The sequence below is a fragment of the Coprococcus sp. AM11-30B genome (assembly GCF_027674365.1).
Classification (GTDB): Bacteria; Bacillota; Clostridia; order Lachnospirales; family Lachnospiraceae; genus Allocoprococcus; species Allocoprococcus comes.
On record NZ_JAQDVB010000001.1, the window covers coordinates 115,343 to 173,013 of the forward strand.

Below are 57,671 nucleotides of genomic sequence, written 5' to 3' on the forward strand. Positions count from 1 at the left end.
TTTTACACAATTTTTCTGTAATTTTTCTACTCTTCTCAATTTCTTTCTGTCTTGTAACCAGGTCTTTTTCGACCACGGTTATTCTTTCTGTCATACGATTATATGCATCCGTATCAATCTCGCCCGAAACATATTGCTCATATAATTCAAATCGTCTTGCTTCGTTCCTTTTATTGAGCTGAACAATCTTATTCTGTTCCCTGTTCAAATATTTTTGGAATGTTTCAAAATATTCATCATTAAAGCGTTTCAGTTGTGTTTTTAATTCACATACTGTTTTTAGCTGCATGATGAGTGCCCGATACACCAGTTCATCAATTACTTCTTCTTTCCAGCGATTACAGTTATATTTTTCCTTAGAAATTTTTGCATAATTACCACAAATGAAATAATAATTGTAATACAAAACACCATTTTTTTCGCTGTAATAATATCTCCGAACCATATTAGCACCACAGTCACCACAGTATATCAATCCAACATACTTATTATCTTGTTTTCCATGAGTCTGCATATTCGACAGATCTTTTTTGGGCAATGCTTTCTCCTGCTTTAATTTGATTACATTTTGTACTTTTTCAAATAATTCAGCACTCACTATAGCCTTATGGGTATTCACATGTTCAATCCATTCTTCTTTATCCAACATTACATTTTTTTCTTTTGTAAGAAGTGAGGTTCTTGTTTTATGTGAATACGTATTTCCCAAATAGTGCCTATTTTCCGCAATCTGTTTAATTACAGATGATTGCCAATGCATATCTGTTTCGTCAATTCTATCCAAGAATAACTTCCCAGTTCTTGCGTATACCCTTGGCGAAGCCAGCAGCATGGTATTAAACTCTCTCGAAATTTTCAAATATGACTGCCCTGCAGCAAGTTTTTCAAATATTTCTACTACATACGGTGCAGTTAAAGGATCGGGAACAGTAGTAGATTTTCCTTTTTCATCTCTAGCTCTCTTATACCCATAAGGAGCATCTCCACCACAATATTCACCTGACTCCATCTTAATTTTCATAGCACTTGTCATCTTTACTGATGCATCTTTTGCGTACATATCATTTGCAAGATTCGATATCATGATTCCCAGCATCTGATTGTCACATTCTGGACTGATACTGTCATAGTTATCATTGACTGATATAAAGCGCACCTGCATAAATGGAAATATTTTTTCCAGGTATTTTGATACTTCTTCCAAATCTCGACCAAATCGTGATAAATCCTTTACTATGACCGTATTTATTTCTTTTGTTTTGATGTCACCAAGCATTCTCACAAAGTCATCTCGATCAAATTTCGTACCTGATATACCGTCATCCTTATAAAACTTTACAACTTCAATATCCGGATGAGATTCTGCGTAAGAAAGAGCGATCAGTTTCTGTGTCTCCAGTGATTCTCTCTTCTCACCATTGATATCTACAGATATTCTGGTATAAATACCGGCTTTCCAGATTTTCTGCGGTGATGCCTGTACGAATGCTTCAGCCTGTTTCATCTGGCGATTTTTTGTTCTTGCCATTATACAGCCACCTCCTGTTTTGTTTTTCCAATCTGTTTTGTTTTTCCAATCTGTTCTGCCAATCTTGCAGCTGTTACCAACTCATCTTGGAATCGGTAAACAATCTCTATTTTTCTTCCTTCAAATACATTTATTTTTTCCACATACTGAAGAAGCATATCTCTGTCAAGATCTCCCAGCGACGGTTTCTCAAGAAATGTATTCACCCATTCTTCGCACAGCAGTTTATTTTCAAGGAGATCTTCCATATACTCTTCCTGCTTTTCAATATTGCTTTCCAGACTTTTAATTTCTGTCTGATACCGTTCTCTAAGTAAAGTATAATCATCCTTGGAAATAACTCCTGACGCAAGATTTCCCGATAATGAATGTAACAACTTATAATATTTATTGACTTTGTTTCGTAATTCAAGTATCTGGTCATCATGCTGTATCAATGTCTGTGTATCCAAAGAATTTTCTTTCAAATACTCCACTGCATTTCGTATGGCATCCGTCATCTTACTGTACATTTTCAAAGAATCCATCACCAGCTGAATCAGCACATCTTCTCTGATGCTATGTCGGGAACATTGATCCTTCTTTTTATTGTAAGAAGAACAGATATAAAAAACTGTCTTTTCTCCTTTATAACTGTTAGTTCGCCGGATCAGATTACTTCCACAGTCTCCACAGGATAATAACCCACCAAACAAATAAAGTCTGTTTTCTCCGGGTGCTATCCTGGTATCCTTCGCAAGCAACATCTGAACTGTTTCATATTCTTCTTTTGTAACGATACCTTCATGATGATTTTCAAAAATCACCCATTCTTCCTTTGGTAATGCCCTCTGCACCTTAACTTTATAGTTAATTCTTTGGGATTTTCCCTGTTGAAGCACTCCATAGTAGATTGGATTCTTTAAGATACGGATAATTGCTACTGCTGACCACCTGGATGTCAGATGTGTCTGAAATGACGATTTGAAGTTTACTCCGGTCGCACGTTTGTAATCAGCCGGTGCAAGAACTCCCAGTTCATTCAGTTTATCTGCAATCAGCTGATTGCTCATGCCCTCCATCTTCCAGTTAAAAATATCTCTTACATGCTTTGCAGCAACCGGATCAATTTCTATCTGACTTTTATCAGTATCACACTTTTTGTACCCATATGACACGTAATTTCCCACATATTCTCCAATATTTCTTTTTGCACTCAAGTGGCTCCTTACTTTTTGAGAATTCTGTCTGCAATACGTGTCATTGACAAATGATTTTACCGGTAACACAAGATGTGTATCTGTAATATTTGCTGTTTCAGAATCATAATTATCGTTGATTGCTATAAAGCGTACCCCCAATTGTGGGAACACTTTTTGAATATACCGATCTACATCTATATGCTCTCTACCGAATCGAGACAAGTCTTTTACAATGATACAGTTGATTTCCTTATTTTCAATTGCTTTGAGCATTGCCTGAAAACCAGGTCGATTAAAATCTGTACCTGAAAAACCATCATCTTTAAATGTCTCAACAATAGTAATATCAGACGTCGATTTCATATAGCTATCAATCAAAATTGACTGATTTACAATAGATTCACTTTCAGCCTTATCTCCGTCCTCAATACTGAGACGAAGGTACTTGGCTGCTATCCAGATATTTTTTTGCATAAAAAACACTCCTATCCAAAGATTCTGCCAAAACAGAACCCTTAAATAGAAGTGCTCTATTCAAATTTAGTCCTGTTAGCATTATAGCACACTTCGTCTTCTGTGTGAATATGAAATTTTGTTGTTCCAGTTATTTCCTTATGCCCTTATGCCAATCCAGCTTTCTTTGCTACAAGCTGTTTTGTACAGTCTATATAGGAAAGGGAAGCTGCTGCATTAAAAACACTTTTTACAACATAGCCCATATCTTCATATACATACGGGTTATCAGAGTGATTAAGCAACACTTCCATCTTATTGCTTTTCCTGCTATCCAGCTCTGAAATCAAATCCTTGTACTTTGGCAAACTATCTCGGTCAATCTCTTTAATATCAACCGTTTTCAATGCTTCTAATCTTTCAACTGCTGTCATGGACATCGCCTCCTTTTCCTATAGTTACCATTATCGAAAATAAATATTCGTAACAGCTATGTAGTCTTCTCTTCCATTCCCATCTGAATCTGTACTGCTTTCAGTACCCGATTCAGGCTCCACTTGTTCACTCTTCCGCATTTCTCAATAATGCATTTTGTAGAAATGCTCATAACCTGTTCAGCCAATGCCAGGCTTCCTTTTCGGATCCCTGTCATATCATATTTGCTGATAAATACATGTGTTGGCAAATACCGTTTCTTATAAATTCTTGATGTCAGCGGAACTACCGTTATGACTGAACTGTATGTATTGGCTTTATTATTACTCACTACGATCACTGGTCTTACTCCACCCTGAACAGATGTTGTAGGAAACATACCGAGATCTGCCCATAAAATATCTCCTCTGCGGATTGTCATTTGTCATCTCTCCAATCTTTTTAATTTGTAAAGCATTCATAGCGCTATATTGGCTCCACAGGGATACGGCAGAGTTCCTTTCCAAGACGGAAAGCTCTGCCGCATAACCTCTATAGCCAATTTGATTATTAAACAGTGCTCGCTCGATTCTATTTATCCTCGATACCCCGAATCGTTACTCCTGCATCTGCAGGAAGGGAATAATAACCTGTCCGAATGCTACACTCCGGACCACAACCCAAAAACTCTCGTTTCCAGGCTCTGGCAGTTCATAGGTTTACCAGTTACAGACTTCTCAGGATCTGCAAGTGTATCGCATCTCATACATATCATCGCATCACCAGCCTGCCAGCTGGCTTCGGTCAGTGCTTTTTCGCAGCATTACAGACTGAACTAAAAATCTTGGTTTTGGCTTATAATCCTATAGCGGCATCTTCCTCGTGCTCTCTGCATGAAATGTCACGTCAGTTATTATTGGATATTCAGTTATCATGGTTCATTTTAGGAAGTCCTTTAACTTCCTCTAATTACTAAAGTCAAATGACTTTGGCAGATGCAAAAGATTTTTAAAAATTTTTTAAAAAAATTTATTCATATACATTTCACGCATCTTATTAAGAGTGGATTTCAGCTTGTATGACAGCATCTGTCTGGAAATCCCTATAATCTCCGCCATCTGTGTCTGTGTCTTGTTTTCAAAGAAAATGCCATAAATAATCATGCGTTCCTCTGAGTTCAGCTGATTGATCACTTTGTGAATATTCTGCTGTTCCATTTTTGTTAGTACATAGTGCTCTACATCACAGTTCAGATCTGGAAAATCCTCAATCATGAAGCCTTCTCCATCAATGGACTGACCGCTGTAAGGTACTTCTCTCAGCATCTTATCCACAACCTCACCCAGTTCATTCTTAATCTCAACTTTTTTTGCCTTGCTGCTTCTGTAAAAATTATTCATCGCATACGCAACTTCTTTTGTAATCTCAATCATTTCTCCATCAATATTTGCGTAATACTTTCCTTCATAAAAATATGGATGTTCAATATACATATCCGTTCCTCCTGAATTTGAAATCTTGTTGCTCGTTTCAAATCCAGAAGGCGGACCTCTGTTTAGGATCATGCCTGCTCCGCCTTTATCCTGCCGGGATACGCCCGCAGTTATTGACTGAGAAATTCAGGCACGAAAAAAAGCCCCAGTAGTTTTTCCTTAACTACTGAGGCTTTCGTCTCTTTATTGTATTCAGTTATCTATGCCTTCTTTCATCAGCATAATCATTGTATCAGGATAAAGTTCACAAAGTATCCGCAATATGTTCCCATAAGTTCATATCATTATTGGAATCGTACATATTTCAGTATAAAAAGTTCACCGTGTTATTCTTCTACTTCTTTTCCATCTATATATAGTTGAAATTTATCAGGATTATTGACTACATCATAGTCCTTTCCGTATTCTACAGGTCTATATTCGGCTGTCATTACCGATTCCCCATCTTCAATATCCTCTTTCCATAAATAGATGTTCATATCAAGGCTTGTCGCATATCCCCTGTCTGTGGAGAATTTTGTCGAATAAAAAGAATCATCCTTGTACATCTGCAAAAGTTCTCTTGCAAACGCTTCTCTATCCTCAATATTTTCCCGGTTAGCGATTACGGTTAGATTTTCATCCCGATTTACGGAAAATGTTCCTACCACATCCGGTTCACCTTCCTTATGACTTGATTCAGGTTTCCCATAAATACTTCCTGCAGCAATTATCAAGATGACTGCTCCTGAGATCACTGCAATTGTCTTTTTCTTCATATTTTCATTAATTTCCTTTTAATTGTTTTACTGCGTAATTGATTACTTCTTCCGGTGTAGGTCTGTCTCCTTTAAGATTTACCTTCTTCCATTCTGCCTGTACAGCCGGATCTGGATCATCAAATCCAGCATCAATCGCTATCTGCATTTCCCGACGCACCTCTTCTGGTGTCGTATTGTACTTTTCAGCAATTTTCTCATAAATAGTTTTTTCTCTCATTTACCCGCCCTCCGGTTTTAAAGAATTATTTATAGTTCTTTAGAACTACTATATCATGATTCTCACTATGAAAAAAGATATTTTCACAAACGAATCCATAAAAAAGAATAAAAAAAAGAAGAGCTTAATGCTCTTCGATTTCAATGCCTATTTCATTAGTCTACCAAAGCTCTGACCGCATTTAAAATTCTTTTCTGCTCGTCCTTTGGCAATTTTTCTATCATATCAGATAATTCATTAGTAACACCTGTCACAGAATGTGTCACAACATCTATCAGTAGCGCATCAGCCGATACATCAAGTGCATTGGCAATTGCTACAAAGGTATCCAACTTTGTTACTTTCAGTCCTCTTTCTATCACACTGACATGTGTTGTACTTAAATTTACCAGCGCCGCCAGTTCTTCCTGTGTAAGATTTTTTGCTTCTCTTGCTGCTTTGATTCGCTGACCAACCGCTTTTAAATCCATCGTAGCACCTCCTTCAGAACGATAATTCGGTCTAAAATTAGTATACTGATGGATAATTGAAAGATACAGAATCCGCAAATCAAGTTATAGTTCTATAGAACTAGTTTTCGTTTTTTTACATGCAACACACAAAAAAGCCACCAGAAGAATTAGTATCCCCTGGTAGCTCCATTAAAATTTATCATTTGTTAATGTGCAACACTCATGCTCTCATCAATCCATTTCTGCACCATTTGAACACTCACATTAAGATAGTGGGCTATTTTATCAACTTTCATTCCATCCGCAGCCATGGATAATGCTGAGGCTTTTGCTTTTTTCAGCTCACCACTTTCAATACCTTCACTATAAATCTGTTCCATCTCACGGCACATGAATTCCACCCCTTTCTGTGTTTCCTTCAATTCGTATACTCTGTCAGCAAGTATCTTACTGTGCATATCTTCTGCATTCTTACAGTGAAGATCATGCATCAGTCTGCCTAATTCTGTATCTTCTTGTTTCTTAGAATTTACATAGATAATATGAGCTTCATCCTTAAAATTCTCACTGACTTCTTCGATTTTCCTGTCTATATGATAAATCGGAAGTCCGTATCCAAGTGCATCGTCTCTGGTGATAAAAATCACGTAGCTTTCCGGAAGGTCATCAAAATTCTGTCCTGGATTTAATGTGTTCATATCCATCAGACCACTATGATACCTTGCTCTTTTGGGAGATGCCCCTTCGTTGTCCTGTTGGATTTCTACATCCATCTGCTTGCCTTCAGAATCTCTGGCAACACAGTCCAGAATAGCTGAACGCCCCTGCAAATTCTTATAGTCTTTCTGCAGAACTTGATCAATCACTTTCAGATCCTTTTTATTCATAATTACCTGCAGAACATATTCTGTACATTCCCGTTTCTTGAATACATTCCGCATAAACACATCGCTCATGATGGTAAGGTCTTTTAAGATACCCTTGTATCTTTCGTAACGTGTTTCCAATTCTTCTGTTTTCACGATTTCTTCTTTCGCCACGTCCATTCTCGCCTCCATTCTTTGCTATGTCAGGATAGGTTCCTAAATGTCTCCTATCCCAATTTCATCTTAACATCAAAATCAGCTTTTCACAAGCCACTATTTTATCCTACACCACTTGAAAACAATAATTTCCAATCAGCTTCGTCCAACTATTATATTTATTCTTTTCACACACCTTTCGGCAAATCTCATTTTCCATCAATACCCAGAACATCTTATCATAATCAAACGCCCAAACAGCACCATTCACATGGTTCTCCACTGCTTTCTGATCTATGCTTTTCAAGCGTGTGACCATTTTTTCAATTTCTCCATTTCCCAAGTTACCGATATTTTTGCAGACAAGCCGAAAGAAATTCAACGTTGCATATTCGTCATGCCAATGGAATTCTTCTGGATTGTTTTTAATTTTACTTGCTCGCTGCTGTTCTTTGATTATCTGATCAGCTACACCTTTCATCGAATCTTCGTATCTCATATTACTCACCTACTCTTCCTCAACGCCCAGTGACGGTTTAAATCTTTTATCCTTTGCCTGCGGTACCACGATCTCATAAAAATAAAATCCTAAATACCCAAGTGCCAGCTTCTTCATTTTATAAAAAGAAGTCCTGCCTATTCCTAACTCCTGCTGTACTTCCACATCTGTCTTATTATAATGACTGCAAAAACAGGAATGAAGGATTTCACTGAGCATCACACCATTCGGTGCATAGAACTTCACCAAAGTCATTCCCCGATAGATCATGTCCGACAATCCATAAATAATCATCAGATTATTCATCTCCCGGTGCATCTTTGGCACATTCAGCTGGTTGTTATAAATGCTCAGATAACTCAATGCATATGCCATATCTTCATTGATTTTCTCCTGGCATTCCATATCCAGTTCTTCTAACACAATCTGATTTTCCAAAATCAATTTCTGATAGCTTGTCATCAATTCTTTAATATCAGTATAATGTCTTTCGATTGTAACTTCCAGATAATCCTGTGCATGACTTGCCATCTGGAAGGTAATTTCTTTCATTGATTTAATTGCATAATCTCTGTCTGTCATCAGTTTCAAAATCTCCTTATCATCATCACACTAACTGGCGGTCTTTCAGACCAGTTCGCTTTCCCCATGATTTTGATGGGAAGCAATTACTTACTACAACTAGCAGAAGCGGATATCCAAAAGGCATTGTGGGAGCTGCCTTTGCTGACCGGAATCCCTCTTCTTATGTAAAACCTGCAGGAATATAAAGGGAAAGTGACTATCCCTGCCGGTTAATAATCCAAATAATATCGTCTATACCAATCTCTCCTTATGCTGTTTTTCTCTCCATAAACCATTTATCCACTTCGTAAAACAAGTGGCTTTCCTGCCCCTGTATCATACAGGTGTACATCATTCCTACACCGCCTGCCTTTCTGCTGGCGCATCGCTCGATTTTCAAAATTCTGTCAATGCTATACTTTCTTCCATCCTCCCATGTAAAAAATATGGGAACCAGCTGTCCGTCTTTCCGGAACTCTGCTACTACATCTACATATACTTTGTTCATGCCGACACCTCACTATAAAATCTCAATTGCTCTTGGCGATGCCGGGATTCTGCGGATATATCCATTTAACTCCAACTGCTTGATTCTGGAAAATGCTGATGATGTTGATTTCACCCCGATCAATTTTCCAAATTCCCGTATTGTCGGTGGATATCCATGTTCATTGGTATATCGTAAAATACACTGATAACTTTCTTCCTGTTTTCTGGTTAATGCTTTTTTCAAATCTATCCCTCCAATTACCCATGGAAATAACTATGTGGATGGATCGTGTGCGTACCAGCGTCTAAGTGGGATAAGACTTTATCCTGATACATTGCCGCTCGCTGTATACTGAAATAACCAAACCGTCGTCTGATCTCATCTACAGTACGATCCAGCTTCTCTAACTTTTCCTTTTTCTCCTGATTTCCAAATAAATCCAACTGCACGGGAATATCATCTAACACAAGATCCGTAGCTCGGATCCCCAGGCTTCTAATGGGATGTTCCCATTTGTAATTATCTTTAAATAGCTGAAATGCTGCAGTTACAATCTCGTTTGTAATATTCGTTGGCTGTCGTAAATGTATCTGTCTGGAAAAACTATACAATCCATTATCTCGAACTGTAATTTCTACTGTTTTGCATTTAAACCCATGTTTCCGCAATCGTGCAGCTACACTTTCTGCCAATGCCATTTGAATGATCCAAACATCCAGATCATTTTCCAGATCTCTCGGTGTTGTGGTGCTATTACCTATCGACTTTACTGGAGCTTCATACCCTTCCTTGCAAACCGGATCTTCATCCCAGCCATTTGCGAAAGCCCATAATATATTTCCTATTTTTCCAAAATGGCTCTCTAACAACTTTTCGTCTGATTCCGCAAGTTGCCCGATTGTCCGGATTCCAAGTTTTTGCAATTTCTTATTTGTCTGTCTTCCGACATAAAGCAAATCTGACGCTGGAAGCTGCCATATCCTGTCTTTATAATTTTCTCGATTAAACTCTGTGATTGCATCCGGCTTTTTATAATCTGAACCAAGTTTCGCATAAATCTTATTCCAGGAAATTCCAATACTTACCGTTACACCCAGTTCGTATTTAATCCGATGGCTGATTTCTCTTGCAATCGTCATTCCGCTTCCTTTCAGATTTCTGCTGTCCGATACATCCAGCCAGGCTTCATCAATTCCATATGGCTCGATCTTGTCCGTATACTCCGAATAGATTTCTCTTGCCATCTTTGAAAATCTCAAATACAAATCCATCCGTGGTGGTACAAATATGATTTCCGGGCAAACCTGTTTCGCCTGCCATAATGCCATTCCGGTTTTTACTCCTTTTTTCTTGGCAATATAATTTGCTGTCAGCACAATCCCATGTCTGGCTTCCGGATCGCCACCGACTGCCAGCGGCATTCCGGCAAATTCCGGATGATGCAGCATTTCTACACTGGCATAAAAACAGTTCATATCACTATGCAGGATCACACGCTCACTCAAACTTTTCACCTCCCAGCTGTTTCCTTCAACATGATGTCTTATCAATTTTTGTATGTTTAGTATATATCGACATTCCGGAGATAGTCAAGTAACATCTTGGTTGTATTTTCTCCATTTTGGAGATTATTGTTGATTTTATTTCTAACATACGGTATAATGCATATAGAAAATTCAAATAGAAATGAGGCGAACAAATGCGTGATTTCGGGGAAATATTAGCAGAAAATAGAAAAAAGAAAGGATACTCTCAATCAGATCTGGTAGACCTGCTTTCTCAGGAAGGTATTCAGGTCACTACAAAAGCAATCTCCAAATGGGAGACCAATGCACGAGAACCAGCTTTACATGTTTTCCTGACACTTTGCCAGTTACTTGATATCGAAGATATATATGAATCCTTCTTTGGAGAAAACCCATATAACATTATGAGTGGATTGAATGAAGAAGGCAGAAATAAATTGATTGAATTTGCTGATATTTTGAAAGCTTCTAAAAAGTTTTCTCCACTGTCTGCAAAAATTATCCCATTCCATCATCCTGTAGAAATTACCTGGGAACCAGTTTCTGCTGGTACTGGAAATTACCTGGAGGATTCTGTAAAAGAAACCTATGATGTAGGACACCTTGCTCCTGAGCAGACTGACTTTGGTGTACGGATTTCCGGTGACAGTATGGAGCCACTTTATCATACAGACGATGTTGCATGGATTCAGAAAAAAGATTCTCTTGCTAATGGTGAAATTGGAATCTTCTATCTCAACGGCAATACTTACATCAAGGAATTACACGATGAGCCAGATGGTGTTTATCTGATTTCTTTAAATCAAAAATATCGTCCTATCCAGGTTTTGGAATCTGACTCTTTTAAGATTTTTGGAAAAGTAATCGGGAAATGCAAAGGTGCAGAAATTCCGGGATTTCATTAGATTTCAACAGCAGGTTCATGATCCTGCTGATAACAATAAGCAAAGGAAGTGATTGAATGGCAATCAATAATACACTAAAAGATATTCGTGAAGAACGGAATCTCATTCAAGCAGATTTGGCTGAAGCCATAGGTTCCTGCAGCCAGACTATAGGCCGCATCGAACGTGGAGAACGTAATCCCTCTCTTGAGATTGCAATCCGGCTGGCACATTACCTGAAAGTGCCTGTAGAAGATATTTTTCAGGTTGAAGACTAGAAACACAACTGCCAGAAAACCGAGGAGTAAAATCCCCGGTTTTCCTTTTACTCAAAAATCAGTGTAATCCTTTTACGAAGTCCGCTGCGTTTTTCATATCTTCTTCATTCGGATGGTCTTTAGCAATACCTCCAACCAGTTTAAATGGTCCGAATGTGTCATACCCTTTACAGCCAAATTTTCCAACCAAACTGGCATGTCTTTTATCCAAAATCTGCTCTATGGTTTTATAATTCGCACTCCCGCCATAAGTACAGATCAGAAATATCTTTTTGTCGTCCGGTAGATTCTTCTCTGCAAATTCCAATATCGACTGATGAAACTTTGAAAAATAGATTCCTGATGCAAACCCAATCATATCATAACTGCTCAGGTCTGCATCTGGCTGTTTCACAGCATCAATCAAATCCACCTGACATTCTTCTGCGATCCTTTTTACTAATTTTTCTGTATTTCCATGATGCACAGATGCGTATACTATCGCTGTTCTCATTTTTCTTCCTTTCTGTCTGCTCCGTCAATCAGGTCATAGCTCATATCCAAAAAGTCCAATATCTTCGCTTCACTGACTGAACCATCCAGTAAAATCGTGATCCAGTGCTGTTTATTCATATGGTATCCTGGTAAAAATCCATAAGTCTGAATAATCATGCTGGTCATTTCTGGATCGCACTTTACATCCATGATTTCAACCAGATCATTTCCCTCTAATCCCAGTTTCGATTTTTCAACCGTCATGATCACTGCATACCATTTCCCATTTTTATGTTGAAGTACTGCACTGTCCGATAGTTTACTCCATAAGTATTCCGGCATTGTGCCATACTGTTTCTGCACATATTCAAAAATTTCTTCTTTCTTCACAATCTATTCAACTCCTGATTTTTCTGATATCCTGCCCATAATCATACCACATTTTCGTATCCCATACTACCTGCCAAATTCTTTTGCATTTTTCCGGTTCTCCTGACTTTAACTAATAGAGGGGTAAAACAGCAAGGACAGGAAGTGTATATACACTTCCGAAAAACCAGTAATTTAGGGAACCCTACCCTAAATTAAAAACCCAGAAGTCACTACTTCGAAGAACCAAAGAAAGGAGAATCTGCCTATGGCAAAGAGAAAAAGAAATATACAGATTTTGTTTTGTGTCTCCCCCGAAGAAAAGAAACTTATCCGTAGAAAGATGATTGAATCAAAGACCAAAAACATGGGAGCTTACCTTCGTAAAATGGCAATCGACGGTTACATCGTCAACACCGATACCTCTCCACTGAAGAAACAGTATGAGGAAATGCACAAGATTGGTGTAAATATCAACCAGATTGCAAAAAAGGTAAATACCACCGGAGATCTATATCCAGAAGAAATGCAAGAATTGAAAGAGATGGTGAAAGAATTATGGCGTATCTTAAGATCTTCCCCATTAAAGTAACAGACAAGAAAGCACTGGACTATATTACAAATCCAGATAAGACAGATGAAAAACTGTTAGTTTCCAGTTTTGGCTGTTCCCCTGAAACTGCAGATCTTGAATTTTCTATGACAAGAGAAATGGCAAAAAAGAATGGAATGGACAAAGGTGATAACCTGGCATTTCATCTGATCCAGTCCTTCAAACCTGGAGAAATTGATGCCGAAAATGCCCATCGCTTAGGTCAGCAATTTGCAGACGAAGTATTGAAAGGAAAATATGAATATGTGATCAGTACCCATGTTGACAAAAATCATATCCATAACCATATCATCTTCAACGCTGCAAGCTTTGTTGATCATCACAAGTATGTTTCCAATAAGCGGAGCTACCATAAACTCTGCGGAATCAGTAATCGTATCTGCCATGAAAATGGACTTGCCACCAGTATGCCAACCGGAGAAAAAGGTAAAAGCTATAAAGAGAACATGGAGTATCATCGTGGCACCAGCTGGAAAGCCAAACTACGTGTCGCAGTTGACAAAGCAATCTGGACTTCCATCAACTATGAGGAATTTCTACAAAAAATGCAGTTAGCCGGATACGAAGTCCGCCAAGGAAAGCACCTATCCTTCCGTGCACCGGAGCAGAAGAATTTCACTTATATGAAATCTCTTGGAAGTTATTATAGCGAAGAAAATGTCCGCATCCGTCTGGCTAAAAATCGTAGCAAAGTGAAAGTTCCAAAGCATCTTTCCAGAGAAGCTCGCCTGTATATCAATATTTCCACTTATGTTACGACCGGCAATCGAGAAGGATTTGAACGATGGGCAAAGCTCAATAATCTGAAAGAGGCTGCTCGCACCTTCAACTATCTTTCCGAAAATAATCTGCTGAATTATGAAGATTTCAAGCAGCACGTTTCCGATATTGATGCTTCTGTTAAAGCGGCTGATCAGAGAATAGCACAAATCACCAGCGAGCTGAGTACACAGAAAGTCATTCAGAAACACTGTGATTCTTACCGGCTCTGCCGAAAAGTGATTGAAGATTGCAAATCTGTTAAAAATCCAAAAGCTTACCGTACCAAGCATCAGGCAGAATACCAGCTCCACGATTCACTAAAAAAAGAGCTTCAGGATCTCGGCGTTACCAAAATCCCAAGCTCTAATAAAATCCAGAAGCGGATTGAAAATCTTGAATCTGAACAGACTGCTACTGTCCGGGAAAAACAGAAATTACAGAAAAAACAAAAGACACTGGAAATCATTCAGCAAAATTTCTCTGTGCTGCTCGATGCTCCTGAAATCAATTCAGACTTACTTCCGGCAAAACGGGAACCTGTTTCTGTCACAAGAGATAAATAAGATTGCACTGACAACTCAATTATTCTCTTCCAAATTTTCCCAAGGTTTCAGACCCATTTCCTCCCAGGTGACACCATACGGTACACCTCCGGAGGTATAACCGGCAATAAAGAAAAATCTGTCATCTTGCAAGATTTCTTCTTTTGTAATCTTCATATTTATTTTACAGTGTCAAAATATCCAATGATTCCAATGTATCCATCCTTCTTTAAAGGCGACCACAATGTATGCAATTTCATTCTATACATCTGACTGTTATTATCCACCGTCGCTTTTATCGTGGCAGATATTTCTTTATTTTGTACAGATGTCTGATGTAATAAAACACGAATGCATTGAACATCTTCTTCATTTACTCCAAATTCTTTGAACAAATCAAATTTCGGATTATCTCTCTGACATAATATCTTATGTTCTCCATTTAATATAGTTAATTGACCTGAAATTGTGTTGTAATCAATTGAGTTCATTCCACTGTTTGATTTGAAGAAATCGATTTTTTCCTGCATGACCTTGACAACACTCTGTGAATAGTTTTGGCTCGGTAAAGATCTGTCGCTGAGTATTTCATTTGAAAGTCTCCGTACTTCATGGTGATAGCTATTTTCATCCATTTCCTTATCAAACATATTTGAAAATTGAAAACTCAGTTCTTTCAAACATTTCAGAAGGATGGGGTTAAATTGTCCGCATTGCCCATCCAGAATCATTTGAATCGCTGTGTCATGATCAAATGCTTTCTTATAACATCTTTCACTGGTAAGTGCATCATAAACATCAACAATCGATACCACCTGTGCACAGATTGGTATTTCTTCTCCTTTCAAGCCATCCGGATAGCCCTTTCCGTCCCATCTTTCATGGTGCCATCTGCAGATTTCCCATGCAGCACGTACCAACGGATGATCTTGTGGAAAATCCATCTCCTTGATTATAGCTTCCCCAAGCTCACTATGAGTTTTCATGATCTTGAATTCTTCATCAGTAAGTCTGCCAGGTTTGTTCAGTATTTCCTCTTGAATGCGAATCTTACCAATGTCATGAAGGGAAGATGCCGTTGTAATCAAAGAAATATCCGCCTCTGTCAGTGGATAAGCATCAGTTATTTTCACCAGTTGTCTCAGCATCATCTCCGTTGCTATTTTTATATGCAGGATGTGTTCTCTGCTCTCGCTATTACGAGATCCCAATATATTACTCATAATCTGGATCATGATATTATTATTTTCTTCTTTTTCGTAAACCTGATCATAAACCACATTTATCAGATGCTTTTGATTCATATAGAGGCCTAAGGTATTCTGAACTCTTTTCTTTACAATCACAGAATCAAACGGTCGTGTGATATAATCTGTAATTCCCAGCTCATATGCCTTACGCATAGTATCAACAGCATCTTCAGAAGATATCATGATGACAGGAGTTTCAGCAATACACTGGCTTCTTTTCATTATTTTCAAGACTTCAAAACCATTCATCTGTGGCATATTAATATCTAAAAGCATCAGATCAATTCCCAAATTTTCTCCTATCATCTGAATTGCCTGATTTCCATTTTCGGCTTCCAGATAATCATAGGTTTCTCCAAGAAATTCTTTCAATATATCCCTGTTGAACTTTGCATCATCGACAATCAGTATTTTTTGTCTTTTATTCATATTTTCTGTTTCCTTTATATTTCTTGCATAACTGTTTATTTTTATACATATAAGCATCTGCATCATCCAATAACATCTGCATTGTACACGACATATCATCGGAGGATAATGCCCATCCGCATGCATAGTCGATTGGTATTTGATTTTCATAACTATTTAATCTATCTTTTTCTCTGTACAAGGATTTCAATATTTCCTTAATTTCCGCCTATATTAGGAACAAATACTTTTAATAGTCTTTTTCATCTTTTCAATATCCAAAGGTTTCGCCAAATGAGCGTTCATACCCACGGCAATGCACTTTTCAGCATCTTCCTGGAATGCATTTGCTGTCATAGCTATAATCGGTACTGTTTTTGCATCTGAACGTTCTAATTCCCTGATTTTTCTCGTAGCTGTATATCCATCCATAACAGGCATCATCAGATCCATCAAAATTACATCAAATGTTCCTGCCGGTTTCTCTTTAAATAGTTCCAGTGCCTGCTGTCCATTCTCCGCTCTGGTAATTGACGCTCCGACATCTTCGAGAACTGTCTTTGCTATTTCCGCATTCAGCTCATTATCTTCTACAAGGAGAATTCTTTTCCCTTTTATTGTATGAATTGCAGATGACTCTATGGTATCCTCACTTCCATATACCTCTTCTTTCAATGCTATGTCAAAAGAAAGATCTATCGTAAATTTTGTTCCAATACCCTGTCTGCTTTCTACCTGAATACTTCCACCCATCAGCTCTATCATAGATTTGATAATAGGAAGTCCCAACCCGGTTCCCGGCACTTTGTTTTCTGTGGTACTATGTTCTCTGGAAAATTCTTCATAGATATGTGGAAGATACTCTTCACTCATACCAATGCCCGTATCTTCACATGAAAAAATATAGCGTATCTTTGAAGGATTCTCTGATACCACCTCATGTACTTCTACATAGATTGAATGTCCCTCCGGGGTATACTTTATAGCATTGCTGATAATATTCAGCATGATCTCCTGTAACTTTGTCTGATCACAGACAACATAATGATGTCTTACATCTAAAACAGCATGATACTGCAGGTTCTTCTTTCTGACATCCTCTTCAAACACTGTATTTACTCTGTGAAATAATGCATCCATATCTTCAGCTTTTAACTGCAATACCGCAGTACCACTTTCAATCCGGGCCATCTCCAGAACCTGATTGATGATTCTCAGCAAAAGATTACTGGAAGACTGTATCTTTTCCAGATATTCTTTTGCCTTTCTTTCATTTTGCAGATTCTTCTCCAACAAACCGGAAAAACCTACAATTGCATTCATCGGAGTCCGGATATCATGACTCATGTTAAATAAAAATCTTGTTTTTGCCTCATTGGCATTTTTCGCCTGCTCAGCAGATTTTTCCAGTTCTGCTTCATATTGTCTTTCCCTGTGTTTTTTACTGGATATTAAATAAAATACTGTAGCAATCAATAATGAGAATACATAAGAAATGACAATACACATAATCCAGTAAGAACGTGGACTCCATCCCTCTGAGGGTATAATATCAAAATACCATGTGTTATTGGGAACTGCACATTCTACTGTCAGAATGTTATCCGGCATATCACCCTGGCTTTCTGCCAGAATAATCCTGTCGCTGCTGTCTCTGTTATATGTCCAGATTCTGTAACAGAAATCTGCATCGCTTAAATAATCAAGATTTATCTCACCAAGGAAGCGATTCCAGTCAATCACCAGGATCACAAATCCCCAGAACCCACCATCATCTGAATTATTATCCTGGTAAACCGGATTAAAAAGCAGTGCCCCTGTTCCTCCCTGCTTTAGCTGGTATGGTCCTCCCAGCGTATATTTTCCACTCTCCTTTGCCAGAACTGCATCCTTTTTTCGCTCATGCTCCTGCAGCATATCCAGGCCAAAAGCTCCCTCATTTCCCTGTTTCGGATAAATGTCTGTAACAATTCCCTCAGGTGCCAGTTCAAATGCCTTTATCACTCCATCTTCATTTGGAATCTTTTCTGCCAGTTCAGAAAAAGTATTTTCATCCAGATTCTCTCCGGCACTGATATAATTTCCCAAAAGATCAGAGAGCATGATATACTGATCCAGTCTTGCCCTGACTCTCTTCTCCGTGATCTGCGCCATATATTTTCCAGTTGTCTTTTCATCCTTTTCCAGGTTATAGAGCAGAAAAACGCCAATAAAGAACGCTGCCAGAAAAGTAATCAATCCAACAATATAACAATATATTCTTATCCTTTTATATGGTTCGCTATCCTTTTTCATTCTTCTACTCCTCTGTTATTCTTTTCCCGGTCACTGGCACATCTGCTTACCAACACAAAATTTTCGGATTGTTTCCATCAGTTCCGGTACATTTAATGGTTTTGACAGATGCGCATCCATCCCTGCCTCCATCGTCTTTCTTTTATCTTCAGCAAAAGCATTGGCTGTCATGGCAATGATCGGAATCGTTTCCGCATCTTTCTTCCCGCTGCCACGAATCGCTCTGGCTGCCTGATATCCGTCCATCGCCGGCATCATGATATCCATCAGAACCGCATCGTAATATCCTTCCGGCATTTTCAGGAAACATTCCAGGGCCTGCTGTCCATCTTCTGCCTCAGTAACGGAAATCCCCTCATCTTTCAGAAGGAATACCGCAATTTCCCTGTTGAGTTCGTTATCCTCTGCCAATAGAATACGGCACCCGGACAGATTTTCCTTTGGTAATTCAGACATTTCCTGTACAACTGCAGGTTCTTCTGCTATTTCAAAAGGTATGACCACATGTATGGTAGTGCCCTGATTTTCCACACTGTCAATCTGAATGGTTCCGCCCATGCGATCAAGCAGTTCCTTTACAATCGCCATGCCTAGTCCGGTACCTTTATACTGCGATCTTGCTCCCTGATCAGCCTGAACAAATGGATGAAATATATTCTTCAGGAAATCCTCTGACATTCCGATTCCCGTATCTTTTATAGTCACATCTACCAGCACTCTTTCATCGGATTCCTTCTCTTCTTTCAGGCAGCAATCCACAGAGCCATTTTTACGGTTGTATTTAATACTGTTTGTGATCAGATTTAAAAATATCTGCTTTACATGCAGGGAACTTCCGATAAGATTCGGATATGGAATCGAATAAGGATCATCCATAAAATGAATCGTAATACACTCTTCATCTGCCCTCATCTGTGCAATGGTTTCCACCTCGCAAAGCAGCTCCGGCAGATAAAAATCTTCTTTAGCCAGTTTTGCCTCTTCATTTTCCAGTTTACTCAGTTCCAGCGTGTCATTGATCAGCGACAACAGATGGTCTGCCGCTACTCTTGCCTTAAGACGGCTGGAATCCACCAGTGTTCTGTCCTCCGGGTGCTTCATGCAGATATCCATAAGCCCGATAATTCCATTCAATGGTGTCCGCATATCATGGGACATTCTGGAAAGGAAATCTGATTTACTCTGGTTTGCTTTTTTCTCGCTCTCCAGGGCAATGGTTTTTTCCACCAGTTCATTTTGGTCCAGAATCAGATTCCAGTGTTCGATCATTCCATCCGGTTTGCGGATTTTGTGTCCCCTGTCCTCAATATATTTCCAGGATCCATTTTTGCATTTCATTCGATATGTGATTTCATAATGCTCCGCTTTACTATACTGCTCCAACGCCTGTGCAATTCCCTGTTCCAGATCGTCCGGATGCGCCAGGTCAACAATCGTCCCTCCGGAAGCTTCCATCAATTCCTCCGGAGTATCATATCCCAGCATCTGTGCAAAATTCTCTGAAACATACTTAAAAGAATATTCCGGATCATCATTGCTGATTTTCACACCACCCGGCAGTGCAGATGTGATCATGTCCAGCTGATGCTTAAGTTCCTGGTTTGCTTTTTGCAAAGAATCTTTATAAAAACGCTCTTTCTGTACGATCTCATCTATACTTCGGAAACCAAGGAACGCAAAATGGCTGCCTTCCTCGTACTCTTTTACAATATGTGCCTGAAAGCAGGACAAACCTGCTGCATTTGGTGACGTCTCAAAAGAAAAATGATATTCGTCTTCTGTTTCAAAATGCTTTTTAATCATATTACGGTCCAGTTCCCGACGCATTACGTCACGAAATTCCGGAAGTGCAAATGCAAAAGCATAGGCATCCACATAATCTGAAAATGCTTTGAACTCTTCATGTTTCTGGGCATGATTTGTCTCCTGATTAAATACAAACTCATACTCATCCGTATCCAGATTCAAAACAAAAGCTGTCGTATAATCACGGCTCAGTCCTGACAAAATCCTGTTCTTTTTTATCAGTTCCTGCTTATAAGTAATTTCAACCTGTTTTTCTTTATCAATCTGCCGGACAACATACAGAACATTTGTAACCTTACCAGATGGGTTCCGTTTTTTTACAATAAATCTTGCCAGATGCCAGGATCCACTTTGTGCCCGGTATTCAACCGCAATACTTTCCGTGTCTTTCAGCCTGTCAGCCAGAGTCGATGTATCAAGGAACTTTTTCATCATTTCCTGATGCTCCCCATCAACAATTGTATTGATAGCATGCTGGAAATCTTCTTCCGTTTTTCCATGCTTGCCTGTAAGTTTATGCATCTCGTTGCCGGCAGATATTTCTTCATAAGTTCCTGTTTCCAGATTCATTCGGTAGATCAGCCAGTATAATTTACTGATGGAATCAATGATTTCTCCATTCAGATTTGCAGTTTCCAGTGCATCCTCAAGTGCCTTCATCATTCTCAGGTTTTCACGGACACTTCCCATATGGCACCCCACATCAGATAACAGATTCATGGACACCATATTCTGATTCAGATCCGGGTTATCCAATCCAATGAAGCCTATAAATTTATGATTTGTATAAATCGGCACAGCAATCAGAGCATGAATATTCTGAGGCTTTAAAATTTCATATTCCTGTGGGGTTTCTTCTGCTATTTCTTCCAGGTCATAAATGATGATATTTTTCTTCTGGATAAATGTTTCCACCCAGTTCTGCATCAGGCAGACGGGAACTTTCTGCAGATTCTGTATCTGCGGTTCGATTCCCGAGGCACACCATTCAAATGTATTTTTAAAACTTTCCTTTTTTTCTGAACTCCATTCAAAAATATACGCTCTGTCTGCTGCTGTATATTTTCCAACGCTCTTCAGTATAGATAGCGTAATGTCATCCAGTTGTTTTTCATTCTCTGCCTGACTCATGGAAGAAATCTTATGAAGGATTTCATCCATGTAATACAATTTACTTTTTTTATCATCTCTGTATTCTTCCATATCACTTTTCCCCAGTTTATAATTATTAGCCGCCTGTCTTCTTGCTACTTACGTATGCTCCAATTGGGAAACAACAACTTCTATACACCAAACATCTGGTCAAAAACAGCAAGTATTGTATTTATATCAATTGGTTTTGCAATATGAGCATTCATACCTGCTTTAAATGCCTTCTTTTTATCTTCTTCGAATGCGTTTGCGGTCATGGCAACGATTGGAATATTTGCTTTTCTGTTATTCCTCAGAGTGCGGATTTCCCTGGTTGTCATATAACCATCCATTTTAGGCATCTGAATATCCATGAAGATCAGATCATATCTGTCATCCTCCACTTCATTCATCCGATAAAATTGCACTGCCGCATCAAATCCATTTGTCACTGTTCAATAACCTGCGGTTCGGTACCCCCCCCCACCAGATTTTATGCTTCTGATCGTCTTTTCCAGCACCTTCATCTCAACCGGTTTTGAAATATGTGCATTCATACCGGCTGCCAGAGAATGCTGAATGTCCTCTGAGAATGCATTGGCAGTCATGGCAATGATAGGAATCGTCTTTGCCAGTTCATGGGAACTTCTGCGGATTGCTTTCGTCGCCTCATAGCCATTCATAACAGGCATCTGCACATCCATCAGAATCATATCATAATCACCTGGAGTAGACTGCTCAAATGCTTTCAAAATCTCCTCGCCATTTTCACAGATGGTACATTCCGCACCTTCAATCTTTAACAGTTCCGTCAGGATCTCTGCGTTCAACTCATTATCCTCTGCACACAGGAATTTCATTCCTTGAAGGATATTACCATCCTGCTCATCTGTTTCTTCTTGTGCCGCCAGAGCAACCGTTCTATCCTCTGCAATTTTCAGATCCAAGAGAACCTCAAAACAGCTTCCCTGTCCCAGGTCACTGTCCACATCAATGGTGCCTCCCATTGCCTCAACCAGGTTCTTAGTAATCGCCATTCCAAGTCCGGTTCCCTGTATTTTATTTGTAAGGGAACTTTCCGCACGGGTAAACGCATCAAAAATTGTATCCTTGAAATCTGCCGATATTCCCATACCATTATCGCTAACTAAGAAACGGTACTTTGCATAGACAGATGACTTTGTCTCACATTCTTCTACATAGAACTGAATTTCTCCACCTTCCTGGGTATATTTCACTGCATTGGAAAGCAGGTTGCTGAAAATCTGCATCAGGTGAACCTGATCCCCATTCACCCACTCATGCTGAATATTTTCTTTTATGATTGTAAGGGTCTGCTGCTTTTCATATATTTGAGAATGAAATATAGTGTCGAGTTCCTGCATAAAATCCAGAATAGAAAAGTCAGAATACTTGAAAACTGTTTTTCCTGCCTCAATCTTACTCATATCCAAAACATCATTAATAATTCCTAACAGATGCTGTGATGAACTATCTATTTTATCTGCATACTCTATAACTTTTGCTTTATTACCTGCATCATGTCTGATCAAAGATGTGATACCAATGATTGCATTCATAGGTGTGCGAATATCATGTGACATATTAGACAGGAAATCCGTTTTCGCCTTATTTGCATTTTCAGCTGTCTGTAAAGCCTCTGTTGCAACGTTCTTTGCCTTTTTCAGTTTTTGATTGACTACTTCCATTTCCTTCATTGTTTGTAAATGAAGTTCATTATTTCTTTTTTCATATTCTGCTTTTTGATCTGCAAGACTGAGTCTGGAAATACTGTAGAATAATCCGGCAAAAAGTAAAAGTATAGAACCTGCCATGAGTATTGTTGTAAACAACACCGTCTTCTGGTAATCCATCAGCACATTGTCAACAACTTCCTTTTCCACAATGCATACCAAAATGGTGTTGTTGCTTTCTATCGGGCAATACCCCAGATAATAGGGATTCTGTTTTCCCAAAAGTGCAACTCCGGATTCTCTGTTATCAAACTTCTTTTTGAGCAAATCAGCCTCTTCTTCTGTAATAGCCTGTTCCCCTTTTAAATGTTTTAACAAAGAATAATTACGCAGGTATTTATCACCACTCAGGTTCGTATACGTAATATTTCCGTCATGATCCAGCATGAACAAATATGCTTTCCCATCATAACCTTTCAGTTTTAACATGGAATCCCGTTTCGAATGATCATACACAGTTCCAATTGCCGTATAAGTTTCCCCATTGATCGTATATTCCTGACATGGGATCGCAACGAGATAACTGTCTTTTTTCTCCTGATCATAATCAAAACGCACCAGTTTTCCAATATTGTATCCGTTCTTTAAGTCCAGCAGAAGTTTACTTGGCATATCAATCCGCATTTTTGTTCCACCTGCTGATATTGCCTGACCATTTTCCTGAAGGAATATAAGTGTACTTTCCGATTCTTTTTCCCATGCTTCAAAGAAACTTTTGTTCACATCCGTTTCAAGAGACAGCTCCCTCTCATGAAGTAAAAATTTCTCAACCAACTGCAGCTGGCTGTAGTATCCACTCACTTGAAGATCATAGGTCTGCTGTATCTGTTCAACAACAGCTCCCATACTGCTTTTTCCATTTTCGCTGATATACTTGCTAGACTTACTTATAAGATACTTGATACAACCTAAGCTTAAAAGAATCATAAGTAGTATAAGCAACAGTCTTGTTATTTTTTTTCTTTTATTTACCGTTTGTTCTATCTCCACTTTTACTGTTCAACCTCTATATAATCTTCCGGTGCTGACGGCTGCTGTCCTTTTGACATTGCTTCGATCCATGCACTTGATAATGTTGTATCTTTAAGCTGCTCAATCTCACATTTCGGATTTATTTTTTTCAAAACAGACATTGTGGTGTCTGTAAGAAGAATCGAGTATTCCTTTTCTTTGTCTATTTTCTTATCATTAACTGTTAAGTCCTTTAACGAAAATCCACTTTCCTCTTGATTGACGATCATTTTCATACCGGATGCAATTGGTAATTCGTATTTATTGGTTACATAAAAATTCTCATCCGCATCGGCGAGATAATTTTCCACGAGTTCACAAACCTGTTTACCATTCATTTTTGCAAAATATAATGCTGTATCTGAACTCTTCGCTGTCATCATGCCAACCCGGCTATTGGTGCATTCTCCTTTGTACATAGAAGAAGTGAAATAATAATATGGTGTCAGAGCCAGCTGTGCATCATTTTCTTCTCTGATCGTAGTTAAAATGGAAGATGCTGCATCACGGCCACTTCTATCGTTCAGTGAAATGGAATATTCATTTTCAAAATTCACCGTTGCTTTTTCTTCTGGATCTTTACGGTTCATTACACTGCGCAAAGTATCAAAAGCCTGTGTTTCATCCATTTCCCCTGACAGTAATCCGTGAACAGCCTCAAGACCTGCATGAAATGATTTTTGGGCGGAATATCGGATATAAACAGCATTATTATTAATTTCCTCTTCCAGTCCAGGTACATCCTGCATCATGGTTGGAACATCTGTATTCAATGAAATAACACCACTTCCATCCGCAATCAGCTTTTGCCCCTCTTCTGAAATCATACAGTCCAGCACATCCAGTGCAGTATCCAGTTTCTCCCGGTCTTTTTCCAGGTTTTTGTTAAATGCAATGTTTAAGGACGGAGTCATGTACACATAGGATTCATCCGATGTCTGTGAAAAGTAAGGGATACGGATCAGCTCCGCATCCATCTGTTTCTGCAGCTGCTGCATAATCGTCGGATGTCCATGAAACATTGCTGATTTTCCCTCGACAAACATCTGGGTTCCTGTATCGACGTCAATATTGATATCTTCTTTACCAAAGTGCGAGTCCTTAAGAAACTGACTGGTTTCTGAAAAAATACGTTTCCATAATGCATCATCAAACTTTACTTCATCCACTGCAGTTTCTGCACCGTTTCGCCATTCAATACCATCCAGGCTTGTAAACTCACCGATTGCCGCAGCCTGAATTATTTCTTGATTTGACCAATCTTCCCCCAAATCCATAGAATACGGTTTTATGCCATTATCATAAAACTGCTGACAAGCCTGTACATATTCCTCATAATTTTCTGGAATCTTAATTCCATACTGATCAAACAGTGTTTTGTTGGCAATGATCGTCTGCGGAATACCACAGATTGGCAGCCACTGGATTTCATCCTCCGCATTCTTATAATATTGCACCGCATAAGAATAATACTTGGAAACAACATCATAAGAAGCAAAATCCATAAGATAAGGCTGTAAGTCCTGTGCATCTGTTCCGGAGAATCGACGTACTGTTATGATATCCGGTAATTCATCATGTTCTTTAAAATAACTGTATAAATCGGTATCATTGTTACCAATAATAAATTCAATATCCTGATCTGGGAACTGTTCATGGATATAGGGTGCAATATTTTTCATCAAACGATTTTCCCACAGATAAACTGTTAGATGATCATCGTTTTTAGATACTTCTTTCTTTGATTTTCCGCATCCAGACAAGACAGCAGTTGCTACAAGTACACCTGACACCACTGCTATCAGACAACGTTTTGCCTTTTTCATACTTTTATTTTCCTCATTCTTTCCTGATAAAATCATTATTGTTACGTCTGTGAAATAACACCGTAAAAAGCACTGTCAGACAGACAGTGTACCTCATTTCATGCAACTGGCTGCCATTTTACAGGCCCTGTAGCTTTGCGTCCCAGACTTTCGTCTGGTTTGCCGATTTCCTTATTATAGATATAGCTTTTAAACTTATGCAAAAAAACTGATTTTATTATACTATAGCGCTCTACTGTACACAAGAAAAACATTACCGTTTTAGCGCCCGAAAAACAAAAAAGAACAGCCGATACTTATACTCGAACTGTTCTTCTACTTCCGAAGTCCACGCAGCATTGACATTACTGTTTCCTGCTCATTTGTATTCAGATCATTCCATATCCTTAAAATTTCTTCCTGCTCTTCTGTCAGATTCTCTGAATTACCTTCCTGAAAAAACTGCGATAATGTCACGCCCAAAGCTGCACATATTTTTTCAAGTGTGATCAGCGACGGCAGGTTTTCCTGCGCCATGATCCTTCCCAGTGACGACTGGGAAATTCCCGACAGTTGCGATAATCTGTATTTACTGATATCACGCTTTTCACATAAAGATGTTATTTTATCCGCAATATACTTCTCTACCTGCAAGTAACTATACCTCATTTCCGCTATTACATGTTCTTATTGTACCTGTAATAATGAAAAAATATTAGTAATCAACTTTGCAAGTATTTATCCCCATTATAGGAAGTATACGGATAAAAAAATATAAAGATATTTTCGTTTCCGCAAAAGTCATTTTCGCTTATATCATTTTTATAATAACACAGACAGTTATGTTTGTCACATAAAAGTTTGAAGCACAAATCATTCAAGACAAAAAAAGCCGGAAGCCACGTTATCATTCGTGACCTCCGACTCGTTATGCTTATTCTACACCGTCCTTACACCCAAATCAGCCCCTCTCTCCGGCTTATCTTTTCCCTGCTTTTCTTGAATAATCTTCTTATTAATCTCAAGTCGTTCATGAATGGATAATTTCTTATCTTTTCCAGCTACCGCCTGCTTCTGCTGTACCGGTTTACTATCTGCTTTTCCTGCATCCTTAACCACTGCATTCGCTTTGATACTTGTTCCCAGCTCATCTGCTCTTCCTTCATTTCTTTCTACTATCTGCTGTTCTCGTCTCTCCTTCACACCTTTTTCTTCCAGATTACAAAAGCTCTGCAAATATGGAAGTACATGATTCTGCATGTCTGTCAGATCTTCCATATACTTTTGGAACTCTTCATTTCCTTTGCCTTTCTGGTAATTGATCCAATACTCATCTGTAAGCTTCATTTCATTGTCATACTTCAACTGACTTACAATACCGCCATGTCCATTTCCAATATCCATTAACTTCTTGAAATGATGCAGCTTCTGTTCACCTTTTTCCGCATAATATACAGTCACATATATTTTTGCTATTCTCGTAGGTTCGTCTGTCTTCGGATCACGTTTTGCATACCATTCTTTATCCATTTCTGCTATTTTGGCATCCAGCTCGGACAACTTCTGACATCTTGGATTCATGAGATCACTTTCTTCACAATAGTTTACATACACCATTGGTTCCATATCCTTTGGAAGTTCAGGTTCATAGGCTTTCAGTCTTTCAATCAATACACCTGCACGCACAGACTGGTCACATTCTTCGTCTACGATATCCTTCAGATACGAAATATAGGAATGAATATTTCCACTTCGTAAATCCAGCATTACTTCCTGTACCGTATTTTCTCCCAGCTCCACATTATCCCGATACTCATATGGATCAAACGCTTCTGCAATCTCATCCAGTGCCTCTGCCAGCTGTTCTGTGGTCATCTTCTCTGAATACATCGCTTCCCGAACATCCCGCATCGGTACATACTTATAGTCCGGCAATGCTTCATGAATTTTCTCAATCCCTTCCCTTACCAGTGCAAGCTCCCCATAAAACCGAACATCATCCATCAGATTTCCAAGTACTGTATTTCCTTTTACGATTGCAAATTCAGCATCATCGTAGTAACTGTCTTCCGGATCACGATAAATAATTCCCATTGAGCATCCCAGATACGCAGTTTTTGGATTTTCCCTGTATTTTTCATAGACTGCAGCTATCTGATTAACATCGGTACTTTTTTCATAAGCTCCCATATCATGGAACTCATCGCATTCTGCCGCAAAGTATTCCAGATATGGTTCTTTCTTCGGTGGCATATTGTTGAGGACGTTATCAATCATGTTGTAATTTGCTTCTTCCAGTTCCTCCACCTTTGCCAGTGGCTTATATTCGCCCTGGCTTTTCTGAATCTCTGCCATTACAATCTCATCCATTTCTTCTACTTTTTCCATCAACTGATCATAATCCCCACGGATACGTTCTCCCGTCCAGCCTTCGTCTTCCAAAAGTTCCTCCGCCGCTTCTTCAATAGAAATTTCATCATTCTCATAAATGCCACCATCCATCAAGCGGAAATCTTCATCGTAAAAGGAATAATCATATCCTTCTTCTGTTCTCTGAATAGCAAAATATCGTTTTCCTACCTCATATGCCAGTTCACTAAGAACCTGTTCTTCCAGATTCAGGAAGGAATCCAGCTGTTCAAAACTGATACTGTCTACAAAATGAGCAGTTACTTTTTCCCCGTCATTCAGAACTACGATATCACTGACAGACAGAGAATGCCCACGGAAGTCTTCCGGTCTGTCAATGTTGAACTTTTCAAAAATATCATCCAGTGACACATTTCCTGATAATCCACCAACATAGACCAGCTTATAATCTTCTTTTTTTATCTGCATACCATGACTTTCAATAAAGCGCATGTTCATAAATGCATAGTTTTCGCCCGGTGAATCCTCCCGGATCTGATAAATTCCAAATGTCCTTCCTGTTCCTAACAACAGGTTTGCTTCTTTCAAAGACTGAATCTGTGGATATTTCTGCATTTCCCATTCCAGATTACGGAAACGCTCCAGTTCTGTCATAGACATCTGATAATGCTCCGGTCCTCGTTCAATTTCCATGCGTTCTGTGACATACATCGGTGATGAAAAATTAGTAATCAGATAGATATCTGCTCCGGCATCGTATAATTTCAGTGCTTCTTCCTGCTCAATGACACTCATAGGCTCCTGAAATGCTCCAAAATCTTCATCGGCATAATCCAGATTCTGATCCCTTATCCGTTCCCACATCTGTAATTCCATGCCAAACAGACCTTCATGCGCCTGTATCATTTCTTTACTTGCATACTCTCCCTTGCCGCCATCGCTGCCCAGGCAATAAATCTTAGAACCCATTCTGTGATAATCCAAGGCTGCTTCTTTTCTGAGCGGTACCATATCCTCTGCTGTATATCCATAATCACGTAATTCCAGCTTGCCTATGGTTGGATCTGGTAAGTCCTGAATATCCATTTTTGCATCATCCAGAAGTTCCTCTACTTTATCTTCATCTACCTGATTGATTGCATCTGTCAGATTTCTTACCAACGTCCTTACTTTCTCTTCCTCGCCAATCAGATTTGCATATTCAAAAATCTGTTCCTTTACATCCGCTGGAATCACTATTTCCATGTGTTCTGCACGGTCTATCTGTTCCTGCGTATATTCCTGCATTTTCTGCGTTTCTTTTCCTGTTATCATATTTCTAGCCATTCAAATTCCTCCTGTGTTCTAAAAAATGGCATAACCGGCAGAACCTTCTTCTACCAAATTATGCCATCTTTCCTGTTTACTTATTCCAAACCGAAGTCCCGTTTTCTGGTTTCCTTGCCAGTTTCACTTTCCCGTTGACTCTTTTCTTTATAAATCTGCAGTTTTTCATGGATAGAACCTCGTGCTGGTCTTTCTTCTTTCTCTTTTGATTCCGACTGCTCTGTTTCTGTATCTTCCCGTTCATCCATATTGAGAAGTGCATTTAATTCTGACAGCCGCTCCAGTTTTTGGCTCAGTTCCTCTTCTTTTGGAAATGGCTTCCCGACTTCCTCTTTGGCATTTGTCATCTGCTCCTGAACCGTTTCCAGCCGTTGCTCTGCTTCTGCCAGTTTCTCCGGATAGCTTTCCAAAAGATTATTGATACGAGTGATATTTCCCAGGGCATCTGCCCCCAACCGAACTTTAGCTACCGATTCATGCTTTACAGACAGGATAAACTCTTTGCTCCAGCTGTCGAATTGGATTCTCATGTTGAATCCCTGATAGCTTCCAATGTCCATAGCTGCATCTACAGACTTAATGTCTTTGCAGACCGCCAGAAGTGCCGCACCTGCCTCTTTCTTTTCTGTGAACACTTTTCCACTGATTTCCATAGAAAACTGCTCTGGATCTGTGATTTTACGCTCGGAAAAGTGTGCGATGTCTGCCTTGTAGCTGTCAATGATCTCTGTCAGTTTTGCAATCTGTTGCGGAAAATTCCTTGCAATATCATCTTCCAGTCGGTATTGGTTATTCATGTGGCTCGCTTTTAAAAGCTTTAATTTCGCCACATCCACATCCAATGCCATCTTCTCTTTTACTGCCGGATTTCCGGTTGCAAGGGCTTTGACCTCCGCATAGGAAAGTGCCGCTTCATCCACATCCTCGCAGCTTCGGACAGGTGCTTTGCTGGTCATGATCTGGGAAATAAACTTCTGCTTGTTTTCGATCAACTGCCACATGTAGCTGTCAAATGTGGATTCAGTTACATACCGGAAGATATGAACCTTTTTATTATGGTTTCCCTGACGGATAATACGTCCTTCCCTCTGTTCCAAGTCAGATGGTTTCCAACCAATATCCAGATGATGCAGGGCAATCAAACGATCCTGCACATTGGTTCCTGCACCCATCTTTGCTGTTGAGCCAATCAAAAAACGAACCTGTCCGGATTTCACTTTCCCAAACAGCTCCGTCTTCTTTGTTTCTGTATTTGCATCATGAATAAACGCAATCTCTTTTTCCGGCACTCCTTTTTCCATCAGCTTCCGTTTCAGGTCATCGTAGACATTAAAACTGCCATCGCCTTTTGGTGTGCTCAAATCACAGAAAATCAACTGTGCGGATTTCTGTGCTGCTGTATCTTTCCAGATTTCATAGCTTTTCTCTGCACAGACTGCTATTTTACTTTCCGGATTATCCGGCAATAGTTCATTCACTAAACGCTGATCCAGTGCTAACTTCCTTCCATCATTGGTAATTTTCAGCATATTATCAACCGAGGCATCTACCCCGCCGTTTCTGACAACTTCTGCACGTTCTCCCAGACTTTCTACGATTTCTTTCTGTTGTTCCGTTGGTTTCAGCACCACTGTTTCATATTCCGCTTCCGGCACAGGAAGCTTTAACTGATCGGAAGTCTTGATATCTGCAATCTCCTTGAACATATTCATCAGTTCCGGAATATTATAAAACCGTGCGAATCTGGACTTTGCACGATAACCTGTTCCTTCCGGCGCAAGTTCGATACTCGTGACAACTTCTCCAAAAGTGGAAGCCCAGGAATCAAACAATCCAAGTCCCATATTTTGTAATTTGCTGTTCTGCAGATACCGCTGCATAACATATAATTCCGTCATGCTGTTGCTGATTGGTGTGCCTGTAGCAAAAGTAATGCCTTTTCCTCCGGTAATCTCGTCCAGATACTGACATTTATTGAACATATCTGCGGACTTCTGTGCTTCGTTCTGTGCAATCCCGGCTACATTTCTCATTTTTGTATAAAGAAACGCATTTTTATAGCTGTGTGCTTCATCTACATACAAATGATCCACGCCCAGTTCTTCAAACGTAACTACCTGATCTTTCTTCTCTTTCTGATTCAGTTTTTCCAGCCTTGTCTGCAGTGTCTTTCTGGTCTTTTCAATCTGTTTGACGGTATAACGCCCGCCGTCCTGTTCATACCTTGCACTCTGGATTGCCATTTCCAGATCATCAATCTGCTTCCGTAACATAGCTTTCTGTCTCTCATCAGAGATTGGAATACGCTCAAACTGGGAATGTCCAATGATAATGGCATCATAATTCCCCATAGCAATTCTAGCACAGAATTTTTTTCGGTTTGCTGGTTCAAAATCTTTCTTGGTTGCAACCAGGATATTGGCTCCCGGATATAACTGTAGGAATTCTGCACCCCACTGCTCCGTCAAATGGTTTGGCACGACAAAGAGGTTTTTCTGAGATAATCCCAGGCGTTTGCTCTCCATTGCCGCCGCTACCATTTCGTAGGTCTTTCCAGCTCCTACTACATGAGCAAGAAGCACATTCTCTCCATAAAGCTGATGTGCGACAGCGTTTTTCTGATGTGGGCGAAGTTCAATTTCCGGATTCATTCCTGGGAAAGTCAAATGACTGCCATCGTATTCACGGGGACGGATGCTGTTAAATCGTTCATTGTACACTTTTACCAGCCTCTCTCGTCTCTGCTGGTCTTTAAAAATCCAGTCCTTAAATGCTGCTTTCATGGCATCCTGCTTCTGTGATGCCAGCATGGTTTCTTTCTTATTAAGGACACGGATCTCATCACCATTTTCATTGACACTCTTATCATAGATGCGTACATCTTTCAGGTTCAGGGTATCTTCCAGAATCTTATAGGCATTTGCTCTCTCAGTTCCATACGTTGCATAGGCAAACGCATTTTGGGGACTGTCGGCATTCTTTCCTGTAATCCTCCACTCACCATTTACCTCAGAGAATTTCACCTGTATTTCTTTCTGAAGCAGATACCATGGTGTATGCAATGTTTCTTGCATAAAATCCTGATAATCCGAAGGTTCAATCCAGGTAGCTCCAATACGCACTTCAATCTCCGATGCTTCCAGATCTCTCGGCTGAACTGCCTCTAGTGCACGCACATTCGATGTGAATTCCGGATGATTCTCTGCAAAAGTTCTCGCAGTATTTAATTTATCCCTAACATTTCCGGAGAGATATTCATCTCCGCTTTCCCACTGGTCTGTCAGTGGATTTTTGAAGATAACTCCAACCAGCTCTTCTGTAATTTTCTCTTCGGTCTTTCCGGTCAGCTGTGCCATATATGGGAGATCTACTTTAGCCCTTTCATTTAAAGACAGAGCAAGTGCTTCTGTGGCTGTCTCCACACTTGTCACAGCAACCGCCTTTTTGATGGTTCGTTTGGTGAACATGTCCGCTTTCCGCTTCAATGTTCCATCTTCATTCAAGTCTTCCAGGGAACACAGCAGACAATAAGAAGAGTCATCAGAAAATGCCCGTTTATTAGCATTACTTCCAATAACTCCATACTTTGCTGTGTAGGTATCATACACCTGATTCAGTTTTTCCTGCTGTTTTTGGATTTCTTCGTCTGTGACAAATTCTTCCATCTGCATGGCGATCAGCTCACGAACGGTATCACGGATTGCAACCATGCCTTTTACACGTTCTACAGTGGTTGCAGGCATTTTCACCTGATTCATCAAAGAGTTGACACGATAATATACCTGATCATCTACCACCGTATAGCTGTAATTTCTAACATTCGGATCAGCCGGAATACTCTCTGGCATCTCATCCAGTTCTGTTTCCACATCTACTGCCGGTACCATGCTTCCCTTAATTTGTTTCACAGCTTCTTGTAACTGTAATTCCAAATCAGCTCCTTCCATTGGAGCACATGTTGTTTCCATACCATACGGACCGGACACTTCTTTCATCTCACCCAGAATCATTTCCGGATGCTGAACAAAATACTGATTGACCGTAATTCCATTGACATCACTATCCAGATTTATCCATTCCGGCATTTCTTTCGTAAGGCTTTCCCTCTTTTGGAAAAACAAGATATCAGCACTGACTTCTGTTCCCGCATTTGCCTTAAAAGCTGTGTTCGGCAGTCGGATTGCTCCCAACAGATCTGCCCGCTCTGCCAGATATTTCCGGACTTCCGGTGACGCCTTATCCATAGTTCCCTTTGTTGTGATCAGTGCCGCCACACCACCTGGACGTAACTGATCTATCGTCTTGGCGAGAAAGTAATCATGGATCATGAAATTGTAGCGATCATACTGACGGTCATTGACCTTGTATGCACCAAATGGCACATTTCCAATCGCCACATCAAAAAAATCATTAGGATAATCTGTCTTCTCAAAACCTTTGATCTGAATATTGGCATCTGGATAGAGTAGCTTTGCAATTCTACCACTGATACTATCCAGTTCCACACCATAGAGTTTGGACTGGTTTAGGTTCTCCGGAAGCATCCCAAAGAAGTTACCAACTCCCATAGATGGCTCCAGGATATTTCCTTTTGTAAATCCCAGATTCTCCAACGTCTGATACATACTGTCAATCACAATCGGCTGTGTATAATGAGCATTTAAGGTGGAAGCTCTGGCTGCAGCATATTCCTCTGGTGTAAGAACAGTCTTTAATTCCAGATATTCTGTCTCCCATGCGGCTTTTGTCTCATCAAATGCATCTGCAAGACCTCCCCAGCCAACGTACCTGGATAAGATTTCCTGTTCCTCTAGTGTAGCATTACGGTTCTCATCCTCACATTTCTTTAACAGCTGGATAGCCATAATATTGGCTCGAAATTTCTCCTTCGGTGTTCCCTGTCCAAGCTCATCATCCGTGATATGAAAATTTCCTGCCGAAACCATTTCTTCTAGCTGCTGTATTGGAGACTCCGTTTCTGCTTCCGATTCATTGAATACTGTTTCCTCTAATGATTCTGTGGTATCTTCCTGTTCCTGCACTTCATGGACTGGTTCTTCCTGCGGACTTTCCAAATCATTTTCTGAGTTAAGAGCCTGCTGTGCTTCTTCCAGATCAGCCAGACGTTGTGCTTCCTGTCTTTCCTCATACTTTTCCATTTCTTCCGGTGACAGGTAATCATCACTACGAACCAGCTGACGAACACGCTCTGCAACTTTGTTCCATTTCAATAAAACCGTCACATCCGGATTTCCGATTTTCCCTTTACTCAATCGCAAGCCTTTCGCATCGTGAGACGCATCCGACTGATAGGCTCCAATGATTCCCGGTGAGGAACCACCTGTCCCATATTCATTTTTCAGGAAATCCGCAGCTTCTTTTGTATCATGATGTTCCATGAAATATTCATAAATACGGTTACGACCACCAGCCGTAATGCCGCCTTTTCTTAATACTGCGTCAATCTCATCCTGTGTGATAAAAGAAAGTTCCGGGCGTTCTACCTGCTGTTTCTGATCCCGCCAGGACATATCCCGCTGCAGGTCACGGAAACGGCTAAAAAATTTTGGATTGTTCTGAATTTCCCATTGATGATATTCCCCTGGATTTTCATCCATGTCTTTCTGCAGATATTCAAACCGCTCATAGATTTCCTGAATAGCTTCCGGTTCAAGCAAGCAATCTAGGATTATTTCCTGCCATTCCTGATAAGACAATCGCTCGTCTGGATTTCTGTTAGTATCCCGAAAATGCAATGCTAATTGAATACTTGTTCCTTCCCGTTCTTTTTCGATAGCATTATTGGAAATGCTGTTAGAAACATAATTCCCCTCCTCATACATATCCCGAATGCGGTCAGCTGCTTCCTCCCATGTAACCATACGGTCAAAATTACGTCTGGCGGAATCTCCACGGCGGATACGGATACCATCGCAGTCATACCAGATACTGATTTTCTGTCCACGGATGGTAAAACCTTTTCCACCCGTACCATACTCACTGATCAGAAATTTTCGCATTTCTTCATGATCTAATCCTTCAATCAGTTTTGCTGTAATATGAAAAAGCGTATTATTGCCTCCACTTCCGGTACGAAGAATATCATTTACAATATCATCTGAAATCAAAAAAGCGGCTGGCTGTGTAAGTGCAGCTGCCGCTTTCCTTATTTCCCCTAACTGTTCCTCTTCTGTTGGGAACAGGCTTAACTGTAAATAATCTCCTGAATCACCAGTTCCTCTGCCTGTGCCTTGATCTGGTTCATGTGTCTGGTCCACGCCATTGTGTCTGCCATCTTGTCCGGTGCCGGATCTTTCTCCAGAAGTTCGTTCATCAGGTTGTCTATTCTCTGTCTTGCCTGACTGTCGATCTCCATCAGATGACTGTCCAGACGGTTCTGCAGTGTGAGAATGTTGAACCTTGCTACCTTGTGATTTCTCAGATACTCTTTCCTCATCATTCCATATTTCCCGATCATTCCTCTCGTCTCTTCCAGGCTGATATCTGGAATCTGATACTCTCCGTTCTGGCTGTAAGTGATCTCTCTCATTGACAATTTCCTCCTTATTTTCATCTTTATTGCTAACATTCTTTTTGATGCTTTCACGAATTAACGTGTTAAACTCATTATAAGCCACTTCTTTTTCTTTTGCAACCGTTTTCAGGTCATTTTCCAGATCATTCAATACATACCGTCCAATCTGCATCAGGACTGGTCTGCTGATCTCGTTGACTGCACTTCCCAGATGTCCTAATATTTTCAGCTGATTGAAGTCCGTTATATGCCGAAAATCCTCTGCATCCAGATACTCCTGTACATCCAGTCCACACCGGTTTAGTAATACATACCAGACACTATTGGTCATCAGTTCCCGGAATTCTACTTCCTGATTCTGTTCGTCCAGTTCTTCCAAAAATGTCCCTGTCACATCCAGTCTCAGTTCTTCCAATGCATCTGGAAGCCATTCCTGCATACTCTCCTTCGTTGCCTGATGCAGACTTTCAGCAAGTCCTCCTTCTGTATCTTCCAGTGATAACTGCTCCTGCAGATAATCTGCCACCAGATGTTCTCCTTTTACTGGAAGATTCCATAACTGAGGATCCTTTCCAAGATTCCGCACTTTATAAGTGTCCTGCACATCAAATACATACCGAAGTTTTGTTTTCGGTCCGGAAGTATTGTCAATCAAGGCAATCCCCTTGGATCCCTTTTTGATCCAACGGTACATCTTCTGATTCCAGATTTCCATGGATGCTACGGCAGTTGCTTCCGGTCGCTGTGCATAAATTAAAAGCTGTTCTGGAAAAGTATACTTATACAGTCTGGATGCCGTGTTTAGGAACCGCATCCATTCCTGCGGACTGGCAGCTACATCTTTTGCCACCTCTTCCGTCAGCTGTTCCATTGCATATAATTTATTTGCCATGTGCTACTCCTTTTCATAAAATCAGGGACTGCTTAGTACAGTCCCCTTAAAATCATCGTTGTTTCTCTTTATAATGCTGCGGCAAGATCTTTTGACTTATTCTTTGGCACTTTGTCTGCCTCTTTTGCCTTGATCTCTGCTTTAGCTTTCTCCAGTTTTCCATGGATTCCACCTTTTACTTCCGCTTTTTCAGCTGCTTTTTCCTTCTCCAGACGAGCTTCCCTGCGCTCAGCATTTTCCATTACTGCGGTCTTTTTGTCACAGAACTGAACCTTATCAGAAAGCTGTTCCTGTCTTTCCACCTGTGTCTCATTGACTTCTTTTACCATGGCATTTAATTCTGGTACTTCAAGCATCCCATTATCCGGAAGAATCAGCACCTCATGAATTGAAGATGAAAGAACAAAATAATCACTGCCAAGACACTCGCCAATCTGCTTACGAATATCTTCCTGCAATAACAGTGAAGCACCATTCATTTTTTGTGTATTTGTCAGACAGAACATTGGATTTTCGATTGCTTCAATATCCAGTTTTTCATGCAGAAGATTTTCCGGCTCTCCACCGAAAATCATAGATTTTACCATTTCATTCATGTCCATCAGAACAACACCACGATTCTGGTCTGCCGCCATTGCGTCTGTCTGAATCTGTTCGGCAGATACTCCCCATTCATTCATCAGCGAAATAGTTACCGGAATACTGCCGATTCCATTTTCATTTTCTTTCAAATTTACTGCATAATAAGCATCGAAATCTCCGTGTTCTGTAACCACTTTATCTGCCAGGCGTTCTTCATTCCATTCTCGGTCACAGATTCTCACCTGCAATTTATCCTTCATTTTCTCATAATCGAAAATATCTGGTACTCCCATGTCAATAAATTCTGCTTTATCCTGTGCCTCAATACGCATATCGGCTACATCACCCACACAGGAATCGGCATCTTTTCCATTTACATATTTCTGATAAAGAGAATCCAGATATACCGTTGGCACTGTTCTCTGGTTCCCTTTTGGAATGGTAATTCCTGTCAGCTTTAACCCATTATTCTTAACTACTTCCTGCAGTTTAATTTCTGCGTCCTTGTACGACTCTGGCAGATACTCCTTTACATTGTCTTTGACATATTCATAAAATTCTTTTCTGTTCATCATACGCTTTTACCCCTTTCTGATCATGTGATGATTCATTCTCTTTCTGCTGACCATCTGCTCGGCTTTCTTCTGATAAGCCATCATTCTCTTTAAAGTTTTCTCCTGGTTTTTTCGTGCTTCCTGTCTTTTTTCCATTGCTTTCATCATAGTTTTCTGTTCCTTTCTGTGATTTTTTGTATGAAAAAGGGAGCCTCACATAGAAGCTCCCAATCATAACGGTTGGTTTCCTTATTTGCTTTTCCTTTTTCTGATGATATAAAGTCCTGCCATACCTCCTGTAGAGATTACCAGAAGCAGAATCGGCAGCCAGATATTCGTGCTGTCACCTGTTTTCGGTGCGTTTGATACCTTCGTCTCTTCATGGGACTGTGGCGTATCCGGTGTGTTCGGTGTTTCCGGAACTTCCGGTTTCTCATTTGTCAGATTGAAAGTGACTTCCACGACCGGCGTACTGTCATCTGCATAAGCAAATGTCACTTCATACTTGGTCTGATCCAGGGTGTATCCATCCAGTGTCTTTGTTTCCACCAGATAATACTTGATAGCGGTATCATATTTGCCGTTCTTAAATGTGGCAATCTCATACAGCCTACTTTCTGCATGACCGGCAGCATCTGTCTTTAAGGTTTCCAGAACTTTTCCTTTGCTGTCACGGAGTTCAAATTCTACCCCTTTCAGCGGTTCTCCTGATGACTTATCTGTCTTATTAAGAATCACTTTTCCCTTGGCAGTATCATCTTTCATAGTCACTTTCTGAACTTCTCCAGTATCTTTCACCTCAAATGTTACATCAGCAGTCAGAAGATATCCTTTCGGTGCCTGCTCTTCACGTAAGGTATATTTACCGATTGGCAGTTTTTCGATATAGTGTGCTTCCTCTGTGGAAGTCCAGCTCTCTACTACCTGATCATCCTTATCGAGAATCGTCAGTTTTGCACCTGGAATCTCAGTTTCTCCTGTGATATCCGTCTTACTGATCTCTACTTTTGTCACATCATCTTTCATCTCATGCTTTTGAATCTCTGCTGTATTCTCCACTGTAAAGGTAATACTTTCTGCAGTGACATATCCATCTGCCGGTTTTGTCTCTGCCATGGTGTATTCCTTACCAACAACCAGTTCTTTGATCACATGGGATTCTTCCGTAGAAGTCCATTCATCTACTGTATTACCATTTGAATCCGTCACTTTCAGGTGTGCACCTGGAAGTTCTTTACCTGTTGTCAGGTCTGTTTTGGTCAACTCCACTATGGTTGGCTGATTTTCAAAAGTAAAATCGTAGCTTACTTCTGTCTGGTCTTCTCCGGCATATTCAAAGGTAAACTCCTGTACTTCTTCTGTTGTAACAAATCCGTCCGGCGCAAAGATTTCTTTCACATAGTATTTTCCGTCTACCGGAAGATCTGCCGTAAAAGTAATCTGTCCTTTTTCATCCGTTACTCGCTGCTCGATCAGACTGTCCTTCTCAAGGAGTACCTCACCCTTTGCATTTTTGATATCTTCCCTGGTATAAAGACCGAAGACACCACCTGCAAGGACACGTTCTGTATCTTTTTCTTTCTTCAGAACCGTAACCTTTACTTTCTGACGGACATTCTGCCATTTCTCATCATAAGTAATGACTGGTGTGTCCTGATCACGGTAAGAAAGGTCAACATATCTTGGCTCTCCATCCAGCACATAACCATGGGCTGTTTTTACTTCCTTCACATAGTATTTGCCTGCCGGAAGATCTCCCATCTGTGCAATACCATTGGAATCTGTAGTAATGGTTCCCACTTTTTCATCTGCTTTGAAATAATCTTCGCTGACACCATCTGCCGCTTTGATATCTTCCGCAGCAAATACATCGAAAGTCACATCTGCAAGGCTTCCGGTTACATACTCAAAAAGATGCTCCACGCTACCTTTTACATAATCCAGAAGTGTCACCTTATCCAAAAACTCTCCATTTTTGTTGATGATCAGAAGTCCTGTCGGTACTTCATCTTTCATCTCTACTTTCTGAATCTCTGCGGTATCTTCCAGCGTGAACTTCACATCCGTTGCTTTCAGATAACCATAAGGTGCCATTTCCTCACGAAGGGTGTATTCCTCACCAACTGTCAGTCGTTTGATCACATGTGGCTGATCTTTTACAGACGTCCACTGATCCACAACATTTCCTTCTTTGTCAAGAACGGTAAGTTTTGCCCCCTCCAGTTCCACACCTGTTGTTACATCAGATTTTGTGATTTCTACTGTTGTCGGCTGGTTCTTTTTCACTGTTTTCATTTTTACTGTCTTCACATCCTGTCCCTGGTAAGAAGCATCCAGATTCAGAACTTCATCAGAGGATACAAATCCCGCCGGTGCTTTTAACTCTTTCACACAATACTGTCCAAGTGGCAGATCCAGCGTACATGCTGCAAGACCATCATTATCAGAGGTCATTTCCTGTAAAAGTGTATCTGCTTTCACAATCACTTTTCCATCTGCCTTGATATCCTCTTTGTTATAGATACCAAAGACAGCCCCTGCTACGGTTGCACCATTTTCTGCATCCTGTTTTTCTACCTTGATTGCAACTTTCTGTCGGTCATCGCCAACAGTCACTTCCTGTTCAATCACAGGTGTATCCTGATCGGCATAGACAAATGCGACTTCTGATCTATCATGGTTTAGAACGAATCCTTCCGGTGCAGTCTTTTCTACCACATAGTAAGAACCAAGTGGCAGGTTATCAACAACTGCTTTTCCGTCTTCCCCAGTCGTTACCGTTGTTACCAGTGCATCTTTTGCATGGATCAGCTGTCTGTTTCCGTTTTCATCTTTCTGATAATCCGGTGTATAGATATTTTCAGCTGCATAGACATTAAATGATGCACCTTTCAGATACCTTTCTTCATAAACAAAATCCTTTTTGAATCCGGTCAGCATCTCACCTTTTTTATAGATCGTCAGTTTTCCTTTTACCGGATGGTTCTCGTAATCTACCGTAATAATGGCATCTCCGCTCTCAGAATCCATCTGGTATGCTGTGTTTGCATCCACCGCAATCTCTACATAGTTCTTGTTGATTGTGTACCCTTCCGGTGCGTTGACTTCCTCAATCCGGTAATGTCCGATCTTCAGATTCTTCGGCATGATCAGATATCCCTGGCTATCCGTAAAATAGGACTTGTGAGTGGTTGTCACTGGGTAAGTTGTTACCTGTTCCACATACTTTTTGTTGTCCAGGTCATATACCTTAAATTCTGTTCCTGCAATCAATACGGATTTCTTTGTTTCATCGTCTTTTTTCACAATTTTCAGTTTTGCCTTAAACTCTTCATCCAGAAGCACTCGCCAGATCTGCGGCTCATTTGGATGATGCTCTGTGATATTTACTTCAAAATCATCGACTGGCTTGTAATTATGCGGTGTTGTAGTTTCACGCACGATATAGCTTCCAAATGGTAATGGAATACTGCAGGCATACCCTTTTTCATCTGTGAAAATCTCAGTTGCTCCATTCTCTCCGCTCACTACTGGTTTGGCAGAATCAAAATCATAGCTTCCATCTGCTTTCTTTGTAAGGGAAGATTTCAGATAAACTGTAAATCCAGCTCCGGATAACAGATCTGCATCTGTCTTTCCATTGTTGGCTGCTTTGATGATCTGGAATGGCTGCTTGATGACCTGCTCACTGGAAGTGCACTCTCTTTTTACTTCTGCTGTCATATCTCCTTCATAACTGCACACAAGATCATGCTCTTCTGTATCTGCCAGGTATCCGGTCGGCGGTGTAATCTCTTTGACATAATATTTGCCAAGATATAAGCCATTTACAGAAGCCTGTCCTTTGTCATCTGTTGTAAGAGAAGCTACCTGCTCTCCTGCTTTATAAATAGTTCCGGTTGCTCCGTCCGGATGCACAATATCTTCACGGGCATACAGTCCATAAACTGCACCTTTCAGTGTGGCATCTCCCTGCGGTACTGCTTTTCCTGTCTCTTTATCCACCTTATAAAGATTGATCTTTGCTGTCACACGGTCATTGCTGAAGGTATGGGCAAAAGATACGGTTGCTTCTTTATCATTGGTGTAAGAAAACTTGAACGTATACACATCTTCTGTATTTCTTACATAACCTTCCGGTGCCTGATCTTCCTTTACAGAATAGGAATATCCAATCGGAAGATCTGCTGTGAATTTTGCAGTTCCATCTACGCCAGTAGTTGCTTTCTCAATCAGCGTTCTTTTTTTCACAACAACGGTTCCGTCTGCATTTCTGATATCATCGGATGCATACAGAGCAAAAATACCGTCTTTCAGTGGTTTCCTGGTGTCTTTATCCTGTTTTACTACAGAAACAGCTGCTTTCTGTCTCTCGTTGTTAAAAGTCACATCTGCAAATACAACTTCTTTATTCTGTCCGGCATAAGTCAGAGTCACTGACTTTTCTTCATTGCCGTTATAGAAATTGTCTGGTGCTTTTGCTTCTTTTACCACATAGGTTCCAAGATGCAGGTTCTTCAGTGTAACAGAACCATTCTCTCCGGTAGTCAGGTTCTCTTTTACCAGATCACCTTTGCTGTACACTTTTGTGCCATAAGCAGTAACGATATCCGCTCCGGCATACACGTTATAAACAGCATTTTTCTGTCTACGGTTTTCATACTGAAATACAGTTCCGCTCTCACTGACCTCTGCTCCTGTCAGAACCTGTCCTTCTTTATAAATGGTAAGTTCTGCCAGCTGTTCCTTGTTTTCCACGGTCACAGCCGAGATCTTACTTGCTACCAGTTTTACATTTGTTGCCGTTGCATTTACTACATATCCCTGTGGTGCTGTGATTTCTTTCAGATAAACGGTATCCTGTGTCTTGATGATCGTAACAGAGGATTTTCCATTCTTATCTGTTGCCGGCATCTGAGTGATCAGCTTTGTACAAGCTTCATCGCTGTAAACACCGAATACTGCACCTGCAAGATTAACATCCACTGTATCGTCTTTCTTTACGATTTCAATCGTAGCCTGCTCAATCCAGGACACTTTGAAATCAATATATTTTTCATCTGTCACACCTTCACCAAATACCAGAGCAAGATCCTGCGTATCAGATCCGGTGGTGATTTTATAAGCAGAGTAATCTTTTGTAATACTTCCCTTCATTGTAGAAGACCAGCTCTGTGCCACGTCACTCACCTGTGTCAGTGGTGCAGAAAGATAAAATTTTGTTTCTCCGCAAATCTCTACACTTGCACCGGCTTTACTTGTTGTGCCTGTACTCAGATTATGAAGTTTCACACCAGACGGAAGCTTCATTGTAATTGTCTGTAGCTTATCTGCTTTGAATGTAATATCTTTAGTTCTCTGTGAATTGCCATCCACATAAGCTTTTACATCTGCATCAGAAAATGACATTGCTACATCCGGTATTTCCGGCTGTGAAACACAATAATTATACAATTTCATTGCTAAATTCTTGGCTGTACTATTCGCTCCGGAAAAAGCATCGCCACTTCCATTAGCATACGAAGCCGCCAGATGGACAAGAATGAATTTTGCTCCAGCACTAAGATTTCCATAACCATTCTCTTCTGTAAAAAATCCTTCATCTCCTGCTGCCTTGGTTCCGTAATAACATACCTTAGCTAATGTTTTTCCATCTCCGACTTTACTAATGGTATAATTACCTGTTCCTGGTCCCGGTTTTGATGGCTGTACACAGTAAGCAGTCGCAGATACATTTCCAAACTGAACCGTATACTGATAGGTCAGATAAGAACCATAACCATAATCTGCATAACGATACAGTGTTCCTCTGGTAACAGATACTTTCTGTACACTTCTTGCACTTGTCTTTGCCATAAAAGTGACTGTTTCACCAGCTCCCATGGCATATAAATCAATTCCTTCTTCTTCCGCCTGCTCCATTGCATCCGATACTGTAAGACCTGTTTCCGGATCTGTTGTATTTTCAGTATCTTCTTCCATGTCCGGTAATAGTTCGCTTGCCTGAGAATCAAATTCTTCTATCTCACTTTCCGTCACTTTTTCTGTTGGAAGCAATTCCGAGTCTGCTTCTGAATCCTCCGCTTCCTCTGTCTGCTGTTCACTGCCAGCTGTTTTGGATTCGGTCATTGCTTCACCTCCTGCCGCCTCTGTCTGTACTTCTGTTTCTTTCTCACGCACAATCAGTTTTCGGCTGATCTGGTACTTCGGATGCTCCTGATTTACCGGTTCCACATAATAGACCGCTTTGTAAGTGTCCACATGATCTGTCGTAAAATCCTCATTCTTGTCATTCTTTGCTTCCTCAAATGTGACTTTGACCTTGTTATCATCCTTGATTTCCAGTCCCGTGTAATCTGATTTCACATCAAATACACTGCCTGTTTCAATTTCATAATCTTTGGCAGTCACCACCTCATCTTCATCCAGAAGGTCTTTCACTTCCTCATAAAGTGGAGGTTTTTCCTCTGGCTGGATCTCCGCTGCATATGCAGTCATCGGAGATAACACTGTACTAAGCATTGTCATGCCTGCCAGCAAGCCAGATACTACTTTTCTAAAATTACCTTTTTTCTTCATGCTAAGGTCCTCTCTTTCATATATTTGTATTAAAACAGACAGTCCTTAGACTGCCTGCAATACACTACTTATCGTTGCGGGAAACTCAGATTGAACTGCACATTTCCCTCGCCGGGATCAACCATTTCCACAGTTGCTTCATACTGTCTCCCTGTTTTTCTGGATACCAGATCCTTATAATGGATTTTTCCTTTAGACAGGAACTTCTTTGCTGCCGCCTTATCCATCTTTTTCCCCTGGCTTGCAAGGAATTTATCATTCTTCCACAAGGTAAAAGCACAGTTCCGGTCAGAACAGTAAAAGTTAACTTTTCCTTCCCTGACATCAGCTCCACAACGGGGACATTTACCAATGACTTCTCCTTTTGCTTTTCCCTGAAACTGCTCTTTCTTTTCTTCTGAAATCCCCTGATATCTGGCTACCAGTTCCTGCATCAGCTCTGTAATCCCATTTAGAAATTCATCTGCTGTTTCTGTATTCTGGGCAATGTGATTCAATGCCATTTCCCACTCTGCTGTCATCTTCGGAGATTTAATCTCATCCGGCAGAACCGTAATCAGTACATTTCCATCATCTGTCGGAATCAGATTTTTCTTTTCCCTTTTCACAAAGCCAGACTGAATCAGTTTTTCAATGATTGCTGCCCTTGTTGCCGGTGTGCCAAGTCCTTTCTTTTCTGTATCTTCGGTCAGCTCTTCATTCCCTGCACGTTCCATCGCAGAAAGCAGGGTATCTTCTGTGTACTGTTTCGGAGGCTGTGTAAAATGCTCCGATACAAAAGAATCACAGGGACCGTAATGCTTGCCTTCCCAGATATCCAACTCCGGCTCTTCTTTTTCACTCTTTACGCCAAAGAACTGTTTCCATTTATTTTCGATCGACTTGAATCCTTCCTGCTTTGTTTTCTTTGCTGAGAGATAAAACGTATGATAATTACAGGTAATCTGGCATTTATGGCTTTCATAAATATAAGGATCTGCGGTTGCTGTCAGTACCCTGGCACTGATCAGATACAAAATCTTGCAGTTTTGTTCTTTCAGTTTACCTATATCTGCCTTTGCTACTTCCACGGTCGGGATAATTGCATGGTGATCAGATACTTTCTTTGAATTTAATACCTTACTCACGTCCGGCTGATATTCCAGCCCTTCGGCATAGGGCATTTTCCCAAGTAACATCTGAATCAGAGTTTCTGTGCTTTCTCCCATCTCATCTGTCAGATACTGGCTGTCTGTTCTCGGATAAGTAACAAGCTTCTGCTCATACATCTCCTGCACAGCATCCAATGTCTGCTGTGCGGTATAGCCAAACATTCTGTTAGCTTCCCTCTGCAGGGTGGTCAGATCATAGAGTTTTGGAGGGCGGACCGTTTTCTCTTTCACATCATCCTTCTCCACTTCGCACATACGCTCCTGACACTCTGCAGCCACTTTATCTGCATCTTCTTTTTTCTGAAAATGCTCTGTGACCGCATCCATATCGTCAAACTTGATATGAGCCATATAATATTTTTCTTTGGTAAATTCGTTGATCTTCTGATTTCGATCCACAATCATGGCAAGTGTTGGTGTCTGTACTCTTCCAACTTTCAGATTCTGGTTATACAGAACGGAAAAAAGACGGCTCGCATTGATTCCAACCAACCAGTCTGCCTTTGCCCTGCAAAGTGCTGACTGGTAGAGACTGTCATAACACGAACCGTCTTTTAATGACGCAAATCCATCTTTAATTGCCTGTTCTTCCATAGATGAGATCCAGAGCCGCTTCATCGGCTTTTTGCATCCTGCCTGCTCATACACCAAACGAAAGATTAACTCACCTTCACGTCCTGCATCAGTAGCACAGATCACCTCATCTACTTTGGAATCTCTCATCAGTTTCTTTAAGATTCCGAACTGCTTCTTTGTGCCCTCCAAAATCTTGTGTTTCCAACATTCCGGCACAATCGGCAGATCCTCATATCTCCATTTTTTATATTTTTCATCGTATTCCGATGCATCGCATAATCCCACCAGATGTCCTACGCACCAGGAAACGATATAACCGTTTCCCTCCACGTAGCCATCTTTTCTTGTTCTGGCTCCAAGCACGGAAGCCAGTGCCATCGCAACCGATGGCTTTTCTGCAATCACTAATTTCATTTACTCCTGCTCCTCTTCTTCATCTTCCAGCACATTATCGTCAAAATCTTCATCTCTCAGGATTTCCGGTTCTGTACTTTCTTCCTGCTCATCTGCATCGTCTACTTCCCGTTTTTCTGACTCTGAATCTTCGGATTCATCTTCATCCTCTTCCATCTCATCCTCGTCATCATATTCATGCTTTGGTTTATAGACTTTGAAGTAATATCCTCCTGCCGCAGCTCCGACTGCAACCAGTGCAATCAAAAGATACGTTCCAAATGGACTTTTATCTTCAGGCATCTGAATATCATCCTCTACCTTATCTTTCTCGGCTGACTCTGTCGTTTCCGGCTTTTCTTCCTCTGCTTTTTTCTCTGGTTCCGCATAAACCGTATCTACTTCCGGAAGTGTCACCGAATCAGAAAGTGTAAAGTTCATCAGATCTTTTTCACTGACTTCTGTAAGAAAATACACATTATCCTGAGATTTTGAATTGTCAATAATCAGATAGAAAATCTTACCACTCTTAGTTGAAATGGTATAAAACTCTTTTGTACCTTCCGTAGCTGTTTTAGTAACAGAATCTGCTGTTTCGCCTTCTTTATTAAGCTGTTCCTCAATACCTGTTACTGTCCGATCATCCACGGTTCCTTTTGCATCTGTTGGCTCAGAAGCCTGTGCATCCTGCGGAAGTGGTGAAGTCGTTGATTTCTCAGTCCCCGTTGCATCTGCACTGGTCGTAGTTGCCATTGCACCATTACTGTCACTGGAAGTTTTCTGTTTCTCTGCCTGCTTCTTTGCCCATTCATAGTAAGGATTCTGCAACACATACTTTTCAGAAGTATTTCCAGCACCGTCTGTTACCGTAATCTCAATCTGTTTTGTAGTAAAATCTTTCTGTGTCAATTGCACTCTCAGCATTCCATCCTTCAAGTCTGTATAAGTGGTGCCATTGACTGTTACCGCAGTAATCCCGGATACTGTATCATTCCCCTGGATCGTCAGCACACCATCTGTCAGGGAAGCAGAGAGTGTCGGCTTTTCCGTGTCATAACACTTAATAGAGCGATTCTGCTCATAGACCTTCCCCTCACCATCTGTCACACGTACATACACTGTCTGATTTCCAGTGATCGTGATACTTCCACTTCCGGTTACATCCTGCCAGCTTCCATCTTTTCCTGCTTTTGCTTCAATCTTTGCTATTGAGAAACCTTCCGGCATATGGCTGGCATCTACCGTAACAGCAATGGTTGTTTCTCCCTGTTTCCAGCCATCCGGCTTCTCAATCGTGATTGCAGGTGTGGTATTCTCATCTGCATAAGCAGTCTGTGTCTGGAGCAAAGGTGTTGTCAGGCAAAGAAATGTCGTTGCTGCAAGCAAGCTCTTTTTTACCCTGCTTTTAGTAATTGTTCTCTTCTTCTGTTTCATTTTTTCCAGATTCATCATCGGCTTTTGTTTCCTCCTTCTGTATTTCTACCCTGCCGGGCAGTTCATTTTTCATTCTCTTTTTGAAAGCTTCCAATTCCGGAATACTCATATCCATTGCACGGATAATTCTTACAATTTCCAGATTCTCTGCTTCTGTTTTTGCAATCTCCGCAGCCTTGAAACGCTTTAAGTCTGCTTCATATCTGGCTTTGGATGCTTCCATTTTTTCCTTGGCTTTCTCATAATCTGCCGTTGCTTTTTCAAGACTTTTCATCGCTTTTCCTTTCCGGACGGCTGATGCAGCCGCCCTTTTTTCTTACCATCGTCCAAATCCATAGAAATGGCTCTGCCAGTATGGGGAATTGATGGACGTATACTGCACCGGATGTCCACAATGGATCATCTGACCATTGCCTACATAGATTCCAATATGCGTTACCGGCTCCCCTGCGTCATAAGTTCCAGTAAAGAAAATCAAATCTCCCGGCTGTGCCTCCGACTGGGATACTGGTGTACAAATGTTGTACAGTCCCTGTGCTGTCAGCCTTCCAGTATTTCTTACCCCGGAATGAACCAGACAGTAACTGACAAATCCGGAACAATCAAATCCACTTGGGGAATATCCACCCCACACATACGGTGTTCCCAGATATCTCGCTGCTTCGTTCAACAAACGCTGTGCTGCTTCACTGGTGTATTCATTGCCACCAAAAATAGAACCTTCTCCTGTTTCCAGATAAAAGATCGGATTCAACCGTTCTCCATTTTTTAACAGTTCAATATGAAGATGGCTTCCTGTCGAATTTCCGGTGTTTCCTACCAGACCAATTTCAGCTCCTTTGGTAACAGATGCTCCTGCAGATACGCTCCGGCTGCTAAGGTGTGCATAGCGAAGCTCATAACCTTTGCTGTCTTTGATAATGACGTAATTTCCATAGCTGTCGTTATAAGCAGAAGTTGTAACTGTTCCGGTCAGCCCTGCCATTACTTTTGTCCCTTCCGGTGCTCCGATATCCATCCCATTATGAAGCTGATTTGCTCCTGAAATTGGATGAATCCGATATCCATAATAGCTTGTCACACTGGAATACCAGTTAAAATCAACCGGTGTCGCAAACATCTGTAGATTACCTTTCGTTTCGTTATAGGCACTGAACAGTTCTTTCTGGAAAAATCCCAGCCTTTCCTGACAGATCGACATCAGATTTCCACTGTTTAAGGTAACATTCAGCACATCTACATCTCTTGTCCTGGTCACTTCCACTTCCTGGCTTCCATTATCATCTGCCAGATAACATTCCCAGGTCTTATGACCATGTGCGGATGCTGCCGCATGACTGTCATAATACACATCAAACTGTACACCGTATCTTGCGAAAGCTCCGGTATCTTCTACCGTATATTCGACACCATTCATGACCACCTTTGTTCCCATTGGAACAAACGGATTGGAAGCATCTACTGCTAAGGTATGATTGGCTGTTGGATATGCTCCACTGGCAGTCGGTCCTCCGCTCCAAATACCACAACAGATTGGGCAGTTACAATACCCACTGGTAACTACCTGTCCCAAAGATTCTCCAACTCTTACAGTTGCTGTCTCTGTCACAGTCTCATTGACTGCTTCTGTTTCTAACTGATACTGCAATGCAAAAAGAGCATCCAGTTCCGGCTTGACCTGTTCAAAGGTAAACTCTTCATACTTTGCTGACAGATAACTGATCAGGATAAACGGATCATGCTCAATGGGTCCGATGTTATATCGGTATTCCTCATGTCCCGGTTCTTCAGATTCCATGTTGTTGATCCGCTCCTGCAGATTAGCTTCCAGCTGTGTATAATACAATTCTGCTTCCCGGATTGCCTGATCCGATGACAGATAACTAGTTCCCGTGTAAGTGATCACATTTTGTAAAAACACCGCAGAGCATGACGTGACATTCGTTATGATCAGAAACATCAATCCGATCAGAACTGCTACACTGATATACACCTTCCGGTTTTCTTTAAAGAAGTTTGTAACTTTGCCGCCAATCTTCTTGATATAATCAATCGTACCTTTTGCAGCTGTTCCTACTGTCTGTTCACTTCGTTTTGCTTTGGCATAATCCCGTTTGATCTGTTGCTTCTGAATCTGTTTTTTTAGTTTCTTTTGCTCCTGACGGGCTGCAGCCTGTGTCTGTTTCTCTTTCTGTCTCTCCAGTCTGCTTCTCTTTCTGGAAGCCCTCTGTTTCCTGCGTCTGACACTTCTCTGTTCCAGCCGGTAAATACCTTCGCCGCCTTCTTCCAACTTATGGGCACCTTCCACTGCCGCATTGTTGTCTTCATTTTTACTGATCTCACGATGCAATGCTGCGGAAGTCGCACTTCCTGCTTTCTTAACAACAGAAGTTTTTTCTGTTTTCACAGATTCCCCTTCGCCAAACTTCAAGCGGGATTTCTTCTTTCCAGGAGCTTCTCCATCATTTACCTGGTAGACCTGTGCCTTCTTGGAATGCTGCTTTGCTTCCTTCTTCTTTTTGGCTTCCTCATAAGAAAACTTTTTGGCTTTTTCCTTTTGTTTCTGATGTCGAAAATTGACTCCATCCGCATCCATCTGGTTCAATTTCTCCATATCTTTATCATTTTTCACAGAAGCACCAGTTTCCTCATAAGCAAACTTCAAACGCTGTTTTTGTTTTGGCTTTTTGCTGCCACCGGTCTGATTTTTCCGGCTGTCTCCTCTGTTTTCTGATAGATCAGCACGTTTTTCTTTCAGTCTCCCTGACTGTCCGGCTTCGGATTTTTCTGCAAGTCTGGATTCTTTTCCGACTTCAGCACGGATTCTTTTTCTATTTTGCTGTTTACTACTCTGTCCAAAATCCTCACTTTGCTTCTCTGTCCGTATCAGTTCCGGTGCATCTCTGGATTTTTGCACAGAGGGACGAATATTTTTCCCACTCCGTTCAGACTGGCGGGGAGACTTATCCACAAGGTTTTCTTCTTTTTCCCCCTGTTTTCTTCCCATCTGTACGTCACCGACACGGTTACTAACACGAACAGAAGATTTATCTGTCAGGTTTTCTTCCACCAGACCATCCTTGGTCATCTTCTGGATTTTCTTGTCCCTGACTTTCATTCTCTGTTCTGCCACTACTTACTCCTCCTTCTTCGGATACCCTTTCCCTGCCTGTAATAAACAGAGAAAAGCGATGCCAAAAACAGCACCGCCACTAAAAGTTAATACATATGAAATTGCTCGTAACATTGTTTTCTCCTTTGTTTTAACCTGCTTCAGAAGTCTCCTCCAAGCGGGTTGTCATGATTTTATAGAGGGAATTCTTCGGGAATCTGTCTACAAATGGGATAATGACATTTCCATAAAACAGAAGTCCTTCACCCTCATTACTGTTGGTTACATAGGACAGCTGGGTTGGTGAGATATTCAGCTGTTTTGCCAGAATCTGCCTGTCTCCGGAAGCCTGGTTGAGCATATAAATGAAATCAGAGTTTTCAAAAATATTCTCGATTTCCCTGGAAGCCAATAAATCTTTGATATTCTGTGTTATCTGATTGTTATTATCAGGCGGCTTTTTATCCACCTCTCTGGGGCTTTCGCCCATTTTCATCAGCGTGTCATTTCACGCTCAGCATAGCATATCTTTTTACCACGATTATATCGTACCGGCTGGCAATGCGGCCTCTTGGAGCTGTTATATTCTGCTTATGCAGGTTCAAGCTCTATGCGTTGCGTGTGGCTATTCTATTATGAATAGCCTTCCACTCGGATTAGGTCGCTACCCCTTTCCCGTTTTTTTCCGCATTGATACTTCTGACTTACTTGCCGGTTTCAGTCAGAACGGCGATAGTTTGCACTTTAAGCGACTAACAAGTAACAAACCAGTTCACCAGTTGGAATACCTCCCCATTTACGGAACCTCTTCCAAATTTCCACACTGTAAGCTGCTGTCTGCTCTTCTTTTAATAGAAGATGGAATTCATCCACATAGTAACGGGTAGATTTATGAGCGGAACGATTGATAGTCACTCGGTTCCATACCTGGTCCTGCACAATCAACATCCCGATCTTTTTCAGGTGTTTTCCAAGCTCTTTGATATCAAAACAAACGATACGATTGTTGATATCTACATTTGTGCGATGATTAAATACATTCAGGGAGCCTGTAACATAAATCTCCAATGAAGTTGCAAGACGCTGTGCTTCCGGCTCTTCCTGTTTCCGCAACAGATTATATAAATCCTCCAGGATTGGCATCTTCTCCGGTACGGGATCGGCAAGATATTCCTGATAAACCAACCGCACACAACGGTCAATGATAGTTTTTTCTACCGGCTCCAGTCCATTCTTTCCTCCAACAATCAGCTCACACAACGACAGAATAAAATCCGCTTTCAGTGACAGTGGATTGTCTTCCTCGGAATAATTCAGGTTCAGATCCATTGGATTGATATACTGGTCAGATACCGGAGAAACCCGTACCACCTGCCCGTGCAGTGCCTGCACAAGTGCCGAATATTCGGCTTCTGGATCGCAGACGATGATATCATCTTCTGTGATCAGGAAGCAGTTTGTAATTTCTCTCTTTGCTGAGAAGGACTTACCGGAACCTGGTGTACCAAGAATCAGTCCATTCGGGTTCTTCAGACGTTTCCGATCAACCATGATCATGTTGTTGGATAATGCATTCAATCCATAATAAAGAGCTTCCCCTTCCTGAAACAACTCCTGTGTCGTAAATGGCACGAAGATCGCTGTTGAAGATGTGGTAAGCCCTCTCTGGATTTCAATCCGATTGACTCCAAGTGGAATACAGGACATGAGTGCTGCTTCCTGCTGATAATCCAGCTGTTTTAAAGAACAGTTATATTTCTGTGCGATCCCCTGCACCTGGAAAATATTGTTATCCAGCTTCTGACGCTTCTTTGCAGTATTCATTACCAGAACTGTCACAAGGAACATTCGCTCATTTCTGGACTGCAGATCTTCCAGCAGATTCTTCGCCTCTTCTCCATAAGTCACAAGGTCCGACGGAAGCACGTCCATATCATAACCGGAACGTACCGCTCGTTTCTGCTCTTCGATCTTCATCTTATCCAAATCTGAAATCTTGCTCTTGATCATTTTGATTGCTGAACTCTGATCAATGGACTGGATATGAATGTTGACATTGATGCTGTCATCTACATCCAGGAAGTCTGCAAGCATTCGGTCTGTCAGCTCCGGTGCAAGAATCTGCAGATAACTCACACTTCCCATCGTTCTTCCCATCATAAATGTCTGATTCTTGGAAAAGTTAAAGGAAGTCGGTGCAATAAAATCTTTGGTCTTTAATCCTGTTTCCGGAAGCATCTTATACTGGAACTTAAATGGTTCAATCCGATCCTGGTTGAACACATGATACATAATCTCCAGCCTTTCCAGACCATTCAGTGAATGTGCCTGTGCACCCAAAACCTTAAAGTTATTTAAGATATCTGTTTCAATTCTTTCAAGCCTCGGTCTTGCTACCTTCAGACTCTCTGCTTCAATTCCAAAAGTGATATACTTTGTCTTCACCAGACCATTATTTCCCTTAGAAAGCTGATTCTTCAACATGGTACGGTATTCTTCACGAATGGCATTGAAGTCATCGTTCTGATCCGGAATATCAATACTTTTCTCAAATTCTGCCACATCCACCTGCTGATTGATAAAGGACAGCTGCACACTGATGGAAGAATCAAAGTAATTTAAGAAATCACAATAATTCTCAAATATCGTGGTCTTATCCTCGTTTAAAGCCAGCTGATAATTGATGTCATAAAACTGAATCGTCTTAGAGAAAAAGGTCTTTGTCACCTGGCAGATACCTTCCTGCAGCATCCGAATATACGGAATGCTCTGCTGTGCAGTTGTAGGAATGTTTTTCTGTTTCCTACGATCCCGTTCCTGCTTCTTCCTACGCTTTTCCTGTTCTCTTTCTTTTCTGCTTTTTTTGTTTCTTCTTTCCTGACGGTTTCTTTTTTCCGCCAGGGAGAGACGCTCCTGCTGAGCCTCCTGCTTTGTCTTTTTTGCCATCCGGCACACCCTCCTTTTTTACAAGGGTGGAAATCTCCTGATAAAAATTTTCTGTCTTATATGGTCTTACCGCCGGACAGATAAACTTCTGTCGAATGATATTTGCCACCACTTTTTCAAATGGAAGCCCGTCTTTTTCATACATTGCCATGAAGAAAAATGGAAGCATGATCGTTACCATCAGGATGGCTGCGATACTGGAACCGATTGGTTTTCTCATGAACAGATAAAACGGAATTCCCACTACTGCGGCAAGTGAAAAGAAAATCAACTGCCGTTTTGTCAGATTTAACGCTACTTTTGTTTTGACCTTGGTAAGGTCTTTTGGTACTGGTACATACGCCATGGTATGCGCTCCTTTCCTGCCCGTTAGTGGGCATTAAATATCGATTTGCTAAGGCTTCCGGTCTTGAATAATGAAAATGCAAGAATCACGGTATAAGCCGCTACTGAAAACATTGCTGCATGAAGGTCACTGGATATGGTCATTGCATTTACTAAAACTGCATAAATTCCCACACAGACCATCATGAAGAATCCCTGAAATGCCAGTGCGAACAAGCCTTTTAAATAGTTGTTTCCGATATTGCCCCATTCCTTATTGGTCATGGTGGCAAACGGAATTGGTGCTATGGAAGTATAAAGGTAAATTTCTATCATTCTTCCGTACAAGATTACCGTAATGATAATTGACAGAATGTGCATGGTAACACTGATTAACATCGTTTCCATGGATAGCAGGAACAAATCCCCTAACTCCATATCCTCCAGGGCATCCACAATCCGTGTAATTGCTTCTGTTGCATCCACCGCAGTGTTTCCTGATATCACCCCGGCGGCATTGTTGACCACATGCTGACCAACATCAAAGACCGCCATCGTGATATTGAACGTATTTGTCACCAGATAAATGGCTACATACGCTTTGAAGATCCAGAGGAAAATGTTATAAGTCTCAAATTCATGGAAATTGTTTTTCTGTGTTACCATCGTGATCAATTCATAGCACAGGACAAAGGTGATGATCAGTCCCGCAATGGGGACAATCACCGTTTGGGATATATTCTGAATCAGATTAAAAATCCCTGCATTCCATCCCTGCGGTGTCTGCCCCACCTGCCCGGCTATGGTTCCCACCTGCTCATTGACAGACGTGAACATGTTATCCAAACTTGACTTGATAAGCCCGATCAGGATATCCTTTATCGCTTCCGTAATTCTCTCAATGATGGTGTTCATCTACCACTCCTCTTAAGAGAACAATGTTGCCAGCTGTGGAATCAGGGTAGTTCCCAGCAGCATGATTCCGGCACCAGCCATCAGCTGTTTTATGTCTTTTATGAGAAAATATTGGCTCGAAATGAGCCTTGAAAAGATTAAAATAGATTAAATTTTGATAGATTTTCTTATTTATGGGAGCCGGAACCTCTTTCGATGGTTCCAAGCTCCGGTATTGGTTTTAAATTGAAATGAATTTCCATTGTGACCGTTTCAGGAGTGCGGCGATAATTCTCTGTTCCGTCTTTCTTCTGCGGTTCTGAGATAATAATTTTACTGATCAGCCGGTTCAAAAGATTGGCATCCAGTTCTTTAATGTCCACATACTCGCTGATATCCTCGATCCACTGCTGTGACTGTGCATCCAGTTTTTCTTCTGTATTCAGCACATTCTGGTTCTGGGAAAGTTCCTTTTTGATGTCTGCCTGCTCTTTCTGTGTCTTCTCCAACATCTTATCAAAAACAGATTCTGTAATCTTGTCATTGATCAGATCGTCATACAGTTTTGCAATCAACCGGTCTAATGTCTCCAGGCGGTCTTTCTGTTTTGATACCAGCTTCTCCAGACTGTCCCTGTGTCCCTGTGTATCTTCCTCGCATAACTCCTTTACCCGGTTTTCCAGTTCTGTCCCATCTCCGGTGACTGCTTTTGCACATTCCTGGATTCTGGTAAGTACTGCATCATACAAGTCATCAGCGTCCACTCGGTGCTGGGTACAGTGTGCTTTTCCCTTATGAATATAAGTGGAACAAGTATAAACTTCATGCTGGTCTTTGGTGTGCGTCTTCTTTAATGTCAATGCACCGCCACACTCTGCACAGCGGAGTAATCCGGCAAACATACTATATTCACCCTGCTCTGTCTGGCGTTTCCTGCCTTTCATCTTCGCCTGTACCAGCTCAAATACGTCCTGCGGAATGATTGCTTCATGGGTATCTCTGACTGTAATCCAATCCTCTGGTGCCTTGTCTCCCTGATTCCCGATTTTGAAACGGTAGTAGCGCTTCTGGGAAGCCATATCGCCACAATACACTGGGTTCTTCAGCAGGGACTTGAGATAAGATTCATCCCAGACAAATTTCCCATTCTCTGGATCTTTCTTTTCCCATTTGGTGTAGTAAGTGCGAAGTCCCCGTTTCCTGTGCCACCAGGTAGGGCATGGGATCTGCTGGCGTTCCAGTTCCCTGGATATGAAGTTGATCCCATGACCATCCACCGCCCAATGGAAAATCTTCCGGACAATCGGTGCTGTCTCATCGTCAATCAGGAGGTGTCCCTTTTCCTCCGGGTCTTTCTGATATCCCAGCGGAGGAACAACGCCTGTAAACTTGCCCTTGGTTGCCTGCAGGTGATAGGACGCATGGACTTTCTTGGAAATATCCCTGGAATACATCTCATTCAGCACATTCTTAAACGGAGCAATCTCATTGTCTCCGTCAAAGGTATCCACATTGTCATATAATGCAATGTACCTTACTCCATGCTTAGGGAAGAACTCTTCCATCAGGAATCCTGTCTGTACGTGATTTCGTCCCAGTCGGCTCTGATCTTTGGTAATTACAAGATTCACCAGTCCTTTTTCACAGGCTTTGAGAAGTCTCTGCAAGTCCGGTCGGTCTGTGTTCAATCCTGTATAACCATCATCCTGAAACACATCCACCACCTGCCATCCTTGTGACTGGCAGTAATTCACCAGAATATCCCTCTGGTTGGAGATACTTGCACTCTCCCCGGTCAGTTCGTCATCTTTGGAAAGTCGGCAGTATACACCAACTCTCCATGTTGCATTTCTGTCTGTATTGCTGTTTTGATTCATATATCTGTTGTTCATCTGATACCTCCGTTACGTTGCACATCCTACGCAGATTTCAGATTACTGAACTCATAATCATTATACTGCTTATCTTTCATTATTGCAAGTTTATCTTTCGCTTTCGTGTCTCTTATTTTCTGTGCAATC

Annotated in this window: 43 protein-coding genes, 2 pseudogenes and 1 riboswitch (2 of these 46 running past the window's edge); of the genes and pseudogenes, 4 read left to right on the forward strand and 41 right to left on the reverse strand. The window is 40.9% G+C overall.

The annotated features are described in order from the left end of the window. From PGU50_RS00540 to dinB, 14 genes are all read right to left on the reverse strand, one after another. Positions 1 to 1,528 carry the 5' portion of a recombinase family protein gene (locus PGU50_RS00540; protein WP_270245942.1) on the reverse strand. 203 nt of this gene lie to the left of the window's left edge, so only the first 1,528 of its 1,731 coding nucleotides appear in the window; the start codon lies at positions 1,526 to 1,528; its stop codon lies beyond the left edge, outside the window. After that, the gene (locus PGU50_RS00545) at positions 1,528 to 3,183 is read right to left on the reverse strand and encodes a recombinase family protein (protein WP_270245943.1); all 1,656 of its coding nucleotides are present in this window, start codon (positions 3,181 to 3,183) and stop codon (positions 1,528 to 1,530) included. Before PGU50_RS00545 ends, PGU50_RS00540 begins: the two co-directional genes overlap by 1 nt. 146 nt (positions 3,184 to 3,329) lie before the next feature. Further along, a complete protein-coding gene (locus PGU50_RS00550) occupies positions 3,330 to 3,596 on the reverse strand; it encodes a DUF6870 family protein (protein WP_118142741.1) in 267 nt (88 codons plus the stop codon). Between the two features lie 56 nt (positions 3,597 to 3,652). Further along, the gene (locus PGU50_RS00555; RefSeq protein WP_270245944.1) at positions 3,653 to 4,018 is read right to left on the reverse strand and encodes a type II toxin-antitoxin system PemK/MazF family toxin; all 366 of its coding nucleotides are present in this window, start codon (positions 4,016 to 4,018) and stop codon (positions 3,653 to 3,655) included. A 577-nt stretch (positions 4,019 to 4,595) separates the two neighbouring features. Beyond that, on the reverse strand, positions 4,596 to 5,069 hold the full coding sequence (locus PGU50_RS00560) for a sigma factor-like helix-turn-helix DNA-binding protein (RefSeq protein ID WP_270245945.1): 474 nt from the start codon (positions 5,067 to 5,069) through the stop codon (positions 4,596 to 4,598). Between the two features lie 326 nt (positions 5,070 to 5,395). Then, the gene (locus tag PGU50_RS00565; RefSeq protein ID WP_117649045.1) at positions 5,396 to 5,827 is read right to left on the reverse strand and encodes a hypothetical protein; all 432 of its coding nucleotides are present in this window, start codon (positions 5,825 to 5,827) and stop codon (positions 5,396 to 5,398) included. A gap of 7 nt (positions 5,828 to 5,834) precedes the next feature. Continuing rightward, positions 5,835 to 6,047 (reverse strand): sporulation initiation factor Spo0A C-terminal domain-containing protein, encoded by a 213-nt coding sequence (locus PGU50_RS00570; RefSeq protein WP_117649047.1) that lies wholly within the window; start codon positions 6,045 to 6,047, stop codon positions 5,835 to 5,837. 155 nt (positions 6,048 to 6,202) lie between these two features. After that, on the reverse strand, positions 6,203 to 6,517 hold the full coding sequence (locus PGU50_RS00575; RefSeq protein ID WP_044921521.1) for a helix-turn-helix domain-containing protein: 315 nt from the start codon (positions 6,515 to 6,517) through the stop codon (positions 6,203 to 6,205). Between the two features lie 188 nt (positions 6,518 to 6,705). After that, entirely contained in the window at positions 6,706 to 7,545 is an 840-nt protein-coding gene (locus PGU50_RS00580) for a PD-(D/E)XK nuclease family transposase (protein ID WP_270245946.1), read from the reverse strand. Positions 7,546 to 7,648: 103 nt separating this feature from the next. After that, positions 7,649 to 8,020, reverse strand: coding sequence for a hypothetical protein (locus PGU50_RS00585; RefSeq protein ID WP_270245987.1), 372 nt, complete (start codon positions 8,018 to 8,020; stop codon positions 7,649 to 7,651). 9 nt (positions 8,021 to 8,029) lie between these two features. After that, positions 8,030 to 8,602: a hypothetical protein gene (locus tag PGU50_RS00590; RefSeq protein ID WP_216459619.1), complete on the reverse strand. Its 573-nt coding sequence runs from the start codon at positions 8,600 to 8,602 to the stop codon at positions 8,030 to 8,032. A gap of 250 nt (positions 8,603 to 8,852) precedes the next feature. Then, complete coding sequence (locus PGU50_RS00595; RefSeq protein WP_005344271.1) at positions 8,853 to 9,092, reverse strand: hypothetical protein; 240 nt, start codon at positions 9,090 to 9,092, stop codon at positions 8,853 to 8,855. A gap of 12 nt (positions 9,093 to 9,104) precedes the next feature. Beyond that, positions 9,105 to 9,317 carry a DNA-binding protein gene (locus tag PGU50_RS00600; RefSeq protein ID WP_024720752.1) on the reverse strand — a complete coding sequence of 71 codons (213 nt, stop codon included), beginning with the start codon at positions 9,315 to 9,317 and terminating at the stop codon, positions 9,105 to 9,107. A 14-nt stretch (positions 9,318 to 9,331) separates the two neighbouring features. Beyond that, positions 9,332 to 10,579 (reverse strand): DNA polymerase IV, encoded by a 1,248-nt coding sequence (dinB, locus tag PGU50_RS00605; RefSeq protein WP_270245947.1) that lies wholly within the window; start codon positions 10,577 to 10,579, stop codon positions 9,332 to 9,334. Between the two features lie 194 nt (positions 10,580 to 10,773). On the opposite strand from dinB, the gene PGU50_RS00610 reads away from it, so the two are divergent. Then, a complete protein-coding gene (locus PGU50_RS00610; RefSeq protein WP_024720754.1) occupies positions 10,774 to 11,505 on the forward strand; it encodes a helix-turn-helix domain-containing protein in 732 nt (243 codons plus the stop codon). A 56-nt stretch (positions 11,506 to 11,561) separates the two neighbouring features. Then, positions 11,562 to 11,762 carry a helix-turn-helix transcriptional regulator gene (locus tag PGU50_RS00615; RefSeq protein ID WP_005344265.1) on the forward strand — a complete coding sequence of 67 codons (201 nt, stop codon included), beginning with the start codon at positions 11,562 to 11,564 and terminating at the stop codon, positions 11,760 to 11,762. 58 nt (positions 11,763 to 11,820) lie between these two features. Here PGU50_RS00615 and PGU50_RS00620 read toward each other — a convergent pair whose 3' ends face one another. Next, positions 11,821 to 12,255, reverse strand: a complete 435-nt coding sequence (locus PGU50_RS00620; RefSeq protein ID WP_270245948.1) for a flavodoxin family protein — start codon at positions 12,253 to 12,255, stop codon at positions 11,821 to 11,823. Continuing rightward, positions 12,252 to 12,626 (reverse strand): MmcQ/YjbR family DNA-binding protein, encoded by a 375-nt coding sequence (locus PGU50_RS00625; RefSeq protein ID WP_270245949.1) that lies wholly within the window; start codon positions 12,624 to 12,626, stop codon positions 12,252 to 12,254. The genes PGU50_RS00620 and PGU50_RS00625 overlap by 4 nt, the downstream gene beginning before the upstream one ends. A 247-nt stretch (positions 12,627 to 12,873) precedes the next feature. Here PGU50_RS00625 and PGU50_RS00630 point away from each other — a divergent pair, with 247 nt between their 5' ends. Beyond that, positions 12,874 to 13,197: a MobC family plasmid mobilization relaxosome protein gene (locus PGU50_RS00630; RefSeq protein ID WP_173692605.1), complete on the forward strand. Its 324-nt coding sequence runs from the start codon at positions 12,874 to 12,876 to the stop codon at positions 13,195 to 13,197. Beyond that, positions 13,164 to 14,543 carry a relaxase/mobilization nuclease domain-containing protein gene (locus PGU50_RS00635; RefSeq protein ID WP_270245950.1) on the forward strand — a complete coding sequence of 460 codons (1,380 nt, stop codon included), beginning with the start codon at positions 13,164 to 13,166 and terminating at the stop codon, positions 14,541 to 14,543. Before PGU50_RS00630 ends, PGU50_RS00635 begins: the two co-directional genes overlap by 34 nt. 158 nt (positions 14,544 to 14,701) lie before the next feature. Here the strand turns inward: PGU50_RS00635 and PGU50_RS00640 are convergent, their stop codons facing one another. The 25 genes and pseudogenes from PGU50_RS00640 to PGU50_RS00760 form a co-directional block, all read right to left on the reverse strand. After that, positions 14,702 to 16,201 (reverse strand): response regulator, encoded by a 1,500-nt coding sequence (locus tag PGU50_RS00640; RefSeq protein ID WP_270245951.1) that lies wholly within the window; start codon positions 16,199 to 16,201, stop codon positions 14,702 to 14,704. Continuing rightward, positions 16,194 to 16,382 carry a hypothetical protein gene (locus PGU50_RS00645; protein ID WP_330576865.1) on the reverse strand — a complete coding sequence of 63 codons (189 nt, stop codon included), beginning with the start codon at positions 16,380 to 16,382 and terminating at the stop codon, positions 16,194 to 16,196. Before PGU50_RS00645 ends, PGU50_RS00640 begins: the two co-directional genes overlap by 8 nt. Before the next feature lie 32 nt (positions 16,383 to 16,414). Next, positions 16,415 to 18,475: an ATP-binding protein gene (locus PGU50_RS00650; protein WP_118063977.1), complete on the reverse strand. Its 2,061-nt coding sequence runs from the start codon at positions 18,473 to 18,475 to the stop codon at positions 16,415 to 16,417. Positions 18,476 to 18,505: 30 nt separating this feature from the next. Next, positions 18,506 to 21,484: an ATP-binding protein gene (locus PGU50_RS00655; RefSeq protein ID WP_270245952.1), complete on the reverse strand. Its 2,979-nt coding sequence runs from the start codon at positions 21,482 to 21,484 to the stop codon at positions 18,506 to 18,508. A gap of 80 nt (positions 21,485 to 21,564) precedes the next feature. Beyond that, the gene (locus tag PGU50_RS00660) at positions 21,565 to 21,864 is read right to left on the reverse strand and encodes a response regulator (RefSeq protein WP_270245953.1); all 300 of its coding nucleotides are present in this window, start codon (positions 21,862 to 21,864) and stop codon (positions 21,565 to 21,567) included. Between the two features lie 3 nt (positions 21,865 to 21,867). Further along, entirely contained in the window at positions 21,868 to 24,012 is a 2,145-nt protein-coding gene (locus PGU50_RS00665; protein WP_270245954.1) for an ATP-binding protein, read from the reverse strand. A gap of 146 nt (positions 24,013 to 24,158) precedes the next feature. Further along, the gene (locus PGU50_RS00670; protein ID WP_270245955.1) at positions 24,159 to 26,003 is read right to left on the reverse strand and encodes an ABC transporter substrate-binding protein; all 1,845 of its coding nucleotides are present in this window, start codon (positions 26,001 to 26,003) and stop codon (positions 24,159 to 24,161) included. A gap of 98 nt (positions 26,004 to 26,101) precedes the next feature. Beyond that, positions 26,102 to 26,177: riboswitch (cyclic di-GMP riboswitch) on the reverse strand. A gap of 141 nt (positions 26,178 to 26,318) precedes the next feature. Beyond that, positions 26,319 to 26,636, reverse strand: coding sequence for a helix-turn-helix domain-containing protein (locus tag PGU50_RS00675; protein WP_109216757.1), 318 nt, complete (start codon positions 26,634 to 26,636; stop codon positions 26,319 to 26,321). A 285-nt stretch (positions 26,637 to 26,921) separates the two neighbouring features. Further along, positions 26,922 to 29,678: a YodL domain-containing protein gene (locus PGU50_RS00680; protein ID WP_270245956.1), complete on the reverse strand. Its 2,757-nt coding sequence runs from the start codon at positions 29,676 to 29,678 to the stop codon at positions 26,922 to 26,924. Between the two features lie 80 nt (positions 29,679 to 29,758). Next, positions 29,759 to 37,105 carry a DEAD/DEAH box helicase family protein gene (locus PGU50_RS00685; protein ID WP_270245957.1) on the reverse strand — a complete coding sequence of 2,449 codons (7,347 nt, stop codon included), beginning with the start codon at positions 37,103 to 37,105 and terminating at the stop codon, positions 29,759 to 29,761. 68 nt (positions 37,106 to 37,173) lie between these two features. After that, complete coding sequence (locus tag PGU50_RS00690; protein WP_270245958.1) at positions 37,174 to 38,262, reverse strand: DUF5688 family protein; 1,089 nt, start codon at positions 38,260 to 38,262, stop codon at positions 37,174 to 37,176. Between the two features lie 6 nt (positions 38,263 to 38,268). Continuing rightward, positions 38,269 to 38,409, reverse strand: coding sequence for a hypothetical protein (locus PGU50_RS00695; RefSeq protein WP_005344203.1), 141 nt, complete (start codon positions 38,407 to 38,409; stop codon positions 38,269 to 38,271). An 81-nt stretch (positions 38,410 to 38,490) separates the two neighbouring features. Next, complete coding sequence (locus tag PGU50_RS00700) at positions 38,491 to 44,820, reverse strand: SpaA isopeptide-forming pilin-related protein (RefSeq protein WP_270245959.1); 6,330 nt, start codon at positions 44,818 to 44,820, stop codon at positions 38,491 to 38,493. Between the two features lie 68 nt (positions 44,821 to 44,888). Then, positions 44,889 to 46,961 carry a DNA topoisomerase 3 gene (locus PGU50_RS00705; RefSeq protein ID WP_270245960.1) on the reverse strand — a complete coding sequence of 691 codons (2,073 nt, stop codon included), beginning with the start codon at positions 46,959 to 46,961 and terminating at the stop codon, positions 44,889 to 44,891. Next, positions 46,962 to 48,392 (reverse strand): CD1107 family mobile element protein, encoded by a 1,431-nt coding sequence (locus tag PGU50_RS00710; protein ID WP_330672423.1) that lies wholly within the window; start codon positions 48,390 to 48,392, stop codon positions 46,962 to 46,964. Beyond that, positions 48,346 to 48,648 (reverse strand): DUF4315 family protein, encoded by a 303-nt coding sequence (locus tag PGU50_RS00715; RefSeq protein ID WP_008688068.1) that lies wholly within the window; start codon positions 48,646 to 48,648, stop codon positions 48,346 to 48,348. Before PGU50_RS00715 ends, PGU50_RS00710 begins: the two co-directional genes overlap by 47 nt. Before the next feature lie 42 nt (positions 48,649 to 48,690). Continuing rightward, on the reverse strand, positions 48,691 to 51,492 hold the full coding sequence (locus tag PGU50_RS00720; RefSeq protein ID WP_270245989.1) for a CD1108 family mobile element protein: 2,802 nt from the start codon (positions 51,490 to 51,492) through the stop codon (positions 48,691 to 48,693). 18 nt (positions 51,493 to 51,510) lie between these two features. Next, positions 51,511 to 51,621 (reverse strand): hypothetical protein, encoded by a 111-nt coding sequence (locus PGU50_RS00725; RefSeq protein ID WP_008688066.1) that lies wholly within the window; start codon positions 51,619 to 51,621, stop codon positions 51,511 to 51,513. A gap of 16 nt (positions 51,622 to 51,637) precedes the next feature. Then, positions 51,638 to 51,922, reverse strand: a pseudogene (locus tag PGU50_RS00730) (hypothetical protein); the annotation flags it as partial. Positions 51,923 to 52,260: 338 nt separating this feature from the next. Further along, a pseudogene (locus PGU50_RS00735) lies at positions 52,261 to 54,432 on the reverse strand (VirB4-like conjugal transfer ATPase, CD1110 family); the annotation flags it as partial. Then, positions 54,314 to 54,778: a PrgI family protein gene (locus PGU50_RS00740; protein WP_008371531.1), complete on the reverse strand. Its 465-nt coding sequence runs from the start codon at positions 54,776 to 54,778 to the stop codon at positions 54,314 to 54,316. The gene PGU50_RS00740 and the pseudogene PGU50_RS00735, both read right to left, overlap by 119 nt. Before the next feature lie 23 nt (positions 54,779 to 54,801). Then, on the reverse strand, positions 54,802 to 55,671 hold the full coding sequence (locus PGU50_RS00745; protein ID WP_055039902.1) for a VirB6/TrbL-like conjugal transfer protein, CD1112 family: 870 nt from the start codon (positions 55,669 to 55,671) through the stop codon (positions 54,802 to 54,804). A 12-nt stretch (positions 55,672 to 55,683) separates the two neighbouring features. Further along, the gene (locus PGU50_RS17955; protein WP_330655738.1) at positions 55,684 to 55,815 is read right to left on the reverse strand and encodes a Maff2 family mobile element protein; all 132 of its coding nucleotides are present in this window, start codon (positions 55,813 to 55,815) and stop codon (positions 55,684 to 55,686) included. Between the two features lie 23 nt (positions 55,816 to 55,838). Further along, positions 55,839 to 57,542, reverse strand: coding sequence for a recombinase family protein (locus PGU50_RS00755; RefSeq protein WP_270245962.1), 1,704 nt, complete (start codon positions 57,540 to 57,542; stop codon positions 55,839 to 55,841). Between the two features lie 26 nt (positions 57,543 to 57,568). Continuing rightward, positions 57,569 to 57,671, reverse strand: partial view of a hypothetical protein gene (locus PGU50_RS00760; protein WP_270245963.1) — the 3' portion only. 80 nt of this gene lie beyond the right edge of the window; only the last 103 of its 183 coding nucleotides appear in the window; its start codon lies beyond the right edge, outside the window; its stop codon occupies positions 57,569 to 57,571.

Coding starts and splice junctions, on each gene's coding strand:
- PGU50_RS00545 (WP_270245943.1), bottom strand. CDS start 3,183: ATGCAAAAAAATATCTGGATAGCAGCCAAGTACCTTCGTCTCAGTATT.
- PGU50_RS00550 (WP_118142741.1), bottom strand. CDS start 3,596: ATGACAGCAGTTGAAAGATTAGAAGCATTGAAAACGGTTGATATTAAA.
- PGU50_RS00555 (WP_270245944.1), bottom strand. CDS start 4,018: ATGACAATCCGCAGAGGAGATATTTTATGGGCAGATCTCGGTATGTTT.
- PGU50_RS00560 (WP_270245945.1), bottom strand. CDS start 5,069: ATGTATATTGAACATCCATATTTTTATGAAGGAAAGTATTACGCAAAT.
- PGU50_RS00565 (WP_117649045.1), bottom strand. CDS start 5,827: ATGAAGAAAAAGACAATTGCAGTGATCTCAGGAGCAGTCATCTTGATA.
- PGU50_RS00570 (WP_117649047.1), bottom strand. CDS start 6,047: ATGAGAGAAAAAACTATTTATGAGAAAATTGCTGAAAAGTACAATACG.
- PGU50_RS00575 (WP_044921521.1), bottom strand. CDS start 6,517: ATGGATTTAAAAGCGGTTGGTCAGCGAATCAAAGCAGCAAGAGAAGCA.
- PGU50_RS00580 (WP_270245946.1), bottom strand. CDS start 7,545: ATGGACGTGGCGAAAGAAGAAATCGTGAAAACAGAAGAATTGGAAACA.
- PGU50_RS00585 (WP_270245987.1), bottom strand. CDS start 8,020: ATGAGATACGAAGATTCGATGAAAGGTGTAGCTGATCAGATAATCAAA.
- PGU50_RS00590 (WP_216459619.1), bottom strand. CDS start 8,602: ATGACAGACAGAGATTATGCAATTAAATCAATGAAAGAAATTACCTTC.
- PGU50_RS00595 (WP_005344271.1), bottom strand. CDS start 9,092: ATGAACAAAGTATATGTAGATGTAGTAGCAGAGTTCCGGAAAGACGGA.
- PGU50_RS00610 (WP_024720754.1), top strand. CDS start 10,774: ATGCGTGATTTCGGGGAAATATTAGCAGAAAATAGAAAAAAGAAAGGA.
- PGU50_RS00615 (WP_005344265.1), top strand. CDS start 11,562: ATGGCAATCAATAATACACTAAAAGATATTCGTGAAGAACGGAATCTC.
- PGU50_RS00620 (WP_270245948.1), bottom strand. CDS start 12,255: ATGAGAACAGCGATAGTATACGCATCTGTGCATCATGGAAATACAGAA.
- PGU50_RS00630 (WP_173692605.1), top strand. CDS start 12,874: ATGGCAAAGAGAAAAAGAAATATACAGATTTTGTTTTGTGTCTCCCCC.
- PGU50_RS00635 (WP_270245950.1), top strand. CDS start 13,164: ATGGCGTATCTTAAGATCTTCCCCATTAAAGTAACAGACAAGAAAGCA.
- PGU50_RS00640 (WP_270245951.1), bottom strand. CDS start 16,201: ATGAATAAAAGACAAAAAATACTGATTGTCGATGATGCAAAGTTCAAC.
- PGU50_RS00650 (WP_118063977.1), bottom strand. CDS start 18,475: ATGAAAAAGGATAGCGAACCATATAAAAGGATAAGAATATATTGTTAT.
- PGU50_RS00655 (WP_270245952.1), bottom strand. CDS start 21,484: ATGGAAGAATACAGAGATGATAAAAAAAGTAAATTGTATTACATGGAT.
- PGU50_RS00665 (WP_270245954.1), bottom strand. CDS start 24,012: ATGGGAGCTGTTGTTGAACAGATACAGCAGACCTATGATCTTCAAGTG.
- PGU50_RS00670 (WP_270245955.1), bottom strand. CDS start 26,003: ATGAAAAAGGCAAAACGTTGTCTGATAGCAGTGGTGTCAGGTGTACTT.
- PGU50_RS00680 (WP_270245956.1), bottom strand. CDS start 29,678: ATGGCTAGAAATATGATAACAGGAAAAGAAACGCAGAAAATGCAGGAA.
- PGU50_RS00685 (WP_270245957.1), bottom strand. CDS start 37,105: ATGGCAAATAAATTATATGCAATGGAACAGCTGACGGAAGAGGTGGCA.
- PGU50_RS00690 (WP_270245958.1), bottom strand. CDS start 38,262: ATGATGAACAGAAAAGAATTTTATGAATATGTCAAAGACAATGTAAAG.
- PGU50_RS00695 (WP_005344203.1), bottom strand. CDS start 38,409: ATGATGAAAGCAATGGAAAAAAGACAGGAAGCACGAAAAAACCAGGAG.
- PGU50_RS00700 (WP_270245959.1), bottom strand. CDS start 44,820: ATGAAGAAAAAAGGTAATTTTAGAAAAGTAGTATCTGGCTTGCTGGCA.
- PGU50_RS00705 (WP_270245960.1), bottom strand. CDS start 46,961: ATGAAATTAGTGATTGCAGAAAAGCCATCGGTTGCGATGGCACTGGCT.
- PGU50_RS00710 (WP_330672423.1), bottom strand. CDS start 48,392: ATGATGAATCTGGAAAAAATGAAACAGAAGAAGAGAACAATTACTAAA.
- PGU50_RS00715 (WP_008688068.1), bottom strand. CDS start 48,648: ATGAAAAGTCTTGAAAAAGCAACGGCAGATTATGAGAAAGCCAAGGAA.
- PGU50_RS00720 (WP_270245989.1), bottom strand. CDS start 51,492: ATGAAAGTCAGGGACAAGAAAATCCAGAAGATGACCAAGGATGGTCTG.
- PGU50_RS00725 (WP_008688066.1), bottom strand. CDS start 51,621: ATGTTACGAGCAATTTCATATGTATTAACTTTTAGTGGCGGTGCTGTT.
- PGU50_RS00740 (WP_008371531.1), bottom strand. CDS start 54,778: ATGGCGTATGTACCAGTACCAAAAGACCTTACCAAGGTCAAAACAAAA.
- PGU50_RS00745 (WP_055039902.1), bottom strand. CDS start 55,671: ATGAACACCATCATTGAGAGAATTACGGAAGCGATAAAGGATATCCTG.
- PGU50_RS00755 (WP_270245962.1), bottom strand. CDS start 57,542: ATGAACAACAGATATATGAATCAAAACAGCAATACAGACAGAAATGCA.